The organism is Streptomyces sp. NPDC005799 (genome assembly GCF_040630525.1).
In the GTDB taxonomy this organism is placed as follows: domain Bacteria; phylum Actinomycetota; class Actinomycetes; order Streptomycetales; family Streptomycetaceae; genus Streptomyces; species Streptomyces griseorubiginosus_B.
In genome coordinates this window covers 1-57,671 of record NZ_JBEXXQ010000062.1, presented here as the reverse complement: position 1 = coordinate 57,671, position 57,671 = coordinate 1, and the positions used below count along the sequence as shown (strand labels likewise).

Sequence of the window (57,671 nt, the reverse complement as noted above, 5' to 3'; positions counted from 1 at the left end):
CGGGCTTGAACTCCACGACGATCTCGGCGCGTTCGCCGGGTGCGAGCAGCAGCCGGTCCAGGGCGCGGGGCCGGGCGAGGAGTCCGGCGTCGGTGGCTACCTGGTGGAAGGTGCGTCCGTCGGTGAGGCCGAGCCAGTACAAGCGGGCGTTGGAGCCGTTGAGCAGCCGCAGCCGCACCCGGCGGGTGGTGACGGTGAAGTAGGGGTCGTAGGTGCCGTTGACGAGGATGGTGTCGCCGAGGACGCCCAGGTTGTCGACGCCGGCGACGGACTCGGCGAGTTTGGTCTCGGTGAAGTCGAGGGTGCCGTCGGCGTGGAAGTTCTTGTCCTGGATGACCAGGGGGACGTCGTCCACGCCGTACTCGGCGGGCAGTTCGGCGCGCCGGGAGTGCTCGTCGTCGAGGATGATCATCCCGGCGACGCCGCGGTAGACGTGGGTGCCGGTCGAGCCGTGCGGGTGCGGGTGGTACCAGAGGGTGGCGGCGGGCTGGTGGACCGTCCAGGCGGGGTGCCAGTCGGCGCCGGGGTCGATCATCTGGTGCGGGCCACCGTCCATGGCGGCGGGCAGCAGCATGCCGTGCCAGTGCAGGGTGGTGGCCTCGGGGAGGCGGTTGCGCACGGTGACGGCGACGCGGTCGCCGCGCCGGGCCCGCACAGTGGGCGCGAGGTAGGGGCCGTTGGCGCCCCAGGTGGGGGTGCTCTTCCCGGGCAGGAGGTGGCTGGTGCCGGCGGCGAGGGTGAGCGCGTAGTGCCGGCTGCCGTCGGCGGACGGCCTCGGGTCGAGGAGGCCGGGGACGCGGAGGCGGTTGCGGAAGGACAGCTGTCCCACGTTGCTGCGTTTGCGGCTCTGGTACGCGGTCAGGAACGTGGCACCCCAGCCGGCGCCCGCGGCCACGGCGACGCCTCCCGCGCCGAGGACGAACCGTCGGCGCGGGAGGCGGAGTGCTGGCGTCATGGAGAGGTCCTCGGGTCGGGTCTCGGTGACCCCACCCTCGGTCAGGCCGACTGAGCGCTGCTCGACGCCGGCTCGAGCCGGTGCACGACCTCGGTGACGGCCATGTCGCCGCCGCGCCGGTAGGGCTTGAGCCGCTGCCGGTGCAGGGTGTGGCGGTGGCTGACCTCGAAGGCGCGGAAGGCGGGCTCGTCGGCCCAGTCGGTGATGACGAAGTACACCGCCTCCTCCTCGGTGGACCGGACGAGGGTCTGGCCACGGTTGGCGGGTTCCTGGGCGATGGCCCGCCCGATGGACAGCCAGGTCCGTTCGAAGTCGGCGGTCATCTCGGGGTGGACCTCCATGCGGAGGATCACCCGCAGCGGCTCGGGGGTGTCGGTCACCGGATCTCCTTCTCGGCGGGCGGCCCGTCCAGCCGGAGCAGCCGCTTGGTCATGGCGCGCAGCACGGTGCGGGTGAAGATCGGCGCCTCGGTGCAGCGCCAGGCGACCACCCCGTCGGGCCGGACCAGGACGGCGCCCTGCGCGGTGACGCCGTACAGCTCGGGCCAGCGGTCGTCGAGGTCCTCCAGGTCGGTGCCGACGCCGTAGACCTGGACGGGGGTGCCCAGTTCGGCCGAGACCGAGCGGGCGGCCTCCTTCCAGGGGCGGTTGTCGGGGCCGGTGAGCAGCACCATCGAGCGGCCGAACAGGTCGTGCACGGAGATCTCGGACCCGCCGTGGCGCAGCCGCAGATGCGGGGCGCGGCTGCCGGGCCGGCCGTCGTTCTCGGCGGCCCAGGGTCCGTAGCCGGGCAGGATGCCCTCGTCCCAGGGCATCACCGCCATCGACCGGTAGCGGGCGGCGAGCCACACCAGCGGGTCCTGGACCAGCTCGGGGTCGGCGGGGTCGGGGTAGGCGGCCAGCAGCCGGGCGCGGTCCTTGGCCCGCAGCACCGCCTGTTCGACGGTGGCCGCGCACACCGGGCGCCGCTCCTCGTCGTAGGAGTCGAGGAGGTCGGGGTGGGCCCAGCCGTCCAGCACGGCGACGAGCTTCCAGGCCAGGTTGTGGGCGTCGATGATGCCGGTGCCGGCGTCGAAGCCGCCGCTGGGTGGCATCACATGGGCCGCGTCCCCGACGAGGAACACCTGGCCCTCGCGGAACCGGTCGGCGACCCTCGCCTCCCCGGTCCAGGCGCTGACGCTCTCGATGCGTGGTTCGAGATCCGCCAGGCCGGTGGCCGCCCGTACCAGGTCGGCGCAGCGCTCCTCGGTGAACCGGGCGGCGGGCTCCTGCTCCGGGTCATGGCGCAGATGCAGCAGCCAGTCGGCGCGGTTGTCCAGCGGCATCAACGAGCCGCGTACGTCGGGGTTGTCGACGTGGGCCATGATGAACCGGCGGCCCCGCAGCTCGCCGGTGAGGTCGGCGGTGAAGCGGACGGTGACGAAGTGGCCGAGGGTGCGGCCGTCGAAGCCGATGTCCAGCTGCTCGCGCACGGTGCCGCCGGTGCCGCCCGCGTCGACCAGACAGCAGGCCCTGATGCGGTGTTCGGCGCCGGTGTCCCGGTCGCGGACCACCGCCGAGATCCCGTCGTCGCCCCAGCCGTCCCGTTCGAAGGAGACCAGTTCGGCGTCGGGCCGCATCCGTACGCCCAGCCGTTCGGCCCGCTCCCGCAGGGCCTGTTCCAGCTCGCCCTCCTCGCACAGGCACCAGCTGGTGGGCGAGAGGCTGCCCAGGTCGGTGTTGACGTCGACGACGTACTTGGCGTCCAGGGCGCCCAGTTCGTGTCCGGCCAGCGACTCCACGGCGATGATGCCGGAGTTGTCCTTCAGGGCCCGCGCCGACGGCAGGTCCCGCACCTCCCGCTCCACCCCGAGGGAGCGCAGCAGTTCCATGGCGCGGGGGTGGACGCCGAGGATGCGCGGCGGCCGGAGCCGCTCCCGCCGGCCGCCCAGCAGGTAGCAGTCCACTCCTTGTCGGGCGAGGAACAGAGCCGTCGCCAGCCCGGCCGGCCCCGAGCCGGCCACCAGGACATCCGTGTTCCGGAGCGCGCTCCGGCCTGTACCGCTCACTGCGTCACATCCCTTCGACTGCTGCTACGGCTGCTGCTGCGGCCTGTGCTCCACGAGCACGGAGGCGTCCTTGTCGCCGTCGCCCGCCGCCACCACCGCGGCGAACCGCTCGCGCACTTCGGCAAGCACCGGCATCGCTGTGCCGTGCTGGGCGGCGGCCTCCAGGGCGAGCCGGATGTCCTTCTCCATCAACTGGGAACGGAAGAAGGCGGGTTCGTAGGCCTGCTTGAGCATCAGATCAGCGCGAAACCGCATCACCATCGAGCTGAACCCGCTCGCCGAGACCACGCTGATCAGCTGTTCGCGGTCCAGGCCGGCGGCGGTGCCGTAGGCCACGGCCTCGGAGAGGGAGGCGACCTGGGCGCCGAGCAGCAGGTTGAGGATGAGCTTCAGGCTGGCTGCGGTGCCGGGCGCGCCGACGTGCACGACCTCGCTGCCGATGGCCTCCAGCACGGGCCGGGCCTGGTACAGGTCGGCCGGGTCCCCGGCGACGTACACGCGCAGTTCGCCCTTGCGGGCCTGTAGCGGGTTGCCGACGACGCAGGCCTCCACGCGGCGCAGGCCGGCCGCGGCGAGCCGGTCGGCGGCCTGGCGGGCGTAGCCGGGTGAGACGGTGGAGGTGTCGACGACGACGGCGCCGGGCCTGAGGACCGGCACGACCCGGCTGAACAGGACCTCCTCGACGGCCTTCTCGTCGCTGAGGCTGAGCAGGACCACGTCGTGTCCGGCCGCCGCGCGCTCGGGGGCGTCGGCGAGCCTGGCGCCGGCCTCGACGAGCGGGGCGGCCTTGCTCGCGGTCCGGTTGTAGACGGTGAGCGCGTGCCCGGTGTCCAGCAGCCGCCGGGCCATGCCCCCGCCCATGTTGCCCAGGCCGATGAAGGCCAGCTGGGGTTTGGTGGTCATGGGGATTCCTCCGTGGATACCCCCGCCTTCTGGCGGGGGAGGAAACGGACTCCTGCGGAGCAGGGCAGGGAAAGCCGATGCGCCGCCAGGGCGGATCGGCTTTCACCGCCAACCACCCGCAGGTAAGTGGTAGTTTGTATGCCGCCCGGTCGGCGATAACCAAGCTGGCCGGGCCTACCGCCGGGCTGGCGGGATGTCAGGTCTGTGGAGCTGGCGTAAGACTGCTGGGCGTACCCACGTCCCTTGCCGTTGGTTCGGGGCAGCTGCTGTCTGAGAAGCAGAAAGCTCAACCCGCGAGGGAAGAATCTCCCTGCTTCAGCTGGGGGAGAAGTCAAGGTGGGTTCTCTTCTCGGTGTGGTGCGCGGTGCGTGCCGTGCGCGGGCGGGCGCTCAGTAGGCGGCGTCGACCTCGTAGACGGCGAACGGGGCGGCGGTGCGGGTGTCGCGGTAGGGCCGCAGCGGTGCGGTGTCCTCCCGGTGCTCGGCGCCCGCCTCCCAGGCGCGGAAGGCGTCCAGCGACTCCCAGCGGCTCATCACGGCCAGCGCGGTGGGGTCCAGCGGGCTGCGCAGCAGTTCGTTGCCGAGCATCCCGGGCACCTTCGAAAGCCGCCTGCTGACCTGGTGGTAGGCGGTGCGGACCGCGTCCAGCTGGTCGGCGTCGACGGCCGCCTGGTACACCAGCACCCGCACCTCACCGGGCATCGGCGGCCGCCCTGCCCCGGATGGCGTGCTGGACCTCCATGACGTGGAAGGAGCCGCCCTTGCGGAACGGGTGCAGCGTGGCGCGGTGTTCGAGGTGGCCGGGGCTGTCCTCGAACTCGCGGAAGCGCGGCTCGTCGACCCAGTCGCTGATGATGACGTACGTGCCGTCCGGCTCGCGGGCCAGCGACTGGCCGAGGTTGGCGGGGTGGCCGGTGACCGCGTCGGTGCCGGCCAGCCACGCCTGCTCGAACTCCGCGTCCTTGCCGGGCTCGATCTCCAGGCGCAGCATCACTCGGAAGGCCATCAGGAGATCCCCCCGTCGACGCCGATGGTGTTGCCGGTGACGTACCGGGACAGGTCGCTGGCCAGCCACAGGACGGCACCGGCCACCTCGTCGGGCTTGCCGAGCCGGCCGAGGGCGGTCTTGGCGCCGTAGCGCTCGGTCATCAGGTTCTTCTGGTCCTGGGGCATGGCGTGGAAGTTCTCGGTCTCGATGACGCCGAGGGCGACGACGTTGAAGCGGATGCCCTTGCCGCCGAACTCCTTGGCCAGCGAGCGGTTCAGACCGACGAGGGCGGCCTTGGTCGCGGTGTAGTGCGAGCGCAGCGGTATTCCGGCGTCGACGGCGCGGGAGCCGATGGAGATCACCGAGGAGCCCTCGCCGAGCAGCGGCAGCGCGTACTGGATGACCAGGTGGGCGCCGGTGAGGTTGGTGGCGATGATCCGCTGCCACTCCTCCAGGGACAGGTCGGCGTACGGGATGTGGCTGATCGCGCCCGCGTTGTTGACGAGCAGGTCGAGGCGGTCGCCGTGCAGTTCGCGGACCCGGGTGAGCAGGCCGGCGATCTCCTCGGGCCGCGAGAGGTCGGCGCGCAGCACGTGGTGGTTGCCGCCGGTCTCCTTCAGCTCCTCCTCCAGGCTGCTGACGAACTCGCTGGGGTGCTGGTAGCAGGTGATGACGTCGACGCCGGCCCGGGCGAGGGCCAGTACGACGCCCCGGCCGACACCGCGGGTGCCGCCGGTGACCAGGGCCTTCTTGCCTCGCAGTTCGAGGTCCATGGGGTGTTCCCTTTCGGAGCAGAAGTCGGAGCAGAAGTCGGAACGCGGGTGGTGGGGTTCAGAGCAGGAAGCCGAGCGCCGTGCAGTTGACGGCGAGGGCGGCGATGGTGATCCAGCTGCGCCGACTGTTCCAGGCGCCCCACTCGGGGCGCGGGTCCTCGAAGTCGGCGGGCAGGTTGTCCGGGTCGAGCGTGCGCATCCAGCGGTTGACCGGCGCGTTCTTGACGATCGCGATGACCGGGGTGGTCGCCGTGAGCAGCGCCGCCACGGCGAACAGCGCCTGCGCGGCCGGGTCGGGCGCGCCCGCGGCGAGGACCACGTCGAGGACGACCGTGCCGAGCAGGCAGATGGGCATGGTGGGGTCGTAGCGCTGTCCGAGGAAGGCGTGGGCGTACACGTAGCGGTCGACCGGCAGCGAGGCCATGTAGGGGAAGCCGCCGAGCTGGGTGCCGAGCATGACTCCGGCCGCGAGGCCGTTGAGCAGCAGGAGCAGCGGGGCGAGGACGGTGAGCACGAGAGGCCGCTCCCTCACCGGGCCACGGCGTGCGCCGCGGCTTCGACCTTCTGCTTGATGAGGTCCATCTGCACCAGGGTGTTGCGGTTGAGATGGGCGGTCATCTGCTCGTCGTCCACCGGCGCGGCGGGCTTCATGTGGAAGTCCTGCACCCAGCGCATCCGCACCCCGCCGCCGGGCTCCTCGGTGTACTCCCAGAAGATGGTCATGAACTCGAACGGCCCGGTCTCCACGCGCTCGGCGCGCACGGTGCGGGTCTCGCGGAAGCTGGTGCGCTTCGACACCCAGCTCCAGACCTGGCCGTCCTCGTCGGGGTGCATGGTGAGGCGGAAGACGACCGTGTCGCCGTCGCGCTCCAGGATCTCGGCGGAGGCGTACTCGCTGAACAGGTCGGGCCAGTTGGGCACGTCGTTGGTCATCTCCCACACCAGTTCCAGCGGTGCGTCGATGACGATGTGGTTGTCGGTGTGTCCGGCCATGATGCGTACGTTCCTTCCGTGTCGGCGGCCCAGGACGAGGGCCGGTGTCGGCGGCTCTGGACGAGGGCCGGTCTCAGCGGCCCAGGGCGAGAGCCGGTGTCAGCGGCCCAGGACGAGGGCCGAGGTGAAGCCGCCGTGGCCGCGGGCCAGCACCAGCGCGTGGCGCAGCGGGAGTTCCCGGGGCCGGTCGGTGACCAGGTCGATCTCCAGGCCGGGGGCCGGTTCGCGGACGCCGGCAGTGTGCGGGACGACGCCGTGGCGCAGGCTGAGCAGCGCGGTGGCCACGTCCAGCGGGGCGCCGCCGCCGTAGAGCCGTCCCGTCAGCGTCTTGGGCGCGGTGACCGGGACGGCACGCGGGCCGAAGACGCCGGTGATGGCCTCGGCCTCGTCACGGTCGTCGGCGGCGAGTCCGGCGGCGTCGGCGAAGACCACGTCGATGTCGGCGGGCGCGAGGCCTGCGTCGCGCAGGGCGGCCTCGGCGGTACGGCGCAGCGCGCGCGGCCGTCCCGACTCGGGCGCCGGGTCGAAGCCGGCCGCGTAGCCGAGGATCCGGCCGTAGCCGGTGCCGCGCTCGGCGGCGGCTTCGGCGCTCTCCAGGACGAGGATCGCCCCGCCCTCCCCCGGCAGATACCCGGACGCCTCGGCGTCGAAGGGCAGATAGGCGCGCTCCGGGTCGGGGACCCGGGAGAGCTTGCCGGTGGTGAGCTGGGCGCTGAGCCCGTAGGGGCACAGGGAGGCGTCGGTGCCGCCGGTGACGACGAGCCGCGCACCCTTGCGGGTGAGCCGGCGCGCCTGTCCGAGGGCGTCCAGACCGCCGGCCTGCTCGCAGGCGAGCACCCCGCACGGGCCGCGCATCTTGTGCCGGATGGAGAGCTGGCCGGTGGTGGCCGCGTAGAACCAGGCGATCGACTGGTAGGCGCCGACCCAGGTGGGGTCGTGCTGGTAGAGCGCGGTCATCTCCTTCTGCCCGAACTCCGTGCCGCCGGAGGACGAGGAGGTGACCACCGCCTTCTCGTACTCGGGGATCGCCTCGATGTCGGCGCCGGAGTCCGCGAGCGCCGCCTCCCCGGCGGCGAAGGCGAGGTGGGTCCAGTGGTCGGTCTGGGAGATCAGCCGGCTGGGCACGCCGGCCTCGGTGTCGAAACCGGGGACCTGACCGGCGTACCGCACCGGGTAGTTCGTCGGGTCGAAGCGTTCGATGCGGCCGATGCCCGACTTGCCGGCCAGTACCGAGGCCCAGTGCGCCTCGACGCCGATGCCGGTCGGCGCGACGATGCCGAGGCCAGTGATCACCGGGGTCGCGGTGGAGGGTGACGCGGTGGAGGTGGACGCGGTCATCGCTCAGTCACTCCTTCCGGCCGCGGCCGCCGCGGTGCCCGGACGGGCCAGCAGCATCGCGGTCTGGAAGCCGCCGAATCCGCTGCCGACGCTGAGCACGACGTCCATGGCGTGCTCGCGGGCGGTGACCGGGACGTAGTCCAGGTCGCACAGCGGGTCCTTGGTCTTGAGGTTGGCGGTCGGCGGTACCACCTGGCGGTCCAGGGCGAGCGCGCAGGCGGCGACCTCGATGGAGCCGATGGCGCCCAGCGAGTGGCCGACCATGGACTTGATGGAGCTGACCGGGATGTCGTAGGCGTGGTCGCCGAGCGACCGCTTGAACGCGGCGGTCTCGTGCCGGTCGTTCTGCTTGGTGCCCGAACCGTGCGCGTTGACGTAGTCGACGGCGGTCGGGTCGAGCCTGGCCTGGTCGAGGGCGACGGTGATCGCCTCGGCCATCTCCCGGCCGTCCGGCTTGAGCCCGGTCATGTGGTACGCGTTGCTGCGCCCGGCGAAGCCGACGATCTCGGCGTAGATCCGGGCGCCCCGGGCGAGGGCGGCCTCGCGCTCCTCGATGACCAGCACCGCGGAGCCCTCGGCGAGCACGAAGCCGTCCCGGTCCCCGTCGAAGGGGCGTGAGGCGTGCTCCGGGTCGTCGTTGTTGGGCGTCGTCGCCTTGATGGCGTCGAAGCAGGCGGACGTGATGGGGGAGATGGGGGCGTCGGTGGCGCCGGCCACGGCGATGTCGGCGGAGCCCTCCTCGATCAGCTGCACGGCGTGGCCGATGGAGTCCAGGCCCGAGGTGCAGCCGGTGGAGACCAGCGCGACCGGGCCCTCGGCGCCCACCTCCCAGGCGACCTCGGCCGCCAGGGTGGAGGGGATCATGTAGCCGTACAGGTGCGGTACGCCGTACTCGTGGTCGACGAGCCACTTGCGGCCGCTGTCGGAGAGGGTGACGTACTCCTCCTCCAGGCCCATGGTGCAGCCGACGGCGCTGCCGATGGAGACGGCGACGCGTTCGGGGGCCAGGGCGGCGAGTTCGATGCCGCTGTCGGCGACCGCCTCGCGGGCGCTGACCACGGCGAACTGCGCGGCGCGGTCCATCCGGCGGATCTGCCGGGGGGTCAGGCCGGCGGCGGCCGGATCGAAGTCCACCTCGGCGGCGACCCGCGAACGGAAGGCACCCGCGTCGAAGAGCGAGATCAGCCGGGTGGCGGTACGGCCCTCGGACAGCGTGCGCCAGAACGCCTCCCGGCCCACGCCGCCCGGGGCGACCGCGCCGACCCCGGTGATGACGGCCCGACGGGTCACGGCGTCCCACCCACGTCCGGGTTGGACTGCTCCGGGCGCTGCGCCTGCTCGGTGTCGACGTGGCCGAGCTCGGGGCGCGGCGCGAGGGGCGACAGGTGGAAGGAGCAACGGGCGGTGATGTCACCGGTGTTGACCAGACGGTGACGGACGCCGATCGGCACGAGCAGCGAGTCGCCGGCGGTGAGGCTGACCTGCTGCCCGTCCAGGCGCATCTCCAGGGTGCCGTCGATGACGTGCAGGAACTCCTCGGAGTACGGGTGGTAGTGCTCGGTGACCCAGTCACCGGGCTCGAGGGTCATGACGCCGCCGAAACCTGAGGTGCAGCCCACGGTCTTGGGGCTGAGGGTGACGCGGAGGTCGCCCCCGCGCTTGGTGTTGGCCTCGACCTCGTGCGACGACACCTTCACGGTGCGGCTGATGGCGGTGGTCACTGGATCCGTCCTCCGTCCTTGGTCCAGACGTAGAAGGGCTCGGCCATGGCGTCCTTGGGCTCCTTCCAGTCCGGGTCGTAGGGCTCCACGCACTGCGCGAGCCGGGTGTTGATGTCGTCGTAGAGCGGGTGGCTGCGGGCGCGGTAGAGGTTCGCGCTGATGTCCTCGTCGGCCTCGACCAGGTGGAAGTAGAGGCCGTGGAACTTGAACAGGGTGCGGCGGCTGACACCGATCATGTGCGGCAGCTCGGTGCCGTCCGACTCGTCGAAGATCTTCGCGATGTCGTCCGTCTTGTCCGGACGGAGCTTGGCGACGATCAGGGTGCGGTGCACGGAGTACCTCCTGGTCCGGTTGCCCGATGAACACCGGCCCTCGGCGGGGCGGTCGACGGGGAACGTCCCACCGCGGACTACAGACCCACTCGAATCGCCCTGCAGCACCGGCCTGTTCGGACAAGACCCCGTGGCCCGGCGGACGGAGACAGCAACGGAAACGCAAACGCAAACGGGAACGGGAACGGGAACGGGACGACCTGGCCGGGCACCGGAGCGTCTCCGCGGCAACGGCGTCCCCTCACACCGTGCGACGAGCGAGGCACGGAAGCGCGGACCGCGGTGCGGGGGCGAGGCACGGGAACGCGGACCACCACACGGTACGGGCGCCAGGCGCGGGAGCACGGACCACCACACGGTACGGGCGCCAGGCGCAGGAGCACGGACCACCACACGGTACGGGCGCCAGGCGCAGGAGCACGGACCACCACACGGTACGGGCGCCCGGCGCGGGAGCACGGACCACCGCACGGTACGGGGGCCCGGGCAGCCCAAGACGAGGCGGGGTCCACGGACGGCCCACGCAGCGCAGCGCCCTCGCCGCAGAAGACTCCCGTCCCGCTGCGCGAGACGCGCGGCAGCGCGGCCCACCCCACGGTGCTGGGGCCCGGGCAGCGTGGCATGGGCAGCGTGGCATGGGCAGCGCGGAGAGCCGTACGGGGCGGCGGTGCCCCGTGTGGTCGCCCGCCGCGCCGACAGACCACCAGCACCCCGACCCCGACTCCCTGCCGCTCCCCGCGCGGGGCAGGACGGAACGTCCGGTGACCACCTGAGCCACGGCATCACCCGGCTGAGCGCTCTCGCGGCCAGCGTGACGCCCCGCTCGGTTCGAGTCGTTCTCGTGGGGGGTGGGGTGTCGTGGCGGGGACAACCCCGATCTAGTGAGGGACTGGTATGCCGTTCGCAGCCATCACGTATGACATCAAGCCCGGGTACGAGGCCGAACTCGCCGCGATATTCGGGGACTTCAAGCGGGTGCGGAGCAGTCGGGTTCAGGACGAGCGGGGGGAGGCGGCCGGCACGATCCTGGCCACCGCCGTCTTCCTGCGCGACGACACGCTGGTCCGGGTCATCGAGTACACCGGCGACCTGGAGGCCGTGGCCCGGCACATGGCGTCGCAGCCCGGGGTGCGCGAGGTCGAGGCCAAGCTGAAGCCGTACCTGAGCAAGCCCCGGGACACCGACACGGTGGAGGGCTTCGTCGCCACCTTCAAGCGCAGCCTGCTGAACACGGTCGCGCAGATCTCGGTGCGGGACATCCCGAGCGCGGCCTGACACGGGCATGGTGCGGCGGCCGTACGGGCACACGTACGGCCGCCGCACCATGGGGCGCTGTCAGAGCGCCGTGACCCCCGCCGCCGTGACGGCGAGCGCCACCACCGCCAGGGTCGTGCGCAGCAGGTGCCAGCGGCGCCAAAGCGGCCGCGGGTCCTCCCAGTCGGCGGGGATGACGGACGGGTCGTCGATCGCCTTGACCCGCCGGTTGATGGGCACGTTGCACAGATGCGAGACCCCGGAGACGCCCAGCAGCAGCACCGCCGCGACCGCGAACAGCGGCCGGGCCGCCCCGCCGGCGACCACGGCCAGCACCGCGTTGACGAGGGTGCTGCTCAGCACGATCACCGGCATCGTGGGGTCCCAGTTCCGCCCGAGCAGCTTGTGCGCGTACACATAGGTGCCGGTCTCCATCGCGAACAGCGCCGGCAGCACGCTCAGCGCGACGGCGAACAGCACGCCCGCGGTGACGCCGCCGCCGAGCAGCGCGGCGACCCCGAGAACGCCTTCGAGCCCGGTCATGACGTGCCGGCCCCCGCGGGGTGGCTCTCCACGGTCAGCTGCGCGATGGGCCGCATGGTGGCCTCGCGGAAGTGCGCCGCGAAGCCCTCGGGCGTCGTGGTGTCCGTCTCGCGCTGCACGGACAGGTACGGCGCGAGCTTGGTCTCCAGGATGTGCACGCCCTTCTGCGCGGCCATGTGCCGGCCGATCGCCGCGAAGTCGCCCTCGTAGTGGATGACCCGGACCAGGACGTCGTCCTTGATGAACACGCCGGTGCCGAGCAGCCGCCCGGCGGCGTCGCCGTCGTCGCCGCTGAAGTCGGGGGTGTCCACCCGCTGGAAACCGGCGAAGATCTCGGCGATCTCCTCCTCGTGACCGGGCTTGACCCGGTAGGTGATGGCGGCGTAGGGCATCAGATTCCTCCGTCTACTTCGATGGTGGTGCCGGTGACGTACGCGGCCGAGTCGCCGGCCAGATAGAGCACCGCCCCGGCGACGTCCTCGGGCCGGCCGAGCCTGCCGAGCGCCGTCAACGCGGTGAGGCGGGCGACGAGCCCGGGCGGCAGTCCGCCGCCCGGCTCGGTCTCGGTGACGCCCGGGGCGACCAGGTTGACCCGGATGCCCCGGCCGCCGAGCTCCTTGGCGAGGGCTCGGGTGAAGCCGACCAGGGCCGCCTTGGAGGCGCTGTAGTGCACGCCGAGGGGCCGACCGCGCAGGGCCACGGACGCACCGATGGTGACGACGGACGCGCCGTCGCCGAGCAGGTCGAGCACGGACTGGGTGACCAGGTACGCCGAGGTGGTGTTGTGGTCGAGCACCCGGTGCCACTCGTCCTCGGTGAGCTTCTCGAACGGGACGTGCCCGTCGACGCCCAGGTTGTTGACCAGGACGTCCAGACCGCCCAGCCGCTCCCGCACCGCGTCGGCCAGCCGCGCGGCCCCCGCCGAACCGGTCAGATCGGCCGCGACGAGGGTGAACTCGGCGCCGAGCGCGTCGAGTTCACCCCGCAGCCGCTCCCCCGCCTCGCCGTCCCCGCGGTGGGCGACGACGAGCCGCGCACCGGCACGGGCGAAGGCGAGCACGGTCGCCCGCCCGATCCCCCGGGTCCCCCCGGTGACCAGCACCCGTCGGCCCGGCGGGAAGCGGCCGGGGGTTTCGGACCGGGCGGCCACCGGCGCACCCTGCCCGGACGGCACCGGGCCGGAGGCTTCGGGCGCGACGGCCACCGGCCCGGCCTGACCCCGCGAAGGCGGACCAGACGTCTCGGCCCCGGCAGCCGCCGGCCGACCGCGGCCAGACCGCGGCGGGGACGGCGACCCGTCCCCCTCCGACGGCAGCCGGGCAGACGCTTCGGTGCCGGTGGTCACCGGATCGCCCCGGCGCGCGGCGCGGCCGCGATCAGCTGAAGCAGCAGGCGCGGCGTCTCGGCCTCGCCGACGGCGTCGTCGTCGAGCACGATGCCGTACTTGCGGTTGATCACGCTGGTGACCTGCAGCAGGGCGAGGGAGTCGTAACCGAACTCCAGGAAGGCGGTGTCCAGGGCGTCCTCGCCCTCGAACGCCATGCCCTCCTCCGGGGCGCCGACGCATTCGAGCAGCAGCTCGCCGAGTTCGGCCAGGGTGATGTCGCTCACGATGGTTCCTTTCGGTCCTTCGGTCGGGGTGTGCGCACTCGAGGTGGTGGGACGTGGGGTGTTGGGACGTGGGACAGACAGGCCGGTCATGGACTCGCCAGCAGCGGGACGCCGTTCACGGACGCGCCGACCGGGTCGAGGTGCGGGGAGGAGTCGAGCACCGCGCGGTGCAGGTGCTCGATGCCGGGCGAGGGGTCGAGGCCGAGACTCTGGTTGAGCGCGGTCCGCAGGTGCCGGTACACCTCCAGCGCGTCACTGCGCCGGCCCGCGCGGTACAGCGCGAGCATCAACTGCTCGTGCAGACCCTCGTGCAGGGGATGCCGGGCGGCGAGCCCGGACAGCTCGCCGACGAGCTCATGGTGGCGGCCCAGCCTCAGGTCCGCCTCGATTCGGCCGTGAAGAACGCTCATCCGCGACTCGTCGAGCCGGGTGGCCTCCACCTCCAGCAGCGGCCCGCACTGCACGTCGGCCAGCGCCCTGCCGTGCCACAGGGCCAGTGCCCGGCCGAAGTACGAGGAGGCCTCGGCCCAGTCGCCGCGCTGCAGGGCCCGGTGCCCGACGGAGGACAGGGCGTCGTACTCGCAGGCGTCGATGAGTCCGCCCTGGGTGTCCAGCCGGTATCCGCCGGGTTCGGTGACCAGCACGCTCTTGGCCCCGTGCGGGAGCTCGGCCTCCTCCTCGCCGAGAGCCGCGCCGATGACGTGGCGGATCTGGAGTATGTACGTCTGCAGGGTGGTCTGCACGCTGCGGGGCGGGCTCTCCCCCCACACCTCCTCCACCAGGGAGGCGACCGAGACGACCTCGTCCGCCTGCAGGGCGAGCAGCGCGAAGACCTTGCGTGGCTTGACGGCCGTGAGGTGCACCGGCACCCCGGCGAGTGTGGCCCGGAACGGGCCGAGGACGCTGATGTCCATCCGCGAAACTCCTTCGGGAACGATGTGGGTCAGCCGGTCGTCACGGGCGCCGCGGAGTCCAGCGCCTGCCCGACGGCTCGCGGCACCTCGCGTCCGCGGACGAAGAAGTGCGCTCCGGGGACCGTCCGCAGCCGGAAGCCCGCGCTCGTGCAGTGCTCCCAGGCCCGGACCTGAGGGATCGTCACCATGCGGTCGTCCGCGCCGGCGAACGCCTCGACAGGGCACGGCAGTCGGACGATCGGCGCCTCCCGCAGCCCCTGGGCCAGCCGCAGGTCGGCCCGGAGGGTGTCGAGGGTGGTGCGCAGCCGGTCGGGCCGCCGCAGCAGCGCCTCGGGCATGCTCTCCTCGTCCGTCATCGCCGCCATCAGCCGCTGGTCGTCCAGCCCGTCCAGGTCGGTCCGGTCCAGCAGGGCCGACGGCAACTGGGGGGCGCTGCACGCGCCGACCAGCAGCAGCCGCGGCGGCCGCAGTCCGGCCGCGAGACGGGCCTGGGCGAACCGGTAGGCGACGAGCGCGCCCATGCTGTGCCCGTAGAAGGCGTACGGCTCCTCCAGCAGCGGCCCGAGGTCCTGTTGCAGCTCCTCGACCAGCTGCCCGGGATCGGTGATCCGCGGCTCGCGCACCCGCGTCTCCCGCCCCGGCAGCCGCACCGGAAGCACCGACACCCCGGCGCCGACCCGATTGAGCCAGCCGGCGAAGGACAGGGCGCCCGCGCCGGCGTGGTGGAAGCACAGCAGCCGCGTGCCGGTGGCGCCGGCCTTCGGCCGCACCGCGAGATATCGATGCACCAAGACCCCCCTTCGGTCCCGCACCGCTCGGCGGGTGCGGGCTCCGAGGGTCACCGCACCACCTGGAAGGCGGCTCAACGCTCGCTCAACCGGAGCGACGGGGATCGGCCAACGCGGGCAGCAGCGGCCGGCCCGGCGCGGCCTCCCGACGGCCGGAGAACCCGGGGTCGTACACGGCCGCGCTGAGGGTGTAGGTGTCCTCGGCGAGCCAGCTGTGGAAGCTCCACTCCCAGCCGGCGCCGGGGGTGCCGTCGGGGCGCAGCATCTGTACCTGCTGGTCCTCGGGCGTGAATCCGAACTCGGTGAAGCGGAATCTGAGACCCTGCCCGATGGCCTTGCTGTAGGCCTCCTTGAGCGTCCACAGCCGTACCAGCTCCCGGTTGCGGCGGTCCTCGGGGACGCTCTCCAGGGCTTCGAGCTCGTACGGGGTGCACACCTGCCGTTCGGTGCCCAGGCCCAGCATGCGGCGGTCGGCGTTCTCCATGTCGACGCCGATGCGGCCGTTGCGGGTGAGTCCGACCACGAGCAGTTCCTCGGTGTGGCTGAGGCTGACGTCGAGCTGGTCGACCCCGCGCAGATGGGGCCGTCCGCCCGGCTTGTAGGCCAGCTCCAGTTCGTCGGGCGAGGTGCCGAGCACGGCCGCGGCGGCGGACTTCAGCAGCAGCCGGGAGGTGACGAAGCGGGACCGGTTGGGCACATGGGTCATCTCCCGCAGCCGCCGGTGGTCGCGGCCGAGGGCGGCCACCAGGTCGGGCCGCGCGAGGTCGTCGGGCAGCCAGTCGGCGACCGCCGCGTACACCACCGCCGTACCGGAGGAGTCGAGTTCACGGCGCACGGGCAGCCAGGAGTCCGCGGGACCGCGGTTGCACAGCGGCCGCATCACGCCACCGGCAGTCCGGTCAGGCGCTCCAGCCGGCCGGCCAGGGCGGCGAGGGTCTGCACGCCGAGCAGCATGTCGGGCAGAGCGGCCTCACGCAGCGGCTCGAAGCGCGTCTCGAGCCGGCCCTTGAGCTGCAGCAGCATCACCGAGTCGAAGCCCAGGTCGTGCTGGAGGTGCAGGTCGGGGCCGAGCCGGGCGGGCGGCCGGTCGAGTATCCGGGCCACCTCCTCGACCAGCACGGCCAGTGCTGTGCCACTGACGTCGCCGTCATGACCGGCCGGGTTCTCTTCGGTGCCGGCTGTGTGGTTCATGGGATGCCTCTCCTCATCGGCCTATCGGGGTCGCGTACAGGTCGTAGCTGCGGGCGTCGTCGAAGCGGTCGAGGACCTCGGTCAGCAGGTGTTCGGTTGCGGACTCGGGGGTGTGTACGGCGGTGCGGTCCAGCCGGCCGACGATGCGGGCCAACGCCATGGCGGCCCAGGCCGGTTCGGCGAGCAGGCCGCTGCCGTGCCGCCACACGCCGAGGCAGGCGGCGCCAGCGGCGATCAGGGCGTAGCGGTCGGCGAGCGCGTAGGCGCGGGGGCTGAGGGCGCGGCCGGCCGGGCGGGCGGCGAGACGGGCGCAGTCCTCGCGCAGCAGCCGCAGTTCGGTGGCGAGGGCGTCGGCGGCCGTGCCCAGCGCCCCGGCGAACTCGCCGCTCGCGGCGCGGGCCAGCCGTACCGTCTCCGGCAGCGAGCCGAGCAGGGGGTCCCCGTCGGCGGCCAGGGTCAACTGTTCGGGCCGTACGGCCGGCAGGTCGGGGCCGTGGGGGTCGAACAGCCGGGCGCCGGGCCCGGCGTCGAGTGCTTGCGCGGACTCCCCCAACTCGGGGACACGCAGGAGGTGTTCGACGATCGCCGACCGGCTGGCGGCGGTTCCGGCGCTGCCCAGCCCGATCATCGGCAGGTCCCGGGCGGCCTTCTGGAACAGGCCGTAGCTGCCGGTGGTGGCGTACGCCTCGGAGCCCAGGACGATGGAGAGGTCGTAGACCATCTCGGTGAGGATGGTGGGCAGCAGGTACTTCACGACCGCGCTCAGCGTGCGGCTCTCGCGGGGCAGCAGATGCACGGCCCGGGTGGCGACGAGCGCCAGGCAGTCGCAGACGAGCAGGTCGGTGAAGGCGTCCACCAGCGCGGAGCGGGTGCGGGCGCTGCTGAGCGAGGCGCGGCTGCGGGAGCGGTGCGCGCGGGCGAAGGCGACGGTGGTGCGCAGCGCGGTGTCGGCGCAGCCCAGCGCCATGGAGGTGCCGGTGGCGCGGGTGATGGGGAAGGCGCGTTCGGCGATGGGGCCGCCGCCGCCCTCGGGGCCGAGCAGCCGGCCGGAGTCCAGGCGGTGGCCGGTGAACTCCAGGCCCTGGACGACACAGCCGCGGATGCCGCTGGTACGGCGGCGGGGCAGCAGCGTGACACCGGGACCGGCGGCTGCCGGGCCCGGGAGCAGGAACGCCGTCTGGGTGTCCTCGCCGGCCTCGGGCGTGTGCGCGAACACGACGAGGGAGTCGACGCGGACCGCGTTGTTGAGGGCCTCCTTGCGGCCGTCGAGCAGATAGCCGCCGCCGTCGCGGCGCGCGGTGAGCCGGTTGTGCAGGAAGTCGTTGCCGGGGACGGGTTCGGGGTAGGCGCAGGCCATCCGGCCGCCGGACAGCAGCAGTTCGGCGGTCTGCCGCCGCTGCTGTCCGGTGCCGTCCGCCCACACGGTGACCGCCGCCAGGTACGAGGTCATCCCGTAGCCGAGGCCGAGTGCCGCGTCCCGGCGGAAGACCGCCCGCAGCACCCGGGCGAGCACGTCCAGCCGGTCCAGCCGGCCGCCCAGTTCGCCCGGTACGAACTCGGCGTTGAGGCCGAACTCGTCGAGGAGCCGCTCGGCGGCCGGCAGCAGCCGCTGCCTGCCGTCGGCGGCGAGGAAGTGGTCCGCGCCCAGCGGGTTGCCAGGGTCGTCGAGATCGCCGAGCTGGTGCTCGAGCCGCGCTATACGTTCCTGCACGGCCCGCTCGGCGGCTTCCGCCCTGTTCACCACCGTGGTCATGGCTGTCTCCGTCCTCGATCGGTTGCCGCTCGGCCCCATCCCTAACCGGCGTGACTCAAGAGGCCCTCAAGTCCTCCCGGGCAGGCTCCGGAGCGTCGTGGACGAGGGCCAGGCGGGGCACGGGTGTGCCGTCCTGGTCGAAGTCCACGCCGCCCAGCCACATGCCGCCGTAGGCGACCAGCGCGTACCAGACCGGTCGGAGCATGCGGTCGACCGCGGTGCGGGCGAGCGCGCGTCCGATGTCGCCGGGGATCCGGTCGACTTCATCGGTGATGGTCATGGACATCCCTTCCTTCGTTTCGGTTGTCCGGGCTCGGTTGTCGGTGTCGGCTGCCGGGCTCGGTTGTCCGGACGAGGACGGTCCCCGCGCGCGCTCGTCGGGTCCTCGAGGAACCCTCGTGGCGGCGGTGCCTGTTCGGCTTTCAAAGGTTGCTTGTTCTGCGTTCAAGGGAAATTCGAGCGATCCGTGGTCGACTGGTGGCGCGTGCCCGCGCGACGCGTGGGCGGACGCGGATGCGGGGAGAGAGGTGGGTCGGGCCGATGCCCCAGGGTCTGGTGAGCCGCCGGGTGAGCGCGGTACAGCGGTTCACCGCGGTCGACCGAGCCGAGGCGGTGGAGGCCGGTCTACGTGCCCACGCCCGGCACCGCGAGGGCCTGAAGGGCTTCGAGGCCGGCCTCACCCTGCGGCTGCTGAAGCGGGACGGTGACTACGTACGCCTGGAGCGGTGGCAGGACATGGACGCGCTGCTGCGCGCCACCCACGACGAGAGCTACCTGCCGCACCTCGCCTCCTTGACCGCGCTGGCCGACGTCCGGCACCAACTGGCGGTCAGCGTGGGCCAGATGCCCGCCGCGGTGCCGATCGCCGAGGCGGGGCGGCTGGTGCTGGTGGAGGCCGTGGTGGAGAGCGAACCGGCCCGTTTCGAGATGGACTTCGGGGCGCTGGTGGGCTCGTGCGTGACAGCCGAGGGCTACGGCGGCAGCGACCTGCTCCGCTCAGTGGTCGACCCGCGCCTCTACACCGGTGTGCTGTGGTGGCGGGACTCCGAGTCCTGCGACCGCGTCCTGACCACGTCCGCCTACCTGGACCGCCGCACCAAGCTGACGGTCACGGCCCACATCACGGAACTGCACGCCGGGCCGATGGCCGCGGGCTGACGGCCGTCAGCTCCCGCGCCGTCACCCGCCGACGGCGAGCCGGGCTTCGCCCCTCCCCCTCCCCACCCGTCGCCGCCCCTCCCCGCCATTCCCCGAGCAGGTCTCAAGGGCCCGGCGACAAGCTGCGGAGCATGGAAGCTCCCTTCTCTCTCGCCATCGTGCGTGGACACCCCACCGCCGAGGAGCTGGCCGCGGTGACCGCCGTCCTGCTCGCCAGACTCCGCGCGGCCGCAGGTCAGGAGGGCGAGCCGGACGGCGCGGACGGGGTGTTCGACGAGCCCGCGCGCAAGGCCGGCTGGGGCGGCGGGCGTCCGCGCCGCCGTCCGCCGGTCGGCTGGTCGCGCGGCTGAGCGTGCCCCGCGGACCAGTCCGGGTCGAGCGTCCCTCTATGAGCCGCACATTACGTTCGATTTCAGGATGGGTCCGGGTGCCCGAATGACGGGTCGGGTGCCCGGACGGAAGATCTGCCAGGGGGACCCCTATGACCCACCACCGCACCTTCACGGACCTGATACTCGACAGAGCGGCATCGACGCCCGAGCGCGAGGCGCTGCTCCTGCTGCCCGAGAGCGAGGAGCGCGGCCGTCCGGCCCGGGTCTCCTACGGCACCCTGGACGCGGCCGCGCGGGAACTGGCCGGCTGGCTGCAGGCGCGGGGCGCGGCCGGCGAGCGGGTGCTGCTGATGCACACCTCGCGCCGCCAGTTCACCGTGTCGTTCCTGGCCTGTCTGTACGCCGGCGCGATCGCCGTCCCGGCCCCGCCGACCGGCGGCGGCCGCCACCACGCGGAGCGGGTGGCGGGCATCGTCAAGGCCGTGGCACCCTGCGCGACCTTCACGGACGCGGCGCTGGCCCCCGACGTCTCCCGGCTGCTGGCCGCCTGCGGATACGGCTCGGTTCCGTGCCTGGCCGCCGACGCCGTACCGGTGCGGGCCTCCTGGCGGATGCCGGAGCTGTCCCCGGCCACGGTCGCCTATCTGCAGTTCACCTCCGGCTCCACGGGCGCCCCGCGTGGCGTGGTGGTCACCCACGGCAACCTGCTGGCGAACCTCAAGGCGATCGAGGAGGCCGTGGGCGGCGAGCCCGGCGAGCGGGTCGGGGGCTGGCTGCCGTTCCACCACGACATGGGCCTGGTCGGCCAGTTGCTGTTCCCGCTGTCGCTGGGCGGCACCTCGGTCCTGCTGTCGCCGGCGGCGTTCCTCAAGCGCCCGGCGCGCTGGCTGGAGGCGATCGGCCGGTACGGCGTCGCGGTCAGCGGCGCCCCGGACTTCGCCTACGAGCTGTGCACGCGCCGGGTGACCGACGAGCAGCTCGCGGGGCTGGACCTCGCCGGCTGGCGGGCCGCGGTCACGGGCGGCGAGCCGGTGTCGGCCGCGACCGGCCGCGCCTTCACCGAGCGCTTCGCCCCGGCCGGGTTCCGCGCCGGCGCGCTGCTGCCCTGCTACGGGCTGGCCGAGGCGACCCTGCTGGTCTCCGGCGGGCGCACCGGTGCGGGCCCGGTGACGCGGGCCGTGGACGGCGAGGCGCTGGAGCGGCATGCGCTGCGCGAGCCGCGGGGGGACCGGCCGACGCGGACGCTGGTGGCCTGCGGCTGCCCGCGCGGCGGCGAGGTGCGCATCGTCGACCCGGAGTCGCTGCGGGTGCTTGGGGACGGCGAGATCGGCGAGATCTGGGTCCGGGGCGGCGGGGTGGCGGGGGGCTACTGGCGCGACCGGACCGCGACCGCGGCGGCGTTCGAGGCGGTCACCGCCGACGGCGAGGGCGGCCATCTGCGCACCGGTGACCTGGGCGCGCTCTGCGACGGCCTGCTCCATGTGACGGGCCGGCTCAAGGACATGATCGTGGTGGCCGGCCGCAATCTGTATCCGCAGGACCTGGAGCACGCCGTCCAGCGGATCAGCGCCCTGTTCGGCACCGGCACCGCCTTCTCGGTGCCCGGCGAGCGCGAACGGGTGGTGATGGTGCAGGAGTTGCGCACCCAGCAGCGCTACGACCTCGATCTCGACGGTCTCGTCGGTGACGTGGAGCGGTGCCTGGCCGAGGAGTTCGAGGTCAGCGTGGACGGCGTGCTGCTGGTGCGGCCGGGCACGATCCGCCGCACGACCAGCGGGAAGGTGGAGCGGGCGGCCACCCGGCGGCTGTTCCTCAACGGCGGCATCAAGCCCCTGCACCAGCGGCTGGACGGGGAGTTGCTGCCGGTGGCCCGGCGGCCGCGCGCGGCACGCACGGCACGCAGTCGGTGAACGCATCCGAGAGGAGCTGAAGGTGAGTGGACCGGGGCGGGATCGGCCGGACGAGCAGGGCTATGTCGAGTGGCTCACGGAGCGGATCGGTGAGCGCGTCCGCCGGGAAGTGCGCGAGGACATGCCGCTGATCGAGTGCGGTCTGGACTCCGTGGCGCTGCTGGGCCTGTACGGCGACGCGGAGGACGCGTTCGGGCCGCTGCCGGACCACCCCGTGGAGGTGTGGCCGTACACCACGATCCGCAATCTCGCCCGGCGGCTGGCCGGACGGGACCGCGTGGCCCGCTCGGAGGGCCGTATCCGCACCGCGTTCGTGTTCACCGGGCAGGGCTGCCAGCATCCGGGGATGACGGCGGGGCTGTACGCGCACTGCACGGCCTACCGCCACCACCTCATCGAGGCCGACGAGGCACTGGAGCCCCATCTGGGCCGTTCCATGGTCGAGTTGCTGCTCGGCCGGGACCCTTTGATCGACCAGACCGCGCTCGCCCAGCCCGCCCTGTTCGCCGTCGGGTACGCGCTGGCGGCGACCCTGCTGGAGGAGGGCGTGCGGCCGGTGGCCGTACTGGGGCACGGGGTGGGGGAGTTCGCGGCGGCCGCGGTCAGCGGTGCGCTGCCGCTGGCGACGGCGGCCGAACTGGTCGCCTCCCGGGGCTCGTTCATGCAGCACCTGCCGGCCGGCGGCGGCATGATGGCGACCTGCGCCGACCCGTTCGAGGCGGCGGAGGCGGCCACGCAGGAACCCGGGGTGTCCATCGGCGCCATCAACGCGGCGCGCGCCACGGTGCTTTCGGGCGACATCGCGGGCCTGGAGCGGGCCCGCCGACGCCTCGCGGACATCGGCATCGCCAGCACCTTCCTGAAGGTGACCCACGCCTTCCACTCACCGCTGATGGCCCCGGTGACCCCCCGCCTGGAGGCCCTGGCCCGCCGCATGCCGACGTCGGCGCCCGCGCTGCCGTACTACTCCACGGTCTACGGCCGTGACTACGACGGCCCTCTGGACGCCCCGTACTGGGGCACCCAGATCACCGCCCCGGTCCGCTTCGCCGACGCGGCCCGCGCCCTGCTGATGGAACAACGCCCCACCCATGTGGTGGAGATCGGCCCCAAACCGATCCTCACCGCGTTCCTGCGCCGCATGGGCGGCCCGAACGGCCCGCGCTGTCTGCCCGTGTGCCGGGGGCCGCAGAGCAACGCGGTCGATTTGGCGGGAATCCTGTCGGCACTGAACGCGGGCCCTTTGGCGGACGACATGGATGAAGGATTCTGATTGGTTGCCGGTTCACTCAATTGGTTTGCGATTCAACCGAATCCTACGGAACCCAGCCGGCTTCCTCGGCAATGCGAATCGCGTCCACACGATTGCGCGCGTGCAATTTGTCCACGATCGCCGTCAGGTAATTCCGCACGGTCCCCGGGGTCAAATACAGCTCCACCGCGATCTCGGCCGCGTCCGCTCCCCGCGCGGCCAGGCGCAGCACCTGCGTCTCCCGGGGCGACAACGGGTTCTCCGGCGCCTCCCACGCACTGAGCGCCAGTTCGGGATCGACGACCCGCCCGCCCTGCGCGACGGTCCGCACCGCCTGCGCCAGTCGGTCCGGCGGCGAGTCCTTCAGCAGGAAGCCCGAGACCTGCGCGGCCATCGCCCGCCGCAGGGTCCCCGGCCGCCCCAGGCTCGTGAGGATCAGACTGCGGCACTCCGGCAGCTTCGCCCGCAGTTCGGCCGCCGCGGTGAGCCCGTCCGTGCCGGGCAGGTCGATGTCGATGACGGCCACGTCGGGCCGCACCTCCAGCGCCGTCTTGACGATGAGATCGCCCCGGTCGATGGAGGCGACCACCTCCAGGTCCCGCTCCAGTTCCAGCAGCGCCACCAGCGCGCCGCGGATCATATGGACGTCCTCGGCCAGCAGGATTCTCACCGACAGCATTCGTTCTTCCCCCTGTTCCCCCGTGAGCGTGCCCGTGCCGTGCCTGGCCCGCGCCGTGCCCGTGCTCGTACCGCTCGCCGTGCCCTTCTCACGCGTGTCACGCGACGGACGCGCTCGGCTTCCCGCCGCTGTCGGGGGCGTCGACGGTGACCGGCCGGACGGGCGCCTCGGCGACGAGCCGGAACCGCCCGTCCCGCGTGGCCTCCGCCGTCAGCGTGCCGCCGATCTGGGTGAGCCTGGTGCACAGGTTGCCCAGACCGCTGCCGCTTCCGCCACCTCCGTCCCGGGGCTTCTCCTGCGGCACCACACCGTCGTTGACCAGCGTCAGCCGTACCGTCTCCCCCTCCACGGCAGCCGTGATGGCACATGACTGGACCTTGCTGTGCCTGAGGATATTCGTGACACCCTCCCGAAGGGCAGTGGCCAGCACGGTGTCCACGAGCGGGTGCAGCCGGCCGCAGTCGACGTCGGCCTCGACCCGGACGTCGGCCGCGGCCATCACCTCGGCCACCGAGGCCGCCTCGGCCTCCAGCGACATGTCGCGGTAACCGCTGGCCACCAGCCGTACGTCGGCGAGCGCCTGGCGGGAGACGCCGAGGACGGAGGCCACCTCCTCGCGCGCCCGCTCGGGGTTGACGGGGACGAGGCGGTGGATCAGCTCGGTCTTCAGCGTGATCGTGGAGAGGCTGTAGCCCAGCAGGTCGTGCAGGTCGCGGGCGAACCGCAGCCGCTCCTGCGTCACCGCCATGCGGGCCATCTCGGCGCGGGTGGCGTGGACTTCGCGGACCAGGTCGGTCAGCCGGGTCAGTCCGTAGATGACGAGGCCGGTCAGCGCGGTGGAGATGGCGAAGTAGCCGACTTCCAGGGCGGGGACGTGCGCGGAGAGCGACCAGCCGAGGATGGTGAGGGTGACCGTGCCGTACAGAGGCCAGGCGAACCGTGCGGGAAGCAGCAGCAGAATCGATCCGCCGAGTGGTCCGGCCATGCTGCCCCAGGCGACCCCGATCCACACCATGGGGACGAAGGTCAGCAGTGCCTGGACGACGAGTGCGGTTCCCCGGCGGCGGGCCGACCACTGGCGGGCGCCGGCCGAGGTCACCATGAACTGCAGGGCGTAGAGGCTCAGTACGAGGCACAGACAGATGCCAAGGCCCACGTAGTTGGAGACCGCGTCCAGGACGTTCAGCATGGTGATGACGCCGAAGCCCGAGATGACCGTGATGCTGATCCCCTGTGCCAGTCGCGGCGCCGGGACCTCGAACCGGCCCGACTGCCGTCTCGCCCCTGAGACAGGGCTCCGCATCACAAACTCCCCCTATCCGGATCCCCACCGAACGGCATACGGAGGGAAAGCATCCGGTTGCCCGAAAGGGATCCCGGATGCTGCCCGTCCGCACCGAATCCGCGTGTGGGATTCGGGAAGATCTGTGACTGAACTATAGGCCGTAACGGCACGGCAAGAGGGATATGTGATAGGTGCAGCTAGTCATACGGGGAGTGGGACGGGGTTCAGTTCCTCGAACAAGACGGGACGTGCCCGGTGGCCGAGACGCACCGGCACTTCATAGAGGCGGCCGGGCCCGAATCTGGCGTAGAACGGGCGTAGTCCGGGCACCACAACCTTCACGACCGGAATCTCCACGTCCGGTCGGGTCTGGTCGAGCACCATCAGATCCAGACCGTGCCGGGAGGCCAGCGCGCAGATCTCCCCCACGTCGTCGAGCAGATCCCCGTGCCGGGGGAAACCCGCCCAGTCACCGGGCCGCCTGCCCGACTGGCCCGAATCCGGATCGAGTTGCGGCTGGGCGAGCAGCGTCCCCCCGGGCATCGGCTGCGGCCACGGCAGGAGTTGGGCCGCCTCGGTCAGGGCCCGGCGTAGCGCGAGCCGTGGATCGAGGTGCGCGCCGAAGCCGCAGACGAAATCAGGGTCCTTGTCAGGCGCGGGTCTGGACACGACGGCCACGACCGGTACGCCGAGGTCGGTGGTGAGGTCGAGTGCCGCCACCGTACGGCCCGCCCGGCCGAAGGCGTCCCGCAGTCCGGCCAGCCACGGCTCGTCGAAGGCGTCCAGGTCGAGGGCCGGCACGCGCAGCCGGTTGTACCACCACACGGCCACCGCGTCCCGCTCCACCAACTCCAGGAAGCCCTGCAGTACGGCGTCCTCGATGCTGCAACCGGCGGCGTTGCCATTGGAGTCGGCCCACAGCCCGTCGGCGGCGCCGCACGGCGAGGCGTCGAAGTACAGCGTGGAGGTGGGCAGCAGCCGATGCGTCCGCCCGGTGAGCGACCACACGGGCGTCCACTCGGTGGGCGCGTCGGCGTCGAAGGGCCGGCCCACCCGGTGGAAGGGCCCGTGCGTGGCGTTCCAGCGCTCCCGGTCGCCGTACTGCCGCTCATGGAAGAGCCGGTAGGTATTCGGATGAACGGCCCGCTCCCCCAGCCCGGCGAGCGTGTCACGGACCGTCAGCTCATCACCCTGCCGGGAGGCGCTGAAGCGCTCCACCGCCTCGCACAGCGCACTGGCCCGCGCCTCGGCGGCGGTCACGCCCTTGCCCCCGCTGCGGGCCCGCAGCACCCGCAGCAGTTCGGCGGCCGAGTGACCGCCCAGGGCGAGGTTGTGCCCGGAGTCGTAGGCGTGCAGCCCCTCGGGCAGTCCGGGCAGCGGACGGATGTCGGTCACCACCCCGGTGAGCTGACCGACTAGGTGACGGTGCCGTTCCAGCATCTGCTCGGCGGACAGGGCACGGTCGTTGCTGCCGCTCCCTGCCGCCTTGGGTCTGGAGACCAGGACCACCGGCCGCCGGGTCCGCTCGGCCACCAGCCCCGGGTCACCGCAGTCCGGGCACTGCGGACGCCGGGTCACCGGATGGTGGGTGCTGCGCAGGGTGAGGCTGTCCAGCGTGCACACCGCCCGCTGCTCCGGACACCGCACTCCCGCAAGCCACTTGGACGCCTCCAGGGCCACGCTGTGCAGTCCCAGGGCGCGTACGGCGGCCAGCGACGGCGCGGGCCGGGCCACGGCGGCGTTGGCCCCGAGGACCCGGCGCACCTCCCACTCGGCCCGCCGGTGGGCGCGCAGCCGGTGGGCCAGACAGCCCCAGCACGGGGCGTCCTCGGCGGGCGCGAACACCGGCCCCGTCCAGGGCTCGGCCCCGAACGGCTTGGCCAGCAGCCAGGGCCGCCCCTGGCCGCGCAGTCGCGCGGCCAGGGGACGGAGTGCGGGGTGCAGGTAGTCGTCGCACAGGACGAGCGTGAGGGGGGCGTCGGAGTCGGAGTCGGAATGGAAGTCGGAGTCGGGATCGACTGGCACGGTGCTGAGCCCGGCCGCCCGGCAGGCGGCGTGCGCCTCCACACCGTCCACCTCCCCCACGGTGATGAGCGCCACCTGTGTGCCCCTGACCCGCTCCTGGGCCGCGGCGCCCTCGAGACCGGCACGGTCCCAGTAGGCCTCCGCGGACCGACCCTCGGCGCCGGCCTCCTCCGCGCGCCGGCCGTCGGGCCGGTAACCGACCAGATTGGCCTCCGCCAGGCGCCGTACCAGCCGCCCGGCCTCGTCCACGGGCATCGCCGCCGCGGCCTCCCGCAGCAGCTGCGGCAGGGTGCGGCTGCCGTCCAGCAGGGCGGCCAGGGCCTCGACTCCCGCTCCCCGCACCGCCGTCACGTCCTTGTCGGACCACAGGAACACGGCCTCCCCCGGTACCGTCTCGGCCCGCACATGGCGCTTGAACGCCACGAAGGGCTCCGGAGCGGGGGTGTCGCTCCCGCTCACTCAGCCTCGCCGACGGCGAGCGGGGACGGCCCGGTGGGAGACCAGCAGACGCACCAGCTCGCCGAGGAGACCGTCACCCCGGCCCCGCTGAGGCTCTCGACGGAGCGGCTCCCGCCGCTCACGTACCGCGCCTCTCCCTCCGACAGACCGAACTCCCGCAGTACGGCGGCCGGATCGGCCTCGAAGCGGCCGGCGAGCTGGGGTTCGAGACCGGTACGGGCGGCGAGCTCGGCGAACCGGAGGACTTCTTCGTGGGAAAGCTCTTCACGAGTTGCTACGACGTTCATGTGTTACCCCCTGTGATGAACGAACGAGTGAACGAACGGGCCTTGGACGGACCCGAGGCGGTGCGAACGCTTTGCGCCGCTTCGAACGTCTGTCGGCGTCTGCTTCGAGAGTCTGGGGTGGGGCGGCCCCCGGCGTGCAGTGCCACGTTCACAGGGCACCCATGACATTTTCATGATTGAGCGCATGCGTGACTCACTGGGGCGCGCGGGGGTGCGGATGCCAGGCTCGATGACCTGACTCCGTAAGGGTCGCCACGGGGATCGCCAGGCGGCCGCACCCAAGGGGGAGAGACACACATGGAGATCAAGGTCCTGGGGTCGCTCGCCGCGCACGAGCGCGGGATCCCGGTGGTGCCCACCGCCGCCAAGCCCCGTCAACTGCTGGCCCTGCTCGCCCTGCACGCCGACCGCGTGGTGGGCGTCCCGACGCTGATGGAGGAGATCTGGGGCGAGAACGTCCCCCGGAGCGCCTCCACCACCCTGCAGACGTACATCCTGCAGCTGCGGCGCAAGATCGCGGCCGCGCTCGCCGACGACCCGCTGCTCGACGCCAAGGACGTCCTGGTCACCCGGCTCGGCGGCTACCTCCTGCGGGTGCAGCCCGGCCAGGTGGACGCCCACGAGTTCGAGCGCTGCTCGGAGGACGGCCGTACGGCCTTCGAACTCGGCGACTACCGCACGGCCTCGGACCTGCTGCGCCGCGCGCTCGCCCTGTGGCAGGGCCCGGCCCTGGTCGACGTACCGGCCGGCTCGGTCCTGGAGCTGGAGGTCCTGCGCCTCAACGAGGAGCACACCACGGCCCTGGAACGCCGCATCGAGGCGGACCTCAGGCTCGGCCGGCACGCCGAGGTGGTCCCCGAACTGCGCGTCCTGGCCGCCCGCCACCCCCTCCACGAGGGCTTCTGCGCCCAGCTGATGCGCGCCCTGCACCGCGCGGGCGGCAGCTGGCGAGCCCTGGAGGCCTACCAGCGCCTGCGCGGCTCCCTGGTCCACGAACTGGGCCTGGAACCGTCAGCAGCCCTCCAGGACCTCCACCAGGCAGTCCTGTCCGGAGACCCGGACCACGCCCTGCATCCGGCGGCGGCGGAGTGAGGGTGGGCGGAGTGGGGGTGGGCGGAGTGGGGGTCGGCGGACCGCAGGGCCGGGGGATCTGGGGCCAGCGGATCGCGGGTCGGCGGACCGGGATTCGTCGGATCTGAGGGCCGACGGACTGAAGGTCAGCGCACTGAGGGGCCGCGGACCAAGGACGAGCGGATCTGAGGACCGCGGACCGAGGACCGGCGGACCGGAGTCGCGGAACTGACGGCGGGCGCGGGTAGGGCACCGCGCCCGAACGTGACGGGGGTCGCGCGAGCGGGCCCCGGCGCGGGGCTGGCGGATCGCGGCGGCCGAGCATGGGCTCAACGCCAGCGCATCACGGCCCCCGGGCATCGCCCGAACACCGACGGGCTGCGAACGCGCGGGACAGGCAACGCAGACCGAGGGGCCCTGCGTCGGCTGACCGAGAGGCCCACTATGAGCCGAACCGCACCGGCCGACCGGCGGAACCCACTCGCGGGGGTCTCTCAAGCGGCGCTCCAGGGGACGTACCGTACCCTTCGAGGCGGCCGCCCTACGTTGCGGCAATGACGACCTTCGACGAACTGCTCACCCTCGCCCCGGCCCCCGATCTACGGCGCTCCACCGACGAGTTGAAACGGCTGAAGGAGGAGCTGAGCCGCGGCCCCGACCCCGAGGCCACCCGGCGTCAGCACGCCAAGGGCAAGCTCACCGCGCCCGAGCGGCTCCAACTCCTTTTCGACGAGGGCACGTTCACCGAGATCGAGCCCCTGCGCCGGCACCGTGCCACCGGCTTCGGCCTGGAGGAGCGCAAGCCGCACGGCGACGGCGTGGTGATCGGCTGGGGCCTGGTCCACGGCCGCACGGTCTTCGCGTACGCCCACGACTTCCGCGTCTTCGGCGGCGCCCTGGGCGAGGCGCACGCCCAGAAGATCCACAAGGTGATGGACCTGGCGGAGGCGGCGGGCGCCCCTGTGGTCGGCCTGAGCGACGGCGCGGGCGCCCGCATCCAGGAGGGCGTCACGGCACTCGCCGGTTACGGCGGCATCTTCCGCCGCAACACACGCGCCTCGGGCGTCATCCCGCAGATCAGCGTCATCCTGGGCCCCTGCGCGGGCGGCGCGGCCTACTCCCCCGCCCTCACCGACTTCGTCTTCATGGTGCGCGGCACGTCCCAGATGTTCATAACGGGTCCGGACGTGGTCCAAGCAGTGACCGGCGAGAAGATCACCCACGACGGCCTGGGAGGCGCGGACGTCCACTCCTCGCTCTCCGGCGTCTCCGGCTTCGCCTACGACGACGAGGCCGAATGCCTGGCCGACGTACGCCACTTGCTCAGCTTCCTCCCCCAGAACAACCGCGAACTCCCCCCGGTCTCCCGCACAGGCGACCCCGCGGACCGCCGCACGGACGCCCTGACGTCCCTGGTACCGGCGGACCCCCAACGGGCGTACGACATGCGGACGGTGATCGAGGAGATCGTCGACGACGGCGACTACTTCGAGGTCCACGAGGGCTGGGCCCAGAACATCGTCTGCGCCCTGGCCCGCCTCGACGGCCACGTCGTAGGCCTGATAGCCAACCAACCCACCGCGCTCGCAGGCGTCCTGGACATCCAAGGCTCGGAAAAGGCGGCCCGGTTCGTCCAGTTCTGCGACGCGTTCAACATCCCGCTGGTCACCCTGGTCGACGTACCGGGCTTCCTCCCCGGCGTCGACCAGGAACACAACGGCATCATCCGCCACGGCGCCAAGCTGCTCTACGCCTACTGCAACGCCACGGTCCCCCGCATCTCCCTGGTCGTCCGCAAAGCGTACGGCGGCGCTTACATCGTCATGGACTCCCGCTCCATCGGCGCCGATCTCTCCTACGCCTGGCCGACGAACGAGATCGCGGTGATGGGAGCGGAGGGCGCGGCGAACGTCGTCTTCCGCCGCGAGATCGCCGCCTCGGACGACCCGGACGCCACCCGCTCCCGCCTGATCAAGGAGTACAAGTCCGAGCTGATGCACCCCTATTACGCCGCGGAACGGGGCCTGGTGGACGACGTGATCGACCCGGGCGAAACGCGAACGGTCCTGATCCGCTCACTGGAGGTGCTGCGCGCGAAGCACGTGAGCCTGCCGGAACGAAAGCACGGCAACCCGCCCATGTAAGACGGCAGTTGACGTGTCTGTCCGATGACGCCAACCACGTGCATGACCCCATGCGCGCATGGCCCCGGCCACCGGGCTCCTGGATACTGACCCCGTGGCCGGTGGACCACACCCAACACGCCGCACCCGGGGGCTGACATGGTGGCCGAGCCGATATCGATGTCGTACTGGAAGGGCGAGTCCGGCGAGGAGTTGCGGGACGAGACCGTCGGGGCGCTGCTGCGTCATGCGGCCGAGACGGCACCCGACACCCCGGCGCTGGTGGAGGGCGTGCCGGAGGTCGCCGAGCGACGCCGCTGGACCTACGCCGCCCTGCTCGACGAGGCCGAGCGGGCGGCGCGAGCGCTGCTCGGGCGATTCTCGCCGGGCGAGCGGGTGGCGGTGTGGGCGAACAACATCCCGGAGTGGGTGATCCTCGAACTGGCGGCTGCCCTGGCAGACATCACGCTGGTCACCGTCAACCCAGCCCTGCGCGCATCGGAGTTGCAGCACGTACTCGGCCACTCCCGAGCGGCAGGCGTCTTCCTGCGCCGGGAGTACCGCGGCAACCCGATGGCCCAAACCCTGGACGAGATCCGACCGGACCTGCCGAACCTACGCACAAGCGTGCTCTTCGAGGACTGGAAGGACTTCTGCGCAGAGGGCTCAACGGACCGCACACTCCCCGAGGTCGACGCCTCCGCCCCCGCCCAGATCCAGTACACCTCCGGCACGACAGGAGTCCCGAAGGGCGTGGTCCTGAACCACCGCGCAATCACGAACAACGCACGACTGGCCTACGTCCGTACCTTCGGCCTGCGCCCAGGCGAGCCGCAGCTCAACCCCATGCCCCTGTTCCACACGGCGGGATGCGTACTCGCAACGCTCGCATCGATCGCCGCCCGCGGCACCCAGATACTGCCGCCGCACTTCGACCCGGCCCTGATGCTGAACCTCACCGAGTCCGAACGCTGCGTGGTGGTGGGCGGTGTACCGACGATGCTCATCGCGATGCTCGAACACCCGTCCCTCCCCCACACGGACCTCTCCTCCCTGCGCTATGTCCTGTCCGGCGGTGCCACCGTGCCGCCGGAACTGGTCCGTCGGGTCGAGCATGCCTTCGGCGTCCCGATGTCCGTCATCTACGCTCAGACCGAGGCCTCCCCGGGCATCACCATCACCCGACTCGACGACACCCCGGAGGACCGCGCCGAGACGGTCGGCAGGCCGTTGCCGCGGACGGAGGTGAAGATCGTGGACGCGTCCGGCGAGGTCGTACCGACGGGCGTGACGGGCGAGTTGTGCACCCGCGGCTACCACGTCATGACCGGCTACCTGAACGCCGCTGCCGACACGGCCGCCGCGATCGACATCGACGGCTGGCTGCACACCGGCGATCTCGGCTCGATGGACGATCGCGGATACTGCCGTATCGAGGGCCGCCTGAAGGACATGATCATCCGGGGCGGCGAGAACATCTACCCCCGAGAGATAGAACAGACCCTCGCCGCGCACCCCGCCGTAGCCGAGGCGGCGGTCGTCGGCCTACCCGACCCGGTCTGGGGCGAACGGGTCGCCGCGTTCATCCGCCGCACACCAGGCTCCACGACGTCCGAGAAGGAACTCTTCGACCACGTCCGCACTCACCTGGCCCCCCACAAGACGCCCCGCACGTGGGTCTTCGTGGACGCCTTCCCCCTCACCGGCTCAGGCAAGATCCGCAAGAACGCACTACGCGAGGCGTACGTCTCGGGAAGCCTGTCGGCCCCTTCCACAGACATCTGACGACGCCCCGCCTGCCCGACCGCTGACGTCAGCCCCGTCTGCCATGAACGTTTCCGGTTGCCCGGGTGTCGCCCCAGGGCCCTTGTACGACGCGGCCGACTCTGTGCGGTGGCCCGGGGCGTGGGCTCGGCTGTGATCGGCCGAAGGGATGATCTGCGCCCGACATGCCGTCATCGGGGAGTGGACCCGGAAGGTGAGTGGGCCCCGGCTCGTACGATTCTGCCGAATTTGTCGTATACCCCTTGCTTTTTCGGTTTGTACTGCTTCGCGAATCGGCGGTGTGCATGAAATCGATGTTCCGTAGCAGGCTGCGGCCCTGGGCCTCAGCCTGCGTGACGCTCGTGACCCTGGCGGGCGCGGCCGTCACCGCTCCTGCGGCGCTGGCGGCCGCGCCGGCACGCGCACCCGAAACAGGGCACGTCAGCGACCTCCCGCCCGCTGTCCAGGCGATCATGCACAAGCCCGGCTACGAGAGTGCGCAATGGGGCGTCTACGAGGTCGACCCCTCGAACGGGCAGGTGATCCACTCCCAGTTCGCGCGGCAGTCCTTCGTCCCCGGCTCGGACACCAAACTCGTCACCCTCTCGGCCGCTTGGCACAGCCTGGGCCCCGGCCACCGATTCACCACGCCCGTGTACGCTGCGGGCACGCGCCACGGCTCGACGCTGAAGGGGAACCTGGCTCTGGTCGCCCAGGGCGACCTGACGATGGGCGGGCGGACCAAGCCCGACGGTTCGGTGGACTACACCAACGTCGACCACACGTCCGCCAACGACCTGCCCGGCGCCACGCTCACCCCGGAGAACCCGCTCGCCGGTGTGGACAAGATCGCCCGGCAGGTGCGCGATGCAGGCATCACCCGCGTTCAGGGCGACGTCGTCGTCGATCCCAGGATCTTCACGCCCCCGGAGCTGGACCCACAGCCCACCCCGCTGATCATCAACGACAACCTCATCGACCTGCTCACCACCCCCACCACCGCCGGGCACGCGGCCAAGCTGTTCTGGCGCCCGCAGGTCAAGCCGTACAGCGTCGATTTCAAGGTGAAGACGGTGGCCGCCGGCGGTACGACGAACATCACGGTCAAGGCCTCCCCGGACGGCACCAAGATCACCGTGTCCGGTCAGATCGCGGCCGGGACGCAGCCCGTCCTGAGGACCTCACCCGTCCAGGATCCCAACGCCTTCGGCCGCACCGCGCTGATCGAGGCGCTCGGCCGGGCAGGCGTCACCGTCAGCGCCCGGCAGACCGGTCCCAACCCGGAGCGCAAACTGCCCGCCTCCTACGACCACGATGCGCGGGTGGCCGCCTATGTCTCCCCGCCCTACCAGCAGTACGCCAAGCTGATCCTGAAGGTCAGTCACAACCTCGGCGCCAACCTGGCCTTGTGCAACATGGCCGTGCTGCGGGGCAGCAAGGACTGCTTCGCCGGCGGATTCGGGGTCGAGCACGACTTCCTGACCCGGGTCGCGCACATCGACCCGGCGCAGTTCCAACTCGATGACGGACGCGGCGGCGACGCCACTGAGAAGGCCACCCCGGTCGGCCTCGCCCAGATTCTCGCCTATTGGCTGCACACCCCCGATGCGAAGGCCTTCCGGCTGTCGCTGCCCATCCTGGGGGTCGATGGCTCGAACGCGATCTCCTGCACTCACTGCCCGGCCAGAGGCAAGGTCTTCGCCAAACCGGGAACCGTCATCGGCCTGGACCGGCTCAACGGCGGGCTCGCCGTGGCGGACCAGAGCCAGGCCGGCTACCTGCTGACCGACGACGGCCATGTGGTCATCTTCGTCGTACTCGTCAACTCCGCCACCGCCCCTGACATCCAGGGCATCGTGCGCATCTTCGACGACACCAACCAGATCTCCGCGCTGCTGCAGGAGGAGGCCTCGGCACACCTGTGACGGCGCGTGGCAACCGGTACCTGCGCCGACGGTACGCAAAGCGCCCGGGATCGCCGTCTCCTCACCGGCCCCGGGCGTGCGATCACGCCTGGAGACGGTCCGCCACCAATAACTCTGCGTGACTCCCAGGCCACGGTTCCCCCGCGAGCGGGCCCGTCAGGGACAATGCCGAACGATGACATCGACGCCTTCCGGACCGGCACGGGCCGGGTACGCGCCCTTCGCTCACCTCACCGTGCCCAATGCCGCCCTCTACCGCCGGGTGATGAGCGCGTTCCTGTCCGCCAAGGAGCGCTTCGCGGTGCACTTGCGGCCCGAGGACGTGCACGCGGTGCTGGCGCCTGAGCACCGGCCCGCCGAGCTGGACACGGTGGTCAAGGCGCTGGACAGCCTCGTGGAGTGGGGCAATCTCCGGGCGGATCCGGACACCTCCCGGGTCACCGCGGTGGAGGACTTCTACCGCAAACGCTTCATCTATCAGCTCACCCAGGCCGGCGAGGCCGCCGAGCTCGCGCTGTCCGCCTACGACGAGGCACTGGGGCGGCGCGGCGCCCTGCAGGCGGTGGCCCTTCAGGACATCGTCACCCAGTTGCGGGCGCTGCTGGTGATAGCCGCCGAGCAGGAGGACGGTGAGCCGGACGCGGCCAAGGCTCATCTGGCGCTGTCCGCCCTGACCGGCCGCTTCGAGGCGCTCGCGGAGAACGCGCGGGCGTTCATGGGCTCCCTGCAGCGCACCATCGATCTGCACGATGTCGAGGTCGAGGAGTTCCTCGCCTACAAGGACCGGCTGATCCAGTACCTGGAGCGGTTCATCCAGGATCTGATCACCCTGGGCGGGCGGATCGCCCTGATCATCGGTGAGCTGGAGGACCAGGACCGGGTCGGGGCACTGTTGCGGCTGGCCGCGGCACGAGAGGCCGCCGATGCCGCCCCGGACGAGGCCGAGAGCGCCGAGGCGCAGGCGTACGCGCGGTGGGTGGCGAAGTGGTCGGGGCTCGCGGCCTGGTTCGTGTCGGCGGACGGGCGCGAGTCGCAGGCCCGCCTGCTGCGCGGTCGCGCTCTCGGCGCGATTCCTCAGCTCCTGGCGGTCGTACGGCAGTTGAACGAGCGGCGGGCGGGACGCTCGGACCGTTCGGCGGACTTTCGCACGCTGGCCCGCTGGTTCGCCGAGGCCCCTGACGACGCGGCGCGCCACCGGCTGTGGCGGGCGGCGTTCGGCCTGTATCCCGCGCGCCACCTCACCGTCGACGCGGACACCCTGGAGCGGCGAACCGCCCACCCGGTGCCCGCCTCCACGCCCTGGGCCGAGGCCGAACCCCTGCGCATCAGCCCCCAGTTGCGCCGCACCGGCAGCTACGAGCGACGTGGCAGGACCCGCCGGGTGCAGGACCGGTCGCAGGATCGGCGGCGTCTGGCGGAGATCGCCGCCCGGCAGGCGCAGGAGATCACGGCCGCCCGCGCCCGCCTCGCCACGGACGGCACGACGAGGCTGTCCGCGCTCGGCGAGCTCGACCCGCTCGCCTTCGGCCTGTTCCTGCAGTTGCTCGGCGACGCCTTGGCCACCTGGCGCCCCGGCATGACGGCCACGGTGGCGACCAGCAACGACGGCACGATGGAGATCCGGCTCTCCGCCCTGGCGGACGGAAAGACGGCCGAGATCCACACCCCCGGCGGCACCTTCCGCGGCCCCGACCACCTGGTCGAGATCACCGATCTCACCCGGAGCGGCCAGGTGCGCGCCGACGACATGTACACGGGAGGGGAGCGATGACCACGCCCCTGGGCGAGGTGCTGGACAGCCGGCGCACCGCCGAGTTCCACAAGGCCGCCCGCGCCCTGCTCAAGGAGCCGTTGCTGCTCGCGCACGGCCCGTACGCGGATGAGTTCCGGCTGGTGCGCCGGCACGCCGGCGACCTGCGCGACTGGTTCGACCGCAACACCGGCTGGCCGCTGAGGGTGGACGCGGAGGCGGCGCGCCTGGGCCGCACCCCCGGCACTCTGGCCGACCCGACGCATCCGGCGCGCGAGGCCACCCGCACCCGCGCGCCCTTCACCCGCCGCCGGTATGTACTGCTGTGCCTGGCGCTGGCCGCACTGGAGCGGGGCGAGGCGCAGATCGCCCTCGGCCGCCTCGCCGAGCAGGTGGTGCTCGATGCCGCCGATCCCCATCTGGTCGCCGCCGGCATCGAGTTCACTTTGGAGCGGCGTGACGAGCGGCTGGATCTGGCGGCGGTGGTACGGCTGCTCATCCGTTACGGCGTGCTGCGGCGGGTGGCCGGGGACGAAGACGCCTATGTCAGCGGGGCGGGCGATGTGCTCTACGACGTCCAGCGCCGCGTTCTGGCCGGGTTGCTGGCCGCTCGCCGCGGCCCGTCGATGATCGCTGCCGACGGTTTCGAGGAGCGGCTGGCCGAGCTGACCGCCGAGAGTGCTCTGGACAGCGACGAACTGCGCTTCCGCGCCGTCCGTCAGCGGCTGACGCGGCGCCTGCTGGACGATCCGGTGCTGTACTACGCCGAGTTGAGCGACGAGGAGCTCGTCTACCTCACCCGGCAGCGCGCCTTCATCACCGCCCGCATCACCGAACTGACGGGCCTGGTGGCGGAGGTGCGGGCCGAGGGCATCGCCATGGTCGACCCGCTGGATGACCTGACCGACGTGCGGATGCCCGAGCAGGGCACCCACGGACACGTCACCCTGCTGCTCGCCGAGCACCTGGCGTCCGCGACCGGTGCGGTCGGCCGCGGTGAGCTGGAGGGCCGGGTGCGGGAACTGGCGCAGGAACACGGTGGGTTCTGGTCCAAGAACGCCCGGCAGCCCGGTGCCGAAGGGGAGCTGGTCGACCTGGCACTGGCCAAGCTGACGGCACTGGGCCTGGTCACCACCGCACCCGGTGGCGTCCTGCCGCTGCCGGCGCTGGCCCGCTACGCGGTCGGCGACACCGTCGTACGAGAGCCGGGGATTCCCGGTCCCCGCACCGCGCAGCGAAAGGCGTGAGAGACGTGACCGCCCTGCCCACTCCCCCGCCCGGCCGGTGGCGGCCGTTGCGCATCGGCCTGGTCGACCTCTTCTACTACGACACGGAGGAGTTCTGGTTCCGCGACGGGCGGCTGTTGCTGCGCGGCAACAACGGCACCGGCAAGTCCAAAGTCCTCGCCCTGACCCTGCCCTTCCTCCTCGACGGCGACCTGTCCGCGCGCCGGGTCGAGCCGGACGCCGACCCGGGCAAGCGCATGGAGTGGAACCTGCTGCTGGGCGGGCAGCATCCGCACCCCGAGCGGCTGGGCTACACCTGGATCGAGTTCGGCCGCCACGACGAGGCCACCGGACAGGACCGCTTCCTCACCCTGGCCTGCGGACTGAAGGCGGTGGCGGGGCGGGGCATCGCCCGGCACTGGTACGCCGTCACCGACCAGCGCGTCGGAGCGGAACTGAACCTGCTGGACGCCACCGGCACCGCGCTGTCACGCGACCGGCTCGCGGACGCGGTCATCGGGCGGGGCATGGTCTACGACACGGCCACCGCCTACCGCAGGGCGGTCGACGAGGCACTGTTCGGGCTGGGCGAGCAGCGCTACGCCGCCCTGGTGGACCTGCTCATCCAGCTGCGCCAGCCGCAGTTGTCGAAGCGGCCCAACGAGGCGGCCCTGTCGCGTGCGCTGACCGAGGCGCTGCCGCCCATGGACCAGGCGGTGATCGCCGACGTGGCCGAGGCGTTCCGGTCCCTGGACGAGGAGAAGGAGGAACTGCGGGCGGCCACCGAGGCCGAGCGGGCCGCCTCCGCCTTCCTGGACCACTACCGTCGCTACGCCCGCGTCGCCACCCGCCGCCGCGCCCGGCTGCCCCGGCACGAGCACGCCCGCTACGAACAGCTCGGCCGCGACCTCGCGCAGGCCCAGAGCGAGCGGTCGCAGGCCGAACAGGACCGCGCGGAGATCACGAAGCGGATCGGGGAGTTGGAGGAGTCCGCCGCGCGGCTGAAGGCGCAGGAGGCCGCGCTGCGCGAAGGCCCGGAGATGCGCAGTGCCCGGGAGCTGGAGCAGGCGGCGGCCGATGCCCGCCGCACCGCTTCGGAGGTGGCCCGCGCCGAGGCGGACCGGGGCCAGGCCGCTCAGGCCCACACCCGTGCCCTGGGCCGTCTGGAGAGCGCCGGCCTGCGGCTTGCGGCGGCCGAGCAGCAGGTCGCCGACACCCTCGCCCGCGAGCGGGAGGCGGCCTCGGCCGCCCGCCTCGACGGGCAGCTGCGCGGCGAGGACGCGCCGGAGTCCGAACTGCGCCGCGCGGCCGAGGAGTCGGTGGCGCGCAGGCGGCGCACCCTCGACCACGTCGAGGAGCTGGTCTCACGCACCGAGCAGGCCGCCGGCGAGCGGCGCGCCGCCGCACGCCGCCTGGACGAGGCGCAGACCGAGGCCGGACACACCGCCGAACGACAGGCACGGGCGGAGGCGACGGCGGAGGGTGCGGGCCGGGCACTGGTCGCCGCCGTACGCGAACACCTGGCAGTCTGCGAGGAGTTGACGCCGCAGGATCCGGTGGGCCTCCTGGACGGCCTGCAGGACTGGGTCACGCACCTGCGGGGTCCTTCGCCCGCGCGCGTGCACACGGCCGACGCCCATCGCGCCCGGGCGGCGGACCTGGCCGACCAGGCGGCCGCCCTCGGGCAGCGGCTGACCGAACTGACGGCGCGGCGCACCGAGACCGAACGGGAGCTGGCCGACCTGGAAGCCGGCGGTCAGCGCGGCCCCACGCCACCCCACACCCGCACCCCCGGCCTGCGCGAGCAGACCCCCGGGGCGCCGCTGTGGCGTCTGGTCGACTTCCACGACCACGTCACCGCCGGCGAACGGGCGGGTCTGGAGGCGGCGTTGGAGGCGGCCGGCCTGCTGGACGCCTGGGTGTGCCCGGACGGCACCGTGCTGCAGGCCGACGGCCACGACGTCCTGCTGTCGCCGGGTGCCCCGCTGACCGGGAGCACGCTGGAGGCGGTGCTGCGTCCGGCCGTGGACCACGGGGACGCCCGCGCCATGGCAGTGGGTGAGCAGACGGTGGCCCGCCTCCTGGCCGCCGTGGGCCTGGGCTTCAGCAGTCCCGGCGACACCTGGGTCTCGGTGGACGGCCGCTTCCGCGTCGGTGCCCTGACCGGCAGCTGGTCGAAGCAGGCCGCCGTGTACGTGGGCGAAGGCGCCCGCGAGGAGGCGCGCCGGGCCCGGATCGCCGCCCTACGCGACGAACTCGGCGCGCTGGCAGGGCAGGTGGAGCGAGTGGAGGCCGAACGGACCGAGGTCGCCCGGCGCCGCCGTACCCTGGACGCCGAACTGGCCTCCGTCCCCGACGACGCCGATCTGCGCCACGCGCACGCGCTGGCCGCGGCAGCCGCGGACGCCGCCCACCGGGCCCGTGCCCGCCAGGAGGAACGCTCCGCGGACCTGACCGCGGCAGCCGCGCAGGAAGCCGAGGCAGCCACCGAACTCACCGACACCGCAGCCGCCGTGAACCTGCCCGCCGACCGGCCCGCGCTGGCCGCCGTCCGCCAGGCGCTGGCCGACTACACCGCCGTCCTGGCCGCCCTGTGGCCGGCCCTGCGCGAGCACGCCGATGCCGGACGTGCGGTGGCCGACGAACGCGCGGAAGCCGAGCAGGCAGGTGCCCGGGTGGCCGAACTGGCCCTGCGCGCGGAGGAGTCGGCGCGCCTGGCGGCCGCCGCCGACGAACGCCACACCACCTTGCGCTCCACCGTCGGCGCCGCCGTGGCGGAGCTTGAGCAGCGCCTGGCCGCCACCGCCACGGCCCTGGCCGCCTGTGAGCGCGACCAGCGCCGCTGCCGTGAGGAGCACGCCGATGCCGGACGGCGCGTCGGCCGTGCGGAGGGCCGTATCGAGCAGTTGGAGAAGGACGTGACCGAGGCCGCCGCCTCCCGCGCCGAGGCGATCGCCGCCCTGCAGCGGTTCGCGTCCACCGGCCTGCTCACGGTCGCCCTGCCCGAGGTGTCCGTACCCCCGCTGGACGACGGACCGTGGGCGGCCACCCCCGCCGTCGCGCTCGCCCGCGCCATCGAGGCACAGCTGTCGGGCCCGTCCGGCACCGACGACTCCGACGGCGCCTGGGAACGGGTCCAGAAACGGCTCAGCGAGGAGTACAAGAAACTCCAGGACGCCCTCTCCCGCGGCGGCCACAGCGCCACCGCCCGCATGGTCGAGGACGGCATGGTCGTCGACATCGTCTACCAGGGCCACCGACGGACCGTGCCCGAACTGTCCGCCGCCCTCACCACCGAGGTGAGCGAACTGGCGCGCATCCTGTCCGCACACGAACGCGAGATCCTCGAAACCCACCTGCTCACCGAGGTCGCCGGCACCCTGCAGGAACTGATCGCCGCCGCCGAACGCCAAGTACGGGCGATGAACGCCGAACTGCAGGAGCGGCCCACCTCCACCGGCATGCGACTGCGCCTGGTGTGGCGCCCCTCCCGCAAGGCACCCACGGGCCTGGCCCAGGCGCGCGAACGCCTGCGCCAGTCCGCGGACGCCTGGGCTCCCGAGGACCGGGCGGCGGTCGGCGAGTTCCTGCAGACGGAGATCGCCCGCCGGCAGTCCGACGACACGGCGGGCAGCTGGCTGGAGGTCCTCACAGCCGCCCTGGACTACCGGGCCTGGCACGAGTTCGGCATCGAACGCCACCAGCACGGCACCTGGGTGCCGGCCACCGGCCCCGCCTCCGGCGGCGAACGCGTCCTGGCCGTGTCCGTACCCCTGTTCGCCGCCGCCTCCTCGCACTACGCCACGGCCGCCCCGGACGCCCCGCGTCTGGTCACCCTGGACGAGGCCTTCGCGGGCGTGGACGACGACTCGCGCGCCAAGTGCCTGGGCCTGCTGCACGCCTTCGACCTGGACGTGGTGATGACCAGCGAACGCGAATGGGCCTGCTATCCGCAGGTCCCCGGCATCGCCATCGCCCAACTCTCCCGCGTCGACGAAATCGCCGCGGTCCTGGTGACGCGGTGGGAGTGGGACGGGGGTGAGCGCGTACGCGGCACCGAACCCGACCACCACCTGGCCACCGTCCCGGTCCAGACGCCGCCCCACGGCGCAACGCCGGCCGCGCCCGCCGAGGACCAGGGCTCCGGCCAGGCACCGACTCCCCTCGGCACGACGCCTGACACGCCCGCCGAGGACCAGGTCACCGGCCAGGCACCGAATCCCCTCGGCACGACACCCGCCACACCCACCGAAGACACGGACTCCGGTCAGGCACCGACCCCCGTCGGCACGAGGCCCGCCACACCCACCGAAGACACGGAGTCCGGCCAGGCACCAACTCCCCTCGGCACGACGCCCGCCGCGCCCGCCGAGGACCAGGTCACCGGCCAGGACGCCCTGTGGCCGTGAAGGATCCGGAAGAGCCCGGCGACGGCGACGGCGACGGCGACGGCGAACAGCCCAGCACCGTCGACGGCAATCCCGAACAGGCCAGCCACGTCGACGGCGACCGCCTCGCCCGCCTGCTCGGTGACCCCGGCCTGACCTGGCTGGTCGAGCGCATACGCCGCCGTATGGAACGCGACGAACCCCTCACCGGCCCGGTCACGCTGCCCACTCCCACCCCCGCCGAACGCGCAGCCGCCGAACGCCTGCTGGGCCGCGGCCCGGGCGCCGGACGCTCGCTGACGGTGCGCCTGGAGGCGGTTGACGCCGTACTGCGCCGCTCCGCCATCAGCCCCGGGGGCCTCGCGCCCGCGATCACCGCGCTCACCGGCCCGGTCACTTCAATCGCCGACGTACGCCGACGAGAAGCGGAAGCCTGGCAGGACGCCTACACCCCACTCGCCGACGTGAGGCCCGAACTGACCGCCTGGACCGACCGGTTGCGCCAGGACGGCCTCGTACGCCGTCTCGCCCGCACCCCACAGGCGGCGAAGACGTTGCTCACCAACACCACCACGGTCCTGCGGGAGCTACCCGCCAACCCGGCCATCTCCTTGCCCGCCTTCGCGGCCAGGGTGCTCGGCGACGCCCACGCCCTCGACGACGGAACCCCGCTTGCCACCGTCGTCCTCTCCGCGGTGCGGGTATTGACCGACTTCCCGGACGGCAGCGGAGCCGAGTGGCGCCGCGAGGCCTGGGCCTCGGCCGGCCTCCTCAAAGACGCCCTCTCCTCCACGGTCCTCACCCTGGGCCTGCGCGGCACCCCGGCACTGGACTGGATGACCGACGCCGGCGAACCGGCCGTCCTGACCCTGCGCCAGCTCACGCACATCCCACCGCGGACAGCACCTGCCGTCGTGTACGTGTGCGAGAACCCGACCGTCCTGGTTACCGCGGCCGACACCCACGGCCCGGCCTGCCCGCCTCTGGTCTGCCTCCAGGGCCAGCCCTCGGCCGCCGCCCTCACCTTGCTCCGCCACCTCCACACCAACGGCTCCACACTCCGCTACCACGGCGACTTCGACTGGGGCGGCGTGCGCATCGCCGAGGCCTTGCTGCGGCGGGTGCCCTGGCAGCCCTGGCGCTACACGGCGGCCGACTACCGCACGGCGGTCACCGCGACGCCGCTCGCACCACCACTGACCGGCACACCGGCCGAGGCCACGTGGGATCCCGGGCTGTCTCTGGCCCTGGCCGAACTCGGGGTGCGGATTGAGGAGGAGACCGTCCTGGACATCCTCCTGGCCGACTTGATGCGCTGAGCCGGAGTGGCCCACAACTGAGGTGAACGAATTCACCGCGAGTCCCGACCGTCGGGCACGCACGCCTACGAGTCGGGGCGCGCCCGTGCGGTCGCACGACTGCGGTATCTCGTCGGTCGAACGGCGGCGGTCTCCTCATCAGTTGGTGTCGTCGACGAGCCGGGAAGCACCAGAAGTGTGCGGGAATGGCCCTGGCCCTCCCCGGCCGCCGCTACATGGTCAACGTTGAGGAAACCGCTCCCTAGGGCCTAACGGCCCTTTCTCCGGAGGCAGTTAGGGTCGAACGGCCCTGCGGGCCGCCGGCCGGTCACCGACCATCGATCTCTTTGCCAAGCCATGACGAGCCCGAAAGGTTCTTCGGACCCCCCACATCCGTACGTGTCGTGTGTGCGGGATCCGATGAACCGGATCAGGAGACACGGTGCTCGTTTCACGGAAGGCGGCGGGAACTCTTTTCATAGGTGGTGCGGTCAGCCTCACCCTCGGTTCCCTCCTCTACCCCGCCATGCTCGGAGTCCAGAAGGTCAGCAGCGCCCCCTCGCGGGTCGTCGCCCACCCGGAGACCGGCCCCCTGACGGCAGCAGACCGGGACTTCGTGGTCAAGGTGCGCGCGGCCGGCCTGTGGGAGTACCCCGTCGGCGAAAAGGCGTTGAAGAAGGGGACGACGAAGGCGGTCAGAAGCGCCGGGGCTCAGCTGGTCGCCGGGGACGCCGCGTTGGACGCGGCATGCCGCAATGCCGCCGGTCAATTGGGCATCACGCTGCCCAACCAGCCATCACCCCAACAGCAGGGCTTCGAGTCCCGCCTGAACGCCGAGAGCGGCAAGCAGTTCGACACGGACATGGCCACCACCGTCCGCACGACGAACGGCCAGTTCCTCACCACGATCGCAGCCGTCCGCACCACCACGAGGAACACACTGATCCGCGCCCTGGCCAACCAGGTCAACAACACCGTCCTGGACCACATCTCCGCCGTGGAGAAAACCGGCCTGGTCGACTTCACCCAGGTCCTCGCCCAGGAAACCACCGCCCCCAACCTCCCGGCACAGGACCTGACCCCACCACCCCCGGCCGCAGGCCAGCCGCAGGTCGTCCTCACTCCACCAGCCAACAGCAAGGTGTCACCGGACCCGACGGTGGGATGAGGTGAGGCCCGGGGGCGAGCCCCCTCCGCCGACCTGGCAGCCGTTGGGTTCGGCCCCGGCCTCCCCCCTCCCGAAAGGCGCTACGCCAGGAGGCCGCGCTGCGCGAGGGCCCGAAGACGCGCAGCGCCCGGTCGTCCCTCCCCCGCACCCGGGATCCGAGAAGTACTCCTGGCCTGCGCCGCGATCACGCCATCCGAGAAGTCAGTGATCCCTTCCGCTGTTCGGGCTCGGCAGGAGCGTCCGGCGGGCCCAAAGGCCCAGCAGTACCGTCCCGCCGACCAGAAGCGGTACCGGGTCGGCAAGGGGGTCCAACACGAATCCGAGCACCGTGACGGTACAGACGGTGAGGACAATGAATGCGGCGGCGCCCTCCACGCCCAACCGCAGCGTCGGCCGGCCGGCACCCAGGATGGTCGCACCGCCGGGCACCCAGGGGCCGAACGCGACCACCAGCAGCCCTGCGGTGACGCAGGCGTCGGCCAGTCGCGAAGACATCACCTCGGGGATGTGCTGGCCGACCCCCCACAGCCGCAGGGTGTCGCCGATCAACGTGAGGGACAGTCCAACGACCGCCACCCACACCGTGGCCTGCAGATCGCTCCGGACGAGACGGCGCAGAGCGGCCAAGAACCCCAGGAAGGCGACTTCCGCCGCCCAGAGGACGCCGACCACTCCCGTCTCCAGATGCCAGCCTTCGCCGGCTCCCCGCAGCAGCAGCCATCCGGTCATGAACACGCATCCGGCTGCGACGATCCCGTCCAGCACGCGCAGCAGCCACATCTGCCGCCCCGTGCCGGCGTCGGCCGCGACCACCAGTCCGGCCATCCCCAGGCCGACCGCCATGGTCACTCCGGTGACCACCAGCCAACCGCGCAGGGTTCGCACGTCCAGCCCCCACGCCAGAGGGTGGGTCGACAGCACGTTGACGGCGATCCGGTACACGCACCCGGTCCCAGCAGAGGCTGCCAACAGCAGCAGACGCGTCCGTACCCGACCGCTCACCCCGCACGCACGGAGCACCAAGGACACCGTCAACACCCAGCAGCCCACGGACGGACCGAAGCCCGCCATCCACGCAGACATACTGCCAACAGCCCACCACCCCGCGGCAGTCAGCGCCGTTCCCACCAGGCATGCCACACCGACCGCGACCCACACCCCCGCCCTGGTCCGACGACAGCGGCCCGGCCGGGACCCGGGCACGTCCGGCGAGTTCCCCAAGCCCAACATCAGGTGCGCCTTTCAACCGTCACCCGCCCGCAGGACCTCCCCTGCAGCCGCCGGATCCCCTCGAAGACCGTAAAGGGATCACCACCAGCACCGACAGGGAAGAACGGCTGATTCACTCGTACTGTGTACAAGGGGAAAAGCCCCGTGCCGCTCCATCGCGCCCGGGACCAGGTCACGCCCACCGTTCACGCCCGTCGGCCGGCTGAGTCGCCCCGGAACCCGATCGATGCTTCGGCACCTGGCGGCTCCTCCCGGGCCCGACGCTCCCTGCACCACGCGTGCACACTTCGACGGGACTCCCGGAACCTCGCGGAAGCACCCGGATACGGAAGTCCCGTCCAGGGCAAAGGCCCAGGGGCGAACGTAGGCAGATGGGGACGGCAACCGAGGCCCGTCGAACAGCACGCGGCGCCCGCGGCACAGCGAGCGGTCCTGGCCGAGGTGAACGAATCCGCCGCCCGGCCCCGGAGATGTTGGCTGCTGTACGCCGCTTCTTGCGACGCCCGCAGCATGAACTACAGCGGGGCTGTAGACCATGCCGACGCGGACGCGGTGACCTGTGCTTATGCGAGTTGCGCCGCGGGAGGGGTCGGACAGTTGTCACCAGGGATATCGGCCTGGATGGCAGCCAGGTCGACAGCGGTGTCGTCGCATCGTGACCGTGGCCGTCATGGTCGCGGGTGCGGTCGCAGTCGGCCGTGGGTGTGTCCGGTACGCATGGGGGCGGCAGACGCGCCCCCTGCCCCCGGGAAGCGGGGCCGCCGAGAGGGACTTGGACGCCGACGGTGGCGACCGTGCGGCGGCGGTACGAGAATCAGTCAGCGCGATGCCATCACTTGCTGCCGCTGCGGCCATGAAATCGAAGCACGCGAGCACGGACGCGATCGCCGTGTCCACCAGACCTGCCGCGACCTTACGTCCGTTGGGAGCCACCAGCACCATTGCCGGTCACGCCCGCTGCCGCATCGGCATCCCTGTCAGCGACTTAAGCCCCCGCTCGGCGTCAGAAAAGACCTGGACGACATCGACGTGCAGCTCGTAGACGCCACCGTCCGCCCCTATGACGGCGATGCCGCGCGGACACCTGCAGGGAGACAAAACCCGGTACGAGGTCGTCGCAACAAACGCCTGTGCGGATCTTATGGGGCCGCACAGGCGTCCCTGCCAGCTCCCCTATCGCTGCCCCAGCCGAGCAAGCGACAGGATCGCGGAGTCCTCATCGGCATGCGCCACACCAACCGATAGATATCCGCGCCCAACCATCCAGCATCCACTTTCGATGAAGTCCACAGCATCTTCTTTGACGTCAGGAATTTCCTCGACAGGACAGTTGCCCCTGATGGCGGCGAGGAGTTCATCACGGATGCGACGAAAACGTGCAATCTCTGCGTTGCCCGCAACGTCCGCATTGGTACCCCACGCCCCCGCCGCTTCAACCCCCTCACCACCGACGAGGCCCCGGCAGTTCCTCGCCGCCGCCCAGGGGCACCGGCTCGCCGCGCTGTTCGAGCTCGCCCTACGCACCGGACTACGCAAGGGCGAACTCCTCGGCCTGTACTGGGAAGACCTCGGCAGCGGCACCGCCACCATCCGCCGCACCCTCCAGCCCACCCGTACCCGCGGTCTGACCACCTTGCCGACCAAGACCATCAGCTCCGAACGGCGCATCGCGCTGCCGGTCTCCTGCGTCGCCTCGCTTCGCGCGCACTGCGAGCATCAGGCACAGGAGAAGGCCCACGCAGGCTCCGACTGGCAGGGCAGCGGGCACGTCTTCACCCGGTCCGACGGTTACCCCATCGAGCCCGCCACCCTCACACGCCACTTCAACGCCCTGCTGCGCAACGCCCGCCTACGGCGAACTCGTCGTCATCAAGGAACTCCTCGGCCACGCCCACATCGGCGTTACCGCCACGGTCTACGCCCACGTCCGACTCCGCCTCCAACGTGACGCCGTCGATCTTCTCGGCCGCGCCCTCTACGCCCCCGCCACCACCGGCCAGCCCGACGACGGCGACGACCCGCCACGTTGTGGAGTACCCGTCCGCTGACGTTGCCGTCAACTACTGCCGTCAGACACCACAGAAGCCCCACCGAAAACAAGTCGGTGGGGCTTCTGGAATTACGTCGAGGCTCTAATTCTTAAGGCCAATACTTCGCTGTTGAATCCACACCCTAGATTCCTCCAGAGTCAACGGATCGACGGCAGCGGCTCCCGCCACGAAGATAGCCCACCGGAGTTCTTCGCAGGGGATACGACCCTCACCTTCCGTGTCGATCCAGACACAGACGGCCCCGCGGTCGTCAGTCGTAATATCCCACCACGACCAAGCCCGAAGATCCGGGTCAAATGAATAGATCCATTCTCCCGCATCCCAGGCACGATCTTCTCTGACTGCAAGATACCTGGCTTTCCCTTGACTGCCGACTGGGTCATCCTGCACGCACCCCCCGGAACCATCAGACAGTTTCAGAAACCAAGACGGAAGCGAATCCGCTGAGACGTCATCGCTCTCGAAGTCGACAGACCTGGAGATCTCGACAGCTCCAGCGATCACACCTCTAAGGCGTTTCGCGTACTCCCTGGCATCTGTAACAGGCGTGACAACCAGCAAGCCAAGCAGACTGATCGGGTCCTCGGAGGGGCGTCGCTCCAAGCGCTGCGCCTCCGAGGCGAGGTCATAACGACTCATCACACATCCCTACCCAATGATCCGACCCGACCCAGGGATTATTGCATCCATGAGTCCAGGGATGTGGTGATCACGCAGCCCAAAGAGTCCAGGGCCATCAGACTGGTCCGGGGCCATTTTCCGCGCCAGGTTCCATTCGCGCTTCGTTCCCTCCCATCCAGGCGGCATACGCTGAGGCAATGACGCTTCGGAAAGCTCCTCAATATAGGACGTCGGCACCTCAAACGCGATCAGCTGATCGCCCTTAAATTCGAGCGAGTGCGAGATATCTCCAGTCATATTGAGATACAGCGCACCAGAACCTGAATGCGATACGTTTCCGCCTGCGTCAACGGAGAGCCGTTGGGTTGCCGGAATTGACGTGTCCTGCTTTCGGTACACCGTCGTTGTGTCGGTCTCACCGCAGGTGTTGTGGACCAGAATCGGCGTGCCGCCCGCCACGACATAGTACGTGTGGAGTTGCTGGACGGTGAGGTTCCAGCGGTTTGCCGCACCAGGTGTGGGCTGCGTGGTGACAACGTAGGCGTGGCCATCGGCGGCGGTGTTGAGGGCGTCGCCGTGGTGGAGTTTGCCGGCGGCTACCCAGGCGTGGGTGTTGTCGTTCCAGAACGGGTGATTGGCCGTGGTGTGGAGAGTGGCGGTGTGACCGCCCTTCGTGCGGATGGTGAGGTCGAGCAGGTCGTGGTCATGGTTAATCCACACGTGCTGGACGGTGCGGACGCCTTGATGATGGCCGGTCTTGGGGTTGGCGGCTTCGACCTTGTCACCGGTCTTGATCTTGCCGATCGGTTTGGTCTTGCCCTTGTCCATCAGGACAGGGGTGTCGGAGGAGAAGCTGCAGCGGCTCAGTTCCTTCGCCGCGGCCGTCGACTTTGTGCCTGAATTCCCGGTTTCAGGTTCACTCGCTTTGGTCGCCTCGATGTCCGCTTCCTTGGCGTGCTCCTGAGCGTTGGCGCGTTTCGCCGCAACCATGTCGGCCTCGTCGGCGGCAGCTTCGCTGAGGGAGTCGGATGCGGCCGCCGCATTGCCTTCGAGAGCCCGCTCGCCCGCGCGTTCGACGTCACGCGTCGCACCGCTCCCGACGCCTCCGATCCCGTCGTCCAGGCCGCCCGAATACACTCCGCCAGCGACGTCGCATGCGTCCTGGTGGGGATTTGGTCCCGTCAAACCATTCTCGAAAGTACCGGCCTCGCAGAGGGCGAAATCCCAGAGGGGTTCGACGATGAGCTTGACGAGGGTCTTCGCGGGGTCGTGCTTGTAGTTGACCGTCGGTCCGCATGCCCCGAACCGGGCACAGGCGTAGGGGTTTCCTGGGGGGGCTGACGTCGAACCAGTGTCAGTGTTGCCGTTGGAAGTACTCGTGCTGCCAGAGGTGTTGGTACTGCCACTGCCGGGCGGGTTGTACGGCGTGTGCGCGGTGTTCTGCCCGCCGTCGGGGCAAATGTCCTTGGGGCACAGGCCAGACGGGTCGGATCTGCTCGCCGGATTGTCGCCTGCGTAGGTGTAGCCGCCCATCTGGTTGGGACTCCCGACCTCAAAGACGGGGTCGGGAGTCAGGAAGCGGCCCAGGGCGGGGTCGTAGTTCCGTGCTCCCAGCAGGTCCAGCCCGGTCACCGAGTCGGCCGGTTTGCCGAGGAAGCCGTGGTTCTCGTCCGCCGACACCCACGACGACGGCTCCGTGCCCCGCGGGTTGCCGTACGGGTCGTAGTAGCGCCGGGTGGCTGCCAGGGTGGAGGCGTCGACTGCCGTCGTCGCGGTGCCCTGGGACGTGGCGACCTGGTAGGTGACGGAACCCGAGCTGGAACGGGTGACCCGCGTGCCGTCCGGACCCGCGTAGTAGCGCAGGCCCGTGCACGTCTTCGCGGCCACGTCCAGCGTCAACTGCTCGGCGCCACCAAAGAGATACAGCACCCGCGTCTTGTCCGTGCCGCCGACCGCCTCCGTCTGCTCCAGCAGGTTGCCGTCCGCGTCGTACAGGTACTTGCTGGTACGGGCCGTCGAGCCGGACGGCGTGGAGACGGTGGCCGTCCTGCCTTCGGCGTCGTAGGTGAAGGTCTGCGTCTGGCCTGCCGGGAGCGCGCCCGCCGTGATCGTCGACCAGGTCTGGCCCTTGCCGCCGCAGGTCGTGGCCGTCAGTTGCGTGCCCTTGGTGGCGCTGGCGCTCGGGTCGGTCAGGCACAGGGTGCTCTTGGCCGCGTTGACGAGCGTTCCGGTCGACGTCAAGCGCCACTTCTGGGTGGCGTCGGAGGAGCAGGTGTCGGCCACCACGCCGGTTCCGGAGGTGGTCGCGTTGCTGGCGGTGTCCAGGCAGAAGCCGCCCGCCTTCACCGTGCCGTCGGTGCCGATCGTCCACTTCTGGGCCGTAGCCGACGAACTGCACGTGGTGACATCGACCTTGGCGCCGGAACCCGTCTCCTCGACGCACAGCTTGCCACCGCCGGAGAGAGTGAAGCCGGTGGCGATCGGTCCCGTCGTCTTCGTCGCGCGGCTGACCGTGTTGCCGGCGTTCTTTCCGGCCGTGTCCGTGTACGACGGTGTCTGCGTCGCCGTACCCGTGTCGGGGTTGCTGGTCGTCGTGGCGCCCGCCTGGTTCGGGTGCGTGACTGCGGTCGTGGCGTCGACGCCCGGGTACGACGTCGTCTGGGTGGTGTCGGCGGCCGCGTTGCCGGTCGGATCGTGATCGACCATGCTCGTGCGGTCGCCGAGCAGGTCGTAGGTGTACGTCTGCCAGTACGGCGCCGGGCCGCCCACCGTCTTCGTCTTCACCGGCGCCGCGCTGGTCTGCACGGAGGCCGAGGTGCAGCCGCCGACCGCGCCCACCGGCGCGGTGCCGGAGTCGGTGATCCCGGCGGTGTCCGTCCAGGCGGCGGTCAGCCGTTGGAAGGAGTCGTACGTGAAGCACTGCGTGTCGTGGGTGGTGTTGTTCTGCAGGTCGTCGGTGGCGGTGAGTTCACCGGCCTGGTTGTAGCGGTAGTTGACGACGTCCAGGGCTGTCGTCGACGTCTGCGCCATGCTGCTGGTCTGCGTGGTGCGGCCGGTCGTTGCGTCGTACTGGGCGAAGGTCGCCAGTTCCTTGCCGACGGGGCCGTAGTTGGCCTGCAGGACCCGGCCGAAGGGGTCGTGCACCGTTGCGTCCAGGTAGGAGGGCGTGTTGGCGGGGCTGATGTCGCCGCCGAACCCGTCCAGCGCGCCCTGCAGCGTGTAGCCGTAGCCGATGCGCTCCGACGGCAGGCCGACGTTCGGCGTGTACGTCGACGTCAAGCTGTAGGTGACCGTGCCGCTGTCCTTGCCGGCCGTGCCCGGGAAGCCGTCCGCGGCGGGGACGGTCAGTGTCGAACCCAGAGGCTGATAGGCCGTGTTGTAGCCGGTGACCGCCTCGGTGTACGCGCTGCCGCTCGCTCCGCCGACATAGCGGGTGGAGGAGGTCGGATAGCCCTTGGCGAGGGTGTCGTACACCCGCGAGATCTGTTGCTTGGACGGGTCGGGCGTGGCGGACCAGGGGGCCGCGTACTCAGCCGTAACGCGGTTGTCCCAGTCGTAGCTGTAGGAGAGGACCTGGCCTCGCGGGTCCGTGCTCTGCAGCAGGTTTCCGCGCACGTCGTACTTGTCGAAGGTCGTCGTGCCGGTGTCGGGGTCGGTCTGGGAGGTCTTCTGGCCGAGCAGGTCGTAGTGGTAGGACCAGGTGTTGCCCGCGTTGTCGCTGACCGAGTCGACCTGCCCGGCGGGTGTGTAGGTGTAGCGGGTGGTGGCGTCGGCGGCCGCGGCCGCGCCTGCCGTGCCCTGCTTCCACAGGGCGGTGCTTCCGTCGCTCGCGACGACGGCGAGCGTGGAGTCGTTGCGGATCTGCAGGGTGGCGCCGGTGGTCGCGGTGAGGCCGGTGCTCCACTTGGAGGTGCCGGAGGCGGTGTAGACGGCGAGGTTGCCGTCGGTGCCGAACTGTGCGTAGGCGCCCGGGTTTCCGCTCGTGGCACTGGACCAGACGGTCTTGCCGGTCGTGAGTGCGGAGAGGACCAGGTTGCCGTCGGCCTGCATGGTCAGGCGCACACTGTTGGAGGTCAGCGAGGTGCCGGACGGGATGATGCTGCCGCCCTTGAGGGTGACCGTGGCGGCGGTGTTCTTCACCACCGACTTGACCGTCTGGCCAAGTGCGTTGGTGTAGGAGGCGGTTGGGGATCCGCCTGCCGGCGGGGTGGAGTCGGTCTCGTCGGCGCCGGGGTAGGCGGTGGACGTGCTCCACTGCTTGACGGCCTGGTGCCACAGTGTGCTCGCGGTGGCGCGGCCCTGACCGTCGTACGTGGTGGTCGTCTCGGCCGGGATCTCGTTCTCGTTGGCGGCGTACAGGGTGGCCGCCGGACCGTGGTCCGGCTCCGAGTACGGGGCGTACGACGCGCTCGGCCAGCCGTGGGAGTCGTAGAACGTGTCGGAGATGATCCGGCCGGAGTCCGAGTCGCCGTCGGCGGTCGTCTGGGTCTGCCGGGGCTGGAGCATGCCGTCGTAGATGCTGATCGACGTCGAGTAGGTGCCGTCCTCACGCAGGGTGCGGGTGGTGACGGAGGACGGGTCGCCGGGCTGGGTGATCGTTCCACCGGGGGCCGGGACGGCACCGGGGTTCACCGAGTAGGCGAACGTCATGTCCGCGCTCTGCGTCCCCTTGTCGCGTCCGGGCAGCCACACGGCGGTACGGCGTCCGAGGGCGTCGTAAGTGATGTCGGTGACGCGGTTGTTGGCGTCGACGTTCTCCAGGGGCACGCCGCGCAGGGCGTCCAGGGTCGACGTGACCTTCCACTTCTGCTGGTTGGTGGAGACGATCTGGGTGGGGTTGGTGTTGCCGCCCGCGCTGTTCCACTTGGGCAGGTAGTCGGTGTGGGTGCCGGTGCCCGTGGCATCGAGGGCGTCGGTGACGCGGCCCGCACCGTCGTAGGAAATGCCGCTGGTGGTACGCCAGTTCTCGGTGCCGTCGTCGGCGAAGCCGGTCGCGACCTGGGTGCCGGTGACCTGCGGGTGGTTGATGGTGCCGTAGGTGCCGAGGTCGGTGACGGACCCGTTGCCGTCGTAGTAGACCTTCTTGTCGGAGAGCAGGGTGTCCTTGCCCGGGGCTGTGCCGCAGGGGCCGGAGACCGTGGTGACGCGGTCCGGGTAGGCGGACAGCATGGTGTTGGGGCCCAGCAGGGCGGGCGCCGCATAGTCCGTCGTCGTGCACTTCTCCTGGGCGGCCACGGAGACGTCACCGTGAGCGTCCACCCACTGCACCCGACCCTGGTCGTCGTAGGCGGTGTCGGTGCGGGTGTGTCGCCAGGTGCCGTCCGTGAGGAGCGCGTAGCCGTGGGTCTGGGTGGACTTGATGCGGTGGGCGGTGAGGTCGGGCAGGGTGGCCTTGTCCGGCTTGGTCTCGCCGGGGTGGTCCTCCTGGGTCCAGGCCGTCCATGAGGTGCGGTCGGCGTGTGCGGTGGTGGTGAAGTTGAACGGTCCGTTGACGGTGGAGGCGTTCACCGTGCCGCCGGATGCCGTGTAGGTGTCCGACTGCAGTGCGCTTCCCGCGAGTTGGTCGGCGTCGGTGACCTTCTCAACCGTCTTGCCACCGACGGTGGCGTCCACGCTGACCGAGCGGCGGGAGCCGTCGGCCTTGTAGTCGTCGTCCATGCCCTGCAGGTAGGTGGTGGTCTGCTGGGTGACCGGCTCGGGTGCCTTGCCGGTGCGCACGGTGACGTTGCGGAAGCCTCTGAACTGGTCCCAGGTGCGGTACTGGTCGTCCGTCAGGTCGGAGTCGTCGCGGTGCCAGGCGGCGCCGGAGTAGGCGTAGGTGGAGACTTGCGCCTCGGAACCTGCCGGGATCTTGGAGGAGTCCGGGTTGTACTGGGCGGCCACGGTCAGGTCGGCCACCGTGACGCTCTGCACGGTGGTCTTGTTGAACCAGTCGGCGATCGGCTTGGAAGCGCCCGGCACCGTCCAGTACACGGGGTAGCAGGAGTTGGTGTTGGAGTCCGCAGCCTTGATGTCGAGCGACTTGCCCGAGCACGGGTTCTGGTTGTACTCGACGGTGATCGACTCACCGGTCTCCGTCTGTACGTTGGCGATGCGCGGCCGGTACAGCGGCGGTGCCGATGGGGAGTCGTCGTTCACCCGGTTGTCGATCTCGGTGCCGGTGAAGGAGACCTGGTTGACGGCGATGTCCTTGTTGCCGTTGCCGTAGGTGTCCTTGCCGGTGTGTCGGATGGACTGCAGCCACATCACGGCCTGGAGCGAGCCGGCGTCCTTGGGGTCGACGGTGCTGCCGGTAACCGGGTCGACCGTGCCGCCGGCGTCGGAGTAGACCTGCCCGAGGTCATAGGAGTCGACCGGGAGCAGCTTGTCCGTGTCGCTGTCCTTGACGTGGACTTTGGTCGTGATGCTGTCCAGCCTGGTCGTCGACCAGAAGGTGGGTGACGACACGATGCAGACGTCTGTCGGCACCTTGGTCGCGTCGTCCGGCAGCTTGGTCTTGTCGGTCGAGTCGCAGTGCAGGTCCCAAGGGACGTCCGGCCAGTGCGGGGCCGTGTTGTCGTCGAGGTTGCCGGCCGAGCAGTCGGTGAAGGAGGACGTCGTCTGGCACCGCTGCTTGGAGGTGAACACCACCTGTGCGGACGGGGTGCGGCCCGCCTGCTCGTCGTCGCGGGTGTAGCCGTACGAGATGGAGGAGAGTGTTCCGCCGCGGGTGTACGAGGTGAGAGTGCCGGTGTCGTCCTTGTTGTCGGTCGCCGCCGCCTGCCCGCCGCCGAGGTCGTAGTAGCCGGTCTCGCTCGCGTAGTCGTAGCGCTGTACGAAGCCGCTCGGCGAGACGACGAAGTCCAGGTTCCAGCGCCAGCCCTCGGGCTTGTCGCAACGGGACTTCTTGCCGTCGGCGTCGCTGTGGCACGGGTCGGAGGAACGCGGGTGCAGCACCGGGACACCCCATGCGGAGTGCGTGGGGTCGTCGCCGGTGTCGGAAGAGGCCAGCCCCTTGGTGCCGGGGCCGGTGGGTGAGTGGTCGGCGCCGAAGTAGGCCGCGGTGCCGTCGGTGGTCAGGATGCGGAAGTAGGTGCCGTCGTGGAGGCCGTTGGCCGCCCCTGACAGCTCCTGCACGACGGTTCCGTCGTCGCCTTGGAGCCTGAACTCCCTTATCTCACCCGGGACTCCGGACAGCGTGGTCGGGACGAGGACACCGGAGTGCGAGCCGAAGGAGACGGTCGCGTTGCCGCCGGCCCAGCACTCGTCGCCCGAGCCCTTGAGGAGTTTGTTGCCGTTGGAGTCGAGGAGCGAGCCGCAGGAGCGGTACGACCGCTCCACGAACCCTGGCTGGTAGCTCCAGCCGTCGCCGATCCACGACGCCTGCGAGTTGCGGGCCGAGGTCTCGCCGTCCACCGACTGCGAGTCGTACGACAGCGCGACGGACGGACCGGTGTCTCCGACACCTGCCGGCATGTCGATCGGGTATGAGTACGTGTACGCGCCGGTTCCGGTGGCCTGCCAACTTCCCTCCGGGGTCAGGGAGGTGGCCGCGTAGTCGCCCTGCGAGCCGCGACTGCCGGAGGTGACGGCGATCGCGGAGTCCGCGGTGGTGGTGGCGGTGAGCTGGTTCGCGGTGGCGCGGTTGACGGACTTCAGGGGTGTGCGGGTACGGCAGTCGGGCCGTTGCGGGGTCGTCAGGGCGCAGGCGGGAAGGCGGGTGAGGGTGAGACGGGAGCCGTAGCCGCCGCCGTACGCCTTGGCGATGGAGGAGTAGTCGACGACCACGCTGACCTTGGCAGTGGGCGTCTTGGTCCCGTTCAGTCCGACCAGCAGTCCGGTGTCGGCGCCTGCGCGCAATGCCTGTGTCCGGGAGGCGAGTTGGACGTGGACCTGCTGCGGCTTCGCCTTGCCGGACGAGGCCACCCAGACCGGCAGCGCACCTGCCTTGGCGAGCCGGGCCGTGAGGCCGACCGTGCGCGCACCGGCGTGGGGCCAGGCGGGTGTCGCGGCCTTGTACCGGGTCAGGGGACGATAGCCATGGGGGCGGAGTGTCTTGGGTCGGCTGAGGTCGTGGCCGCCGACAGCGGGTGTGGTCGGCAGTGGCTTCGGCTTCCAGACGTCGCCGTGGAGACGTAGGGCCCGATGCCGTTCTGCGCGACGGCGCCGGTCACCAGTAGCGCCATGGTCGCGAGCAGCGCGGAGACAAGCGTCAGCGTTCTTCGCACACCCACGTGAGAAGTACCCCCGTATGAAACGGACTTGGCGGTCCGTTGACTAAAAGGTCACGTGGTCGGCGTGATCCAGGAAAGGAGGCTAGGAATGGGGTTGAACGAACCTCAAGACTCTTTGCCAATGCCATGACAATCTTGTGATTGCTTTTGGCTTTTCCTGTGTACGTTTTGTGCCGGGGGAGCGAACATCACCGCCGCACGCCGTTGCTGACGCCCTGACCGCCGTCCAGCAGGCTCTTCGAGCGCGGATGGTCGCAGATCTCGCGTCTGCCCTGTCCGTCGTGCGAAGGAGCTGTTCCGTGTTGCCGTCACCGGCCCGTAGACCGGCGGTGTTTTCCGCGCTCGCCGCCCTGCTGCTGACCGCGCTCGCCGTACCGGCCGGTGCGGTCGCCGCCGACGATCCCGCCGACACCTCGGACCCGTTGCTCGCAGCGCAGGCGAAGGCGGTCGCCGACGGTACGTCCGTGCCGGTCGACGCACTGACCAGTGAGACCGACACAGTGACCGCCGAGGCGGACGGTTCCTTCACCAGGACCTCGTCCGTGCTGCCGGTGCGAGTGCGGCAGGACGGTACATGGGTGCCGGTGGACGCCACACTCACCGCACCCCGACGGCAGCTACTCCCCCAGGGGCACACCCAGCGGCGTGCGTCTGTCCGGCGGCGGCAGCGGGCCGCTCGCCACGCTCACCGACCCGGCCGGGCACAGCATGAGCCTGACCATGCCGTTCACCCTGCCATCGCCGCAGGTCAGCGCTGACACGGCGCTCTACGCTTCCGTCCTGCCCGGCGTCGACCTGTCGGTGACGGTGACGGATCAGGGCGGCTTCAGCGACGTACTGATCGTGCACGACGCCAAGGCAGCGGCCGACCCACGGGTCCGCAAGCTGGCGGTGACGACGGACACCGACGGCCTGGCGCTGGCGCCCACCGCGGCCGGCGGCATGACGGCCAAGGCCCCGGACGGCTCGTTGTCGTACACGAGCCCACCGCCCTTGATGTGGGACTCGAGTACGACGGCCACACAGACGGCGTCGATGAAGCCGGCCTCGTTCGTGCGGGCCACCGCCGCCAGTGCCTCCGCGCCCTCCGCCGCCGCGTCCTCGGCAGCTGGTCCCGGCCCCGGTGCGCAGGTCGACCAGGTACCGATGACCACCACCGCCGACAGCATCACGCTCGCCCCCGACGCCTCGGTACTCGACGATCCGGGCACCCACTACCCGGTCTACATCGATCCGTTCGAGAACCCGGTGCCCAGTAAGTGGCTGTTGTCGTTCCGATCTTGAGGCTTGTCGATCGAACGGGAGTCCCGATCAGGTGATCGTGGAGTGCTCGGCGCATACAAGTAGGGCCTC

At 71.3% G+C, this 57,671-nt stretch carries 44 protein-coding genes and 1 pseudogene (1 of these 45 running past the window's edge); 16 read left to right on the top strand and 29 right to left on the bottom strand.

Going from position 1 to position 57,671, the window contains the following annotated elements:
* The 13 genes from ABZ453_RS41920 to ABZ453_RS41860 all read right to left on the bottom strand — a co-directional run.
* A protein-coding gene (locus ABZ453_RS41920; RefSeq protein WP_359023822.1) for a multicopper oxidase domain-containing protein crosses the window boundary here: on the bottom strand, positions 1–955 show its 5' portion. 620 nt of this gene lie to the left of the window's left edge; the window shows 955 of its 1,575 coding nt (coding positions 1–955); it begins with the start codon at positions 953–955; the stop codon falls past the left edge of the window.
* A gap of 41 nt (positions 956–996) precedes the next feature.
* Positions 997–1,335, bottom strand: a complete 339-nt coding sequence (locus tag ABZ453_RS41915; protein ID WP_359023820.1) for an antibiotic biosynthesis monooxygenase family protein — start codon at positions 1,333–1,335, stop codon at positions 997–999.
* Positions 1,332–3,002, bottom strand: coding sequence for an FAD-dependent monooxygenase (locus ABZ453_RS41910; protein ID WP_359023818.1), 1,671 nt, complete (start codon positions 3,000–3,002; stop codon positions 1,332–1,334). The genes ABZ453_RS41915 and ABZ453_RS41910 overlap by 4 nt, the downstream gene beginning before the upstream one ends.
* 24 nt (positions 3,003–3,026) lie before the next feature.
* Positions 3,027–3,905, bottom strand: coding sequence for an NAD(P)-dependent oxidoreductase (locus ABZ453_RS41905; RefSeq protein WP_359023816.1), 879 nt, complete (start codon positions 3,903–3,905; stop codon positions 3,027–3,029).
* A gap of 389 nt (positions 3,906–4,294) precedes the next feature.
* Positions 4,295–4,606 (bottom strand): antibiotic biosynthesis monooxygenase family protein, encoded by a 312-nt coding sequence (locus ABZ453_RS41900; protein WP_356772589.1) that lies wholly within the window; start codon positions 4,604–4,606, stop codon positions 4,295–4,297.
* Positions 4,596–4,910 carry an antibiotic biosynthesis monooxygenase family protein gene (locus tag ABZ453_RS41895; protein ID WP_133048846.1) on the bottom strand — a complete coding sequence of 105 codons (315 nt, stop codon included), beginning with the start codon at positions 4,908–4,910 and terminating at the stop codon, positions 4,596–4,598. The genes ABZ453_RS41900 and ABZ453_RS41895 overlap by 11 nt, the downstream gene beginning before the upstream one ends.
* A complete protein-coding gene (locus tag ABZ453_RS41890; RefSeq protein WP_133048847.1) occupies positions 4,910–5,665 on the bottom strand; it encodes an SDR family NAD(P)-dependent oxidoreductase in 756 nt (251 codons plus the stop codon). Before ABZ453_RS41890 ends, ABZ453_RS41895 begins: the two co-directional genes overlap by 1 nt.
* Before the next feature lie 58 nt (positions 5,666–5,723).
* Positions 5,724–6,179: an anthrone oxygenase family protein gene (locus tag ABZ453_RS41885; RefSeq protein ID WP_359023813.1), complete on the bottom strand. Its 456-nt coding sequence runs from the start codon at positions 6,177–6,179 to the stop codon at positions 5,724–5,726.
* Between the two features lie 14 nt (positions 6,180–6,193).
* On the bottom strand, positions 6,194–6,658 hold the full coding sequence (locus ABZ453_RS41880; protein WP_208781012.1) for an SRPBCC family protein: 465 nt from the start codon (positions 6,656–6,658) through the stop codon (positions 6,194–6,196).
* Between the two features lie 99 nt (positions 6,659–6,757).
* Positions 6,758–7,996, bottom strand: coding sequence for a ketosynthase chain-length factor (locus tag ABZ453_RS41875; RefSeq protein WP_359023810.1), 1,239 nt, complete (start codon positions 7,994–7,996; stop codon positions 6,758–6,760).
* Positions 7,997–7,999: 3 nt separating this feature from the next.
* Positions 8,000–9,286 carry a beta-ketoacyl-[acyl-carrier-protein] synthase family protein gene (locus ABZ453_RS41870; protein ID WP_133048850.1) on the bottom strand — a complete coding sequence of 429 codons (1,287 nt, stop codon included), beginning with the start codon at positions 9,284–9,286 and terminating at the stop codon, positions 8,000–8,002.
* On the bottom strand, positions 9,283–9,717 hold the full coding sequence (locus tag ABZ453_RS41865) for a cupin domain-containing protein (protein WP_133048851.1): 435 nt from the start codon (positions 9,715–9,717) through the stop codon (positions 9,283–9,285). The genes ABZ453_RS41870 and ABZ453_RS41865 overlap by 4 nt, the downstream gene beginning before the upstream one ends.
* On the bottom strand, positions 9,714–10,049 hold the full coding sequence (locus ABZ453_RS41860) for a TcmI family type II polyketide cyclase (RefSeq protein ID WP_133048852.1): 336 nt from the start codon (positions 10,047–10,049) through the stop codon (positions 9,714–9,716). Before ABZ453_RS41860 ends, ABZ453_RS41865 begins: the two co-directional genes overlap by 4 nt.
* Positions 10,050–10,943: 894 nt before the next feature.
* Between ABZ453_RS41860 and ABZ453_RS41855 the strand changes: the two genes are divergently transcribed.
* The gene (locus ABZ453_RS41855) at positions 10,944–11,324 is read left to right on the top strand and encodes a SchA/CurD-like domain-containing protein (protein WP_359023807.1); all 381 of its coding nucleotides are present in this window, start codon (positions 10,944–10,946) and stop codon (positions 11,322–11,324) included.
* Positions 11,325–11,384: 60 nt separating this feature from the next.
* On the opposite strand, the gene ABZ453_RS41850 is transcribed toward ABZ453_RS41855, so the two are convergent.
* From ABZ453_RS41850 to ABZ453_RS41805, 10 genes are all read right to left on the bottom strand, one after another.
* Positions 11,385–11,846: a DUF1772 domain-containing protein gene (locus ABZ453_RS41850; RefSeq protein WP_356772599.1), complete on the bottom strand. Its 462-nt coding sequence runs from the start codon at positions 11,844–11,846 to the stop codon at positions 11,385–11,387.
* Positions 11,843–12,238 carry a SchA/CurD-like domain-containing protein gene (locus tag ABZ453_RS41845; protein WP_359023805.1) on the bottom strand — a complete coding sequence of 132 codons (396 nt, stop codon included), beginning with the start codon at positions 12,236–12,238 and terminating at the stop codon, positions 11,843–11,845. Before ABZ453_RS41845 ends, ABZ453_RS41850 begins: the two co-directional genes overlap by 4 nt.
* Positions 12,238–12,996, bottom strand: coding sequence for an SDR family oxidoreductase (locus ABZ453_RS41840; protein ID WP_359023803.1), 759 nt, complete (start codon positions 12,994–12,996; stop codon positions 12,238–12,240). Before ABZ453_RS41840 ends, ABZ453_RS41845 begins: the two co-directional genes overlap by 1 nt.
* A 191-nt stretch (positions 12,997–13,187) precedes the next feature.
* Complete coding sequence (locus tag ABZ453_RS41835) at positions 13,188–13,457, bottom strand: acyl carrier protein (RefSeq protein WP_359023801.1); 270 nt, start codon at positions 13,455–13,457, stop codon at positions 13,188–13,190.
* Between the two features lie 86 nt (positions 13,458–13,543).
* Positions 13,544–14,371 carry an AfsR/SARP family transcriptional regulator gene (locus tag ABZ453_RS41830; RefSeq protein ID WP_359023799.1) on the bottom strand — a complete coding sequence of 276 codons (828 nt, stop codon included), beginning with the start codon at positions 14,369–14,371 and terminating at the stop codon, positions 13,544–13,546.
* A 29-nt stretch (positions 14,372–14,400) separates the two neighbouring features.
* Complete coding sequence (locus ABZ453_RS41825; protein ID WP_359023797.1) at positions 14,401–15,159, bottom strand: alpha/beta fold hydrolase; 759 nt, start codon at positions 15,157–15,159, stop codon at positions 14,401–14,403.
* Positions 15,160–15,244: 85 nt separating this feature from the next.
* Positions 15,245–16,039: a 4'-phosphopantetheinyl transferase superfamily protein gene (locus ABZ453_RS41820; protein WP_356772608.1), complete on the bottom strand. Its 795-nt coding sequence runs from the start codon at positions 16,037–16,039 to the stop codon at positions 15,245–15,247.
* Positions 16,039–16,350 (bottom strand): acyl carrier protein, encoded by a 312-nt coding sequence (locus tag ABZ453_RS41815; RefSeq protein WP_359023795.1) that lies wholly within the window; start codon positions 16,348–16,350, stop codon positions 16,039–16,041. The genes ABZ453_RS41820 and ABZ453_RS41815 overlap by 1 nt, the downstream gene beginning before the upstream one ends.
* A 13-nt stretch (positions 16,351–16,363) precedes the next feature.
* Positions 16,364–18,103, bottom strand: a complete 1,740-nt coding sequence (locus ABZ453_RS41810; RefSeq protein WP_359023793.1) for an acyl-CoA dehydrogenase family protein — start codon at positions 18,101–18,103, stop codon at positions 16,364–16,366.
* A gap of 55 nt (positions 18,104–18,158) precedes the next feature.
* Complete coding sequence (locus ABZ453_RS41805) at positions 18,159–18,383, bottom strand: hypothetical protein (RefSeq protein ID WP_356772614.1); 225 nt, start codon at positions 18,381–18,383, stop codon at positions 18,159–18,161.
* A gap of 260 nt (positions 18,384–18,643) precedes the next feature.
* On the opposite strand from ABZ453_RS41805, the gene ABZ453_RS41800 reads away from it, so the two are divergent.
* The 4 genes from ABZ453_RS41800 to ABZ453_RS41785 all read left to right on the top strand — a co-directional run bounded on the left by ABZ453_RS41800 (position 18,644) and on the right by ABZ453_RS41785 (position 22,776).
* Positions 18,644–19,261, top strand: coding sequence for a hypothetical protein (locus ABZ453_RS41800; protein ID WP_359023791.1), 618 nt, complete (start codon positions 18,644–18,646; stop codon positions 19,259–19,261).
* A gap of 131 nt (positions 19,262–19,392) precedes the next feature.
* Positions 19,393–19,611 carry an acyl-CoA carboxylase subunit epsilon gene (locus tag ABZ453_RS41795; protein WP_359023789.1) on the top strand — a complete coding sequence of 73 codons (219 nt, stop codon included), beginning with the start codon at positions 19,393–19,395 and terminating at the stop codon, positions 19,609–19,611.
* Positions 19,612–19,742: 131 nt separating this feature from the next.
* The gene (locus ABZ453_RS41790; RefSeq protein WP_359023787.1) at positions 19,743–21,503 is read left to right on the top strand and encodes a fatty acyl-AMP ligase; all 1,761 of its coding nucleotides are present in this window, start codon (positions 19,743–19,745) and stop codon (positions 21,501–21,503) included.
* 22 nt (positions 21,504–21,525) lie between these two features.
* Positions 21,526–22,776, top strand: coding sequence for an acyltransferase domain-containing protein (locus tag ABZ453_RS41785; protein WP_359023785.1), 1,251 nt, complete (start codon positions 21,526–21,528; stop codon positions 22,774–22,776).
* A 43-nt stretch (positions 22,777–22,819) separates the two neighbouring features.
* Here the strand turns inward: ABZ453_RS41785 and ABZ453_RS41780 are convergent, their stop codons facing one another.
* The 4 genes from ABZ453_RS41780 to ABZ453_RS41765 form a co-directional block, all read right to left on the bottom strand.
* On the bottom strand, positions 22,820–23,434 hold the full coding sequence (locus ABZ453_RS41780) for a response regulator transcription factor (RefSeq protein ID WP_133048866.1): 615 nt from the start codon (positions 23,432–23,434) through the stop codon (positions 22,820–22,822).
* Between the two features lie 97 nt (positions 23,435–23,531).
* Positions 23,532–24,737 (bottom strand): histidine kinase, encoded by a 1,206-nt coding sequence (locus tag ABZ453_RS41775; protein ID WP_359023782.1) that lies wholly within the window; start codon positions 24,735–24,737, stop codon positions 23,532–23,534.
* Positions 24,738–24,920: 183 nt separating this feature from the next.
* A complete protein-coding gene (locus tag ABZ453_RS41770) occupies positions 24,921–27,167 on the bottom strand; it encodes a TOMM precursor leader peptide-binding protein (RefSeq protein ID WP_359023780.1) in 2,247 nt (748 codons plus the stop codon).
* Between the two features lie 32 nt (positions 27,168–27,199).
* Positions 27,200–27,490 carry a hypothetical protein gene (locus ABZ453_RS41765; protein ID WP_359023778.1) on the bottom strand — a complete coding sequence of 97 codons (291 nt, stop codon included), beginning with the start codon at positions 27,488–27,490 and terminating at the stop codon, positions 27,200–27,202.
* A gap of 297 nt (positions 27,491–27,787) precedes the next feature.
* On the opposite strand from ABZ453_RS41765, the gene ABZ453_RS41760 reads away from it, so the two are divergent.
* The 9 genes from ABZ453_RS41760 (at position 27,788) to ABZ453_RS41720 (ending at position 44,203) form a co-directional block, all read left to right on the top strand.
* Entirely contained in the window at positions 27,788–28,582 is a 795-nt protein-coding gene (locus tag ABZ453_RS41760; protein WP_359023777.1) for an AfsR/SARP family transcriptional regulator, read from the top strand.
* A 533-nt stretch (positions 28,583–29,115) separates the two neighbouring features.
* On the top strand, positions 29,116–30,705 hold the full coding sequence (locus ABZ453_RS41755) for an acyl-CoA carboxylase subunit beta (protein WP_359023775.1): 1,590 nt from the start codon (positions 29,116–29,118) through the stop codon (positions 30,703–30,705).
* 138 nt (positions 30,706–30,843) lie between these two features.
* Entirely contained in the window at positions 30,844–32,469 is a 1,626-nt protein-coding gene (locus ABZ453_RS41750) for an AMP-binding protein (protein ID WP_359023773.1), read from the top strand.
* A gap of 332 nt (positions 32,470–32,801) precedes the next feature.
* A complete protein-coding gene (gene dacB, locus ABZ453_RS41745) occupies positions 32,802–34,373 on the top strand; it encodes a D-alanyl-D-alanine carboxypeptidase/D-alanyl-D-alanine-endopeptidase (RefSeq protein ID WP_359023771.1) in 1,572 nt (523 codons plus the stop codon).
* A gap of 175 nt (positions 34,374–34,548) precedes the next feature.
* Positions 34,549–36,144, top strand: coding sequence for a TIGR02677 family protein (locus tag ABZ453_RS41740; protein WP_359023769.1), 1,596 nt, complete (start codon positions 34,549–34,551; stop codon positions 36,142–36,144).
* Positions 36,141–37,370: a TIGR02678 family protein gene (locus ABZ453_RS41735; RefSeq protein ID WP_359023767.1), complete on the top strand. Its 1,230-nt coding sequence runs from the start codon at positions 36,141–36,143 to the stop codon at positions 37,368–37,370. Before ABZ453_RS41740 ends, ABZ453_RS41735 begins: the two co-directional genes overlap by 4 nt.
* Before the next feature lie 5 nt (positions 37,371–37,375).
* Positions 37,376–41,758 carry a TIGR02680 family protein gene (locus tag ABZ453_RS41730; RefSeq protein ID WP_359023765.1) on the top strand — a complete coding sequence of 1,461 codons (4,383 nt, stop codon included), beginning with the start codon at positions 37,376–37,378 and terminating at the stop codon, positions 41,756–41,758.
* Positions 41,755–43,056: a TIGR02679 family protein gene (locus ABZ453_RS41725; RefSeq protein WP_359023763.1), complete on the top strand. Its 1,302-nt coding sequence runs from the start codon at positions 41,755–41,757 to the stop codon at positions 43,054–43,056. Before ABZ453_RS41730 ends, ABZ453_RS41725 begins: the two co-directional genes overlap by 4 nt.
* Positions 43,057–43,513: 457 nt before the next feature.
* Positions 43,514–44,203: a DUF4142 domain-containing protein gene (locus ABZ453_RS41720; RefSeq protein WP_359023830.1), complete on the top strand. Its 690-nt coding sequence runs from the start codon at positions 43,514–43,516 to the stop codon at positions 44,201–44,203.
* Positions 44,204–44,404: 201 nt separating this feature from the next.
* On the opposite strand, the gene ABZ453_RS41715 is transcribed toward ABZ453_RS41720, so the two are convergent.
* Positions 44,405–45,145: a hypothetical protein gene (locus ABZ453_RS41715; RefSeq protein WP_359023761.1), complete on the bottom strand. Its 741-nt coding sequence runs from the start codon at positions 45,143–45,145 to the stop codon at positions 44,405–44,407.
* Between the two features lie 1,677 nt (positions 45,146–46,822).
* On the opposite strand from ABZ453_RS41715, the pseudogene ABZ453_RS41710 reads away from it, so the two are divergent.
* A pseudogene (locus ABZ453_RS41710) lies at positions 46,823–47,481 on the top strand (site-specific integrase); the annotation flags it as partial.
* 651 nt (positions 47,482–48,132) lie between these two features.
* Here the strand turns inward: ABZ453_RS41710 and ABZ453_RS41705 are convergent.
* Positions 48,133–56,010: a ricin-type beta-trefoil lectin domain protein gene (locus tag ABZ453_RS41705; protein WP_359023759.1), complete on the bottom strand. Its 7,878-nt coding sequence runs from the start codon at positions 56,008–56,010 to the stop codon at positions 48,133–48,135.
* A 953-nt stretch (positions 56,011–56,963) separates the two neighbouring features.
* Between ABZ453_RS41705 and ABZ453_RS41700 the strand changes: the two genes are divergently transcribed.
* Positions 56,964–57,602, top strand: coding sequence for a hypothetical protein (locus tag ABZ453_RS41700; protein WP_359023758.1), 639 nt, complete (start codon positions 56,964–56,966; stop codon positions 57,600–57,602).
* The last annotated feature ends 69 nt before the right edge of the window (positions 57,603–57,671 follow it).

Excerpts from the sequence above, each read along its gene's own strand:
- ABZ453_RS41905 (WP_359023816.1), bottom strand. The coding sequence starts at position 3,905 with ATGACCACCAAACCCCAGCTGGCCTTCATCGGCCTGGGCAACATGGGC.
- ABZ453_RS41900 (WP_356772589.1), bottom strand. The coding sequence starts at position 4,606 with ATGCCCGGTGAGGTGCGGGTGCTGGTGTACCAGGCGGCCGTCGACGCC.
- ABZ453_RS41895 (WP_133048846.1), bottom strand. The coding sequence starts at position 4,910 with ATGGCCTTCCGAGTGATGCTGCGCCTGGAGATCGAGCCCGGCAAGGAC.
- ABZ453_RS41890 (WP_133048847.1), bottom strand. The coding sequence starts at position 5,665 with ATGGACCTCGAACTGCGAGGCAAGAAGGCCCTGGTCACCGGCGGCACC.
- ABZ453_RS41880 (WP_208781012.1), bottom strand. The coding sequence starts at position 6,658 with ATGGCCGGACACACCGACAACCACATCGTCATCGACGCACCGCTGGAA.
- ABZ453_RS41875 (WP_359023810.1), bottom strand. The coding sequence starts at position 7,996 with ATGACCGCGTCCACCTCCACCGCGTCACCCTCCACCGCGACCCCGGTG.
- ABZ453_RS41855 (WP_359023807.1), top strand. The coding sequence starts at position 10,944 with ATGCCGTTCGCAGCCATCACGTATGACATCAAGCCCGGGTACGAGGCC.
- ABZ453_RS41850 (WP_356772599.1), bottom strand. The coding sequence starts at position 11,846 with ATGACCGGGCTCGAAGGCGTTCTCGGGGTCGCCGCGCTGCTCGGCGGC.
- ABZ453_RS41845 (WP_359023805.1), bottom strand. The coding sequence starts at position 12,238 with ATGCCCTACGCCGCCATCACCTACCGGGTCAAGCCCGGTCACGAGGAG.
- ABZ453_RS41830 (WP_359023799.1), bottom strand. The coding sequence starts at position 14,371 with ATGGACATCAGCGTCCTCGGCCCGTTCCGGGCCACACTCGCCGGGGTG.
- ABZ453_RS41820 (WP_356772608.1), bottom strand. The coding sequence starts at position 16,039 with ATGCGGCCGCTGTGCAACCGCGGTCCCGCGGACTCCTGGCTGCCCGTG.
- ABZ453_RS41815 (WP_359023795.1), bottom strand. The coding sequence starts at position 16,350 with ATGAACCACACAGCCGGCACCGAAGAGAACCCGGCCGGTCATGACGGC.
- ABZ453_RS41810 (WP_359023793.1), bottom strand. The coding sequence starts at position 18,103 with ATGACCACGGTGGTGAACAGGGCGGAAGCCGCCGAGCGGGCCGTGCAG.
- ABZ453_RS41805 (WP_356772614.1), bottom strand. The coding sequence starts at position 18,383 with ATGACCATCACCGATGAAGTCGACCGGATCCCCGGCGACATCGGACGC.
- ABZ453_RS41800 (WP_359023791.1), top strand. The coding sequence starts at position 18,644 with ATGCCCCAGGGTCTGGTGAGCCGCCGGGTGAGCGCGGTACAGCGGTTC.
- ABZ453_RS41795 (WP_359023789.1), top strand. The coding sequence starts at position 19,393 with ATGGAAGCTCCCTTCTCTCTCGCCATCGTGCGTGGACACCCCACCGCC.
- ABZ453_RS41790 (WP_359023787.1), top strand. The coding sequence starts at position 19,743 with ATGACCCACCACCGCACCTTCACGGACCTGATACTCGACAGAGCGGCA.
- ABZ453_RS41780 (WP_133048866.1), bottom strand. The coding sequence starts at position 23,434 with ATGCTGTCGGTGAGAATCCTGCTGGCCGAGGACGTCCATATGATCCGC.
- ABZ453_RS41775 (WP_359023782.1), bottom strand. The coding sequence starts at position 24,737 with ATGCGGAGCCCTGTCTCAGGGGCGAGACGGCAGTCGGGCCGGTTCGAG.
- ABZ453_RS41765 (WP_359023778.1), bottom strand. The coding sequence starts at position 27,490 with ATGAACGTCGTAGCAACTCGTGAAGAGCTTTCCCACGAAGAAGTCCTC.
- ABZ453_RS41760 (WP_359023777.1), top strand. The coding sequence starts at position 27,788 with ATGGAGATCAAGGTCCTGGGGTCGCTCGCCGCGCACGAGCGCGGGATC.
- ABZ453_RS41755 (WP_359023775.1), top strand. The coding sequence starts at position 29,116 with ATGACGACCTTCGACGAACTGCTCACCCTCGCCCCGGCCCCCGATCTA.
- ABZ453_RS41750 (WP_359023773.1), top strand. The coding sequence starts at position 30,844 with ATGGTGGCCGAGCCGATATCGATGTCGTACTGGAAGGGCGAGTCCGGC.
- ABZ453_RS41740 (WP_359023769.1), top strand. The coding sequence starts at position 34,549 with ATGACATCGACGCCTTCCGGACCGGCACGGGCCGGGTACGCGCCCTTC.
- ABZ453_RS41735 (WP_359023767.1), top strand. The coding sequence starts at position 36,141 with ATGACCACGCCCCTGGGCGAGGTGCTGGACAGCCGGCGCACCGCCGAG.